The organism is Streptomyces sp. NPDC059649 (assembly GCF_042734445.1).
Taxonomy (GTDB): Bacteria; Actinomycetota; Actinomycetes; order Streptomycetales; family Streptomycetaceae; genus Streptomyces.
Genome location: NZ_JBHWDV010000003.1, coordinates 378,079 through 434,625, shown reverse-complemented (window position 1 = coordinate 434,625; position 56,547 = coordinate 378,079). Strand labels below are relative to the sequence as shown.

Here is a 56,547-nt window from a genome sequence, read left to right as displayed (position 1 = left end):
GATCTGCGCGTACTCGTCGAGCAGCTGCTCCAGGCGCGCGATGTCGCCGTAGGAGTCGGCGCGGGCCATCGGCGGGACGAGGTGGTCGACGAGGGTGGCGTGCACCCGGCGCTTGGCCTGGGTGCCCTCGCCGGGGTCGTTGACCAGGAACGGGTAGACGAGCGGGAGGTCGCCGAGCGCGGCGTCCGGGCCGCAGGCGGCGGACAGGCCGGCGTTCTTGCCGGGCAGCCACTCCAGGTTGCCGTGCTTGCCGAGGTGCACCATGGCGTCCGCGCCGAACCCGCCGTCCTCACGGGACGCGGCGATCCAGCGATACGCGGCGAGGTAGTGGTGGGAGGGCGGCAGATCGGGGTCGTGGTAGATCGCGATCGGGTTCTCGCCGAAGCCGCGCGGCGGCTGGATGAGGACCAGCAGATTGCCGCGGCGCAGCGCCGCGAGCACGATGTCGCCGTCGGGGTTGTGGGTGCGGTCCACGAACATCTCGCCCGGCGGCGGCCCCCAGTGCTCCTCCACCGAAGCGCGCAGCTCCTCGGGGAGGGTGGCGTACCAGCGCCGGTAGTCGGCCGCCGGGATGCGGACGGGGTTGCGGGCCAGCTGCTCCTCGGTGAGCCACTCCTGGTCGTGGCCGCCGGCCTCGATCAGGGCGTAGATCAGCTCGTCGCCGTCGCCGGATTCCAGACCGGGCACCGGCTCGGCGCTCTCGTCGCCGAAGTCGTAGCCGTCCGCGCGCAGCCGTCGCAGCAGTTCGACGGCGGAGGCCGGGGTGTCCAGTCCGACGGCGTTGCCGATCCGGGAGTGCTTGGTGGGGTAGGCGGAGAGCACCAGCGCGAGGCGCTTGTCGGCGTTGGGGAGGTGGCGCAGCCGGGCGTGCCGCACGGCGATACCGGCGACCCGGGCGGCGCGCTCGGGGTCGGCGACGTAGACCGGGAGGCCGTCCTCGTCGACCTCCTTGAAGGAGAACGGGACGGTGATCAGCCGGCCGTCGAACTCGGGAACGGCGATCTGCGAGGCGGCGTCGAGCGGCGACAGGCCCTCGTCGTTCTCCTCCCAGGCGCGGCGCGGCCCGGTCAGGCACAGCGCCTGGAGGATCGGGACATCGAGCGCGGCCAGCGCGCCGGCGTCCCAGGACTCGTCGTCGCCGCCGGCGCCGGCCTCGGCGGGCTTGGTGCCGCCGGCGGCGAGGACGGTGGTGACGATGGCGTCGGCGGACCGCAGCGCGTCGATCAGTTCGGCCTCGGGGGCGCGCAGCGAGGCGACGTAGAGCGGCAGCGGGCGGCCGCCGGCCGTCTCGATCTGCGCGCACAGTTCGTGCACGAAGGCGGTGTTGCCGCTCATGTGGTGGGCGCGGTAGTAGAGCACCGCCACGACCGGGCCGGTGCCGTCGGCGGCCGGGCGCTCCAGGTGGCCCCAGGTGGGGGCGGGCACCGGCGGTTCGAAACCGTGGCCGGTGAGCAGCACGGTGTCGGAGAGGAAGCGGGCGAGCTGTTCGAGGTTGCCGGGGCCGCCGTGCGCGAGGTACGCGTGCGCCTCGGCCGCGATGCCCACCGGGACCGTGGACTGCTCCATGAGCTGGGCGTCCGGGGCCTGTTCACCGGTGAGGACGACGACCGGCCGGTGCTGGCCCTCGGCGAGCAGCAGGTCGAGGCCCTCCTCCCAGGCGCGGATGCCGCCGAGGAGGCGTACGACGACGAGGTCGGTGCCGTCGAGCAGGTCGGGCAGCTCGGTGACGTCGAGGCGGGCGGGGTTGGCGAGCCGGTACGCCACCGGGCCGGTGGCCGCGCGGGCACTGAGCAGGTCGGTGTCGGAGGTCGACAGCAGCAGGATTCGGGGGGCCGCGGGGAGGTCCCCGGACGAATGCAGCATCGAGCGCTGGCCTTCCTCGGGGTGTCCGCGCCCCGGGTGGTCGTGGACGGCGGGAGTTCCTGACTCACCCGGCACAGGCCGGGTTCACAGTGGCGGGACCGCGCCGGATTCTCACCGGGCTTCCTCCCTCGGGCCCGAGGGCCCGGCGCCGTCGCTGGCGTCCGGCGGGTCAGCCGACCCGCCGACCTGCATAGTAAGGGCTGCGGGCGGAGGAGGTAAGCGGGCCTTGGCGGGGGCGGTCTCCCGGCCGGGGCGGGGGTGGTGCGCGGGGCGGTGGGTCGCTCGACGCGGCGCCGGCGCGGGGGTTTCCGTACGCCCGGTACGCGGGGCTCCGGGGCCCATGCCGTGGTGGCCGGATTCGTCCGTTTCATGGCCGGATCCGCCCCGGATCGGCCGCGCACCGTCGTAGGTATGCTCGCCGCCATGCCGCCCTCCCCCTCACCACGGCCCCGACGGGCCGAGCCGCCCGTACGGGCCCGCGGTGACGCCTGCCCGGGAGCGCTGCGGCTGCATCCGGCCGCCGACGGCCATCTGGCCCGAGTACGCATCCCCGCCGGTAACTTGACGGCCCATCAGGCCGACGCGCTGGCCGATGCCGCGGAGCTGCTCGGAGACGGCCGGCTGTCCCTGACCTCGCGCGGCAACGTCGAGCTGCGCGGCCTGCCGGACGGCTGCGGCGGCCGCCTCGCCGAGCTGCTGCACGACGCCGGACTGCTGCCGTCCGAACGGCACGAACGCGTCCGCAACATCCTCGCCTCCCCCTTGGCCGGACTGGACCGGAACACCCCTGCTGACGTGCGGTGCTGGGCCCGTCGGCTGGACGAGCTGCTGTGCGCGAGCGACTCCGCGACCGCGCTGTCCGGCCGTTTCCTGTTCGTCCTGGACGACGGGCGGGGCGATGTGGCGGCGCTCGGCGGCGATGTGACGTTGATCGCAGAATCGGGCATCACGGGTGCGGCGGGGTCCGGCGGCGGGGCGCTGCTGCGGGTCGGTGACGACCCGGCGGCGCTGCGGATCGCCGGCCCGGACGTACCGCGCGCGGCGCTGGTCGCCGCCGAGACGTTCCTGGCCGCGGCGGAGGCGGCCGGCAGCGGCGCCTGGCGGGTGCGTGAACTCCCGGCCGGTCACGGGCAGTTGGTACGGGACGTGGCGGCCGGGCTGCGCGCGACGGGCATCGAGGCGTCGTACGTGGCGGCGGCCGCCGGGGCGCCCGGCTCGACGGAAGGCGCCGGTGTGCCGGCGGGGGCGTCCGGCGGCCCGGTGGGCGGGTACGCGGACTCCTCCGCCCCCGGCATCGTCGAGGGCCGCGACGGTCGCCGCGCGCTCTCCGTACTGGCGCCGCTCGGCAGGCTGTCGGTAACCCAGTGGCGGCTGCTCGCGTCCCTCGCGGCCGACGACGGCTCCGGCGAACTCCGCCTCACCCCGTGGCGCGGCATCGTCGTCCCCGGCCTCCCGGCCGCCGTGGCCGCACCCCGCCTCCGCGAACTGGCCACCGCCGGCCTGGTCACCGACCCGTCCTCCCCCTGGCACCGCATCGGCGCCTGCACCGGCCGCCCCGGCTGCGCGAAGTCCCTTACGGACGTCCGCGCGGACGCGACGGCGGCGGTCGGGGCGGCGACGGTCGAGGCGGCGCCCGCGGCGGGAGTGGCTCTGCCGCCGGGGGTGCACCTGCCCGTCGGCGCCGCGTCCCTGCCGGTCGACGCAGCATCCCTGCCCGTCTATTGGTCCGGCTGCGAGCGTCGCTGCGGGCACCCGCACGGTTCCTGGATCGACGTCCTGGCGACGGAGGCGGGCTACCAGGTCGCGGTCGTACACCCGGCCACAACACCAGCCACATCCACAGCAGCACCCGCAGCAGCACCCGCAGTGCAGGCAGCACCCGCAACACCAGGAACGCCAGAAACGAGGCCAGAGTGACCGCGTTCGACTACGAGAAGGACGGTGCGGAGATCTACCGCCAGTCCTTCGCCACCATCCGCGCCGAGGCGGATCTCGCCGGCCTGCCCGCCGACGTCAGCCGGGTCGCGGTCCGGATGATCCACGCCTGCGGCATGGTCGACCTCGTACGCGATCTGGCCTTCACCCCCGGCGTGGTGGCCGCCGCCCGCAAGGCGCTGCGTGACGGTGCGCCGATCCTCTGCGACGCCAACATGGTCGCCAGCGGCGTCACCCGTAAGCGGCTGCCGGCCGACAACGAGGTGCTCTGCACGCTGGCCGACCCCGCGGTACCGGACCTGGCCGCCCGTATGGGCACCACCCGCAGCGCCGCGGCCCTGGAACTGTGGCGGGACCGCATGGAGGGCGCCGTCGTCGCGTTCGGCAACGCCCCGACCGCCCTCTTCCGGTTCCTCGAAATGATCGAGGAGGGCGCTCCCCGCCCGGCCGCCGTGATCGGCATACCCGTCGGCTTCATCGGCGCGGCGGAGTCCAAGGACGCCCTCATCGCCCATCCGTCGGAGCTGGACCACATCGTGGTACGCGGTCGGCGCGGCGGCAGCGCCATGGCCGCGGCCGCCCTCAACGCCCTGGCAAGCGAGGAAGAATGAGCGTGAGCGAGCAGCACGAAACCGGCACCGACGCCGGGACCAAGACAGGCACAGGGACCGGGACCGGCACGGAGGCCACCGGCCGTCTCTACGGCGTGGGCCTCGGCCCCGGCGACCCGTCCCTGATGACCGTACGGGCCGTCGAGGTCATCGCCGAGGCCGACGTCATCGCCTACCACAGCGCCCGCCACGGCCGCTCGATCGCGCGCTCCATAGCGGCCGGGCACCTGCGCGCCGACCACATCGAGGAAGCGCTGGTCTACCCGGTCACCACCGAGTCGACCGACCACCCCGGCGGCTACCGCGGCGCGCTCGACGAGTTCTACGAGGAGGCCGCGGCGCGCCTGGCCGCGCACCTCGACGCCGGCCGCACGGTGGCGGTCATCTCCGAGGGCGACCCGCTCTTCTACGGCTCCTACCAGCACATGCACAAGCGGCTCGCGCACCGCTACCCGACCGAGGTGATCCCCGGCGTCACCTCCGTCAGCGCCGCCGCGGCCCGCCTGGGCAAGCCGCTCGCGGAGGCCGACGAGGTCCTGACGATCCTCCCCGGCACCCTGCCCGAGGAGGAACTGACCGCCCGTCTGACCTCCACCGACACCGCCGTGGTCATGAAACTGGGCCGCACCTTCCCGACCGTCCGCCGTGCCATGGAACGCGCCGGCCGCCTCCCGGAGGCGCACTACGTCGAACGCGCGACGATGCCCGGCGAGCGCACCGCCGAACTCGCCTCGATCGACTCCGACACGGTCCCCTACTTCTCCGTCGCGGTCGTCCCGAGCCGCATCGCGGCCCAGTCGGCACCGCAGCCGCCCGAGGCGGAAGAAGGGGACGTCGCTCAGGGCGAGGTGGTCGTCGTGGGCACCGGCCCGGCGGGCCCCCTCTGGCTCACCCCCGAGTCCCGCGGCGCCCTCGCCGCCGCCGAGGACCTGGTCGGCTACACCACCTACCTGGACCGCGTCCCGCTACGCCCGGGCCAGCGCCGGCACGCCTCCGACAACAAGGTCGAGTCCGAACGCGCCGAACTCGCCCTCGACCTGGCCCGCCGCGGCCGCCGGGTGGCCGTGGTCTCCGGCGGCGACCCGGGCATCTTCGCCATGGCCACCGCCGTCCTGGAGGTCGCCTCCCAGGACCCGTACCGCTCGATCCCCGTACGCGTCCTCCCCGGCGTCACCGCCGCCAACGCGGCCGCCGCCCGCGCCGGCGCCCCCCTCGGCCACGACTACGCGGTCATCTCCCTCTCCGACCGCCTGAAGCCCTGGGAGGTCATCGCCGAACGCCTCCACGCCGCGGCCCGCGCCGACCTGGCCCTCGCCCTCTACAACCCCGGCTCCCGCAGCCGCACCTGGCAGGTCGGCAAGACCCGCGAACTCCTCCTGGAACATCGCGCCCCGGACACCCCGGTCATCCTCGCCCGCGACATCGGCGGCCCCGAGGAGTCCGTCCGCACCGTCCCCCTCGCCGACCTCGACCCCACCCAGGTCGACATGCGCACCCTCCTGATCATCGGCTCGTCGCAGACGCAGAAGGTACGGCGCGACGACGGCACGGAGATCGTCTGGACCCCTCGGCGGTATCCGGAGAAGTAGCACGCGGGTGGGTGTGACCCCCGGGAACGAACCCCAGGGTCACACCCCTTGCCGGCAGATCTGGCACCGGTCCGTGCCGTCCCACTCCGCCCACCCGAAGACGGTGGGCGCGAAGGGACGGCCCTCCAGTTCTTCGCGCACGGCCACGCGGTACGCCCAGACCGCGTCGAGGTAGGGGTGGTAGACGTCGTGGAAGGCCCGCGAACTGTGCCGGGCTCCTTCCGCCACGGCTCGCTGGAGCGCCCGCAGCCGTTCGAACATCGCTTGCCCCGCGCCGGCGACGGCGGTGCTCGCATCGATGAACAGCCGCTCGCGCACCTCGTGGATCGCGGCGTCGGTCAACGCCGCCCGAGCGGCGCCACCGGGATCCACCTCGTCGCCCGCCCCCTGCGCGATCTGCCGAAGCCGCGCGTGGCACACCCCGGCGGCGGAGATGAACTCGATGTAGACCGCCCGCCGCCGCTCCGCACTGCTACGGGCTTTCTCATGCCGCTGCTTGAGCTGATCCGCGAGCACGGTGCCGCTGATGGCGATCAACCCGCCACTCACCGTCGCAACGAGCGTCCCCCAGTCCACGCGTCCCCCTTCACGGTGGCGATGAACGACGACCAGGCAGCGGCGGAGATGCGCAGTGCCGGACCGTCCGGGTTCTTACTGTCCCGGACGGGGACGGGACCGGAGAGGCCGTCGGCGACCTCGATGCAGTTGTCGGCTCCCCCGTCGCTGTAGCTGCTCTTGCGCCACACCGTGCCATCCCGGCCAGGCAACGCCGTCACGATCGGGCGCCCTTCACTGTCTGTATGAACGACGACCACGCGGCAGCGGGGAAGCACAGCACCGGGCTGTCGGGAACCTTGCTGTCGCGGACGGGAACGACACTGGTGAAACCATCGGCTACCTCGACGCAGTTGTCCTCTCCGCCGTCGCTGTAGCTGCTCTTGCGCCAGGCTGCACCCACAAGGTTCGAGGTCTTCATGGCTTGCTTTCCTCCATCAACTGCCGGATGAATGCTGCTGAGTCGGACGGCGATAGTGCCGCGTCTCGAAGCCGATCGTAGGACAGGCGGTATCGCGTGATTTCGCTTGGCTCTTCGACCAGTTCGCCTGACGTGTTGCCTTCCAAGTGGGCAACAGCGCTTCCGTCCGCCATCCAGAGGATCGACAGGGAGCCACCCATCAGGTTATGCACGCCGGCAGCGAACGGAAGTACCTGGATGGCCATATGAGGCGCCTCCGCAGCCTCAACAAGCCGCGCTAGTTGGCCGTGCCACACGACCGGGTCGGAGGCCGGGCGCCGTAGTGCCGACTCGTCGAGGATGATGCGAATGCTCGGTGGCCGATCTCGTTGGAGGAGTTCCTGCCTGCCCAGGCGGGCCGCGACGGCTTCTTCGAGTTCATCGGGGCTTATGGGCGTCGGCGACGAGGACAGCACCAGACGGGCGAAGCCCTCCGTCTGCAGCAGACCGGGGACGACCACCGAGTACTTGTGAATGATCACGGCCTTCGCCTCGTACTGCATGAACAACCGGTACCTGTCCTTGAACGCCTCCAGCCGCGCCAACCGCCACAGCCGGACGAGCAGTTCCCCCGTCCCGTGGACCCGGTCGAGGGCCTCCATGACCGGTAGCTTCGAGAGGCGTTCGCCGGTTTCCAGGCGGTGCAGGTACGTGCGGTCGTAGTTGGTTTCCTCGGCCAGCTGGGCCAGGGATTTTCCGGCGACCTCGCGTAACCGGCGGAGTTCGCAGGCAAGGACCCAGCGGGCGGAGTCCTCGTTATCGGAATTCCTTTCGACCATCCTCACTCCCTTTGTTGCCCATTCCCATGGCAACGCCCGCCTGCTTTCGCAAGCAACGTCGCATCCACAACTCTAGGGATCAGCAAGGGCGTTGGCATCACCCGCCAGGATCCGAACTTGAGGAAGGGAAGAAATAGATGGTGGAGCGCAGTCGGGCGGCCGCGACGATCAAGGATGCGGAGGATGCGCGGGACGAGTTGCGTGTGGCATTGAAGGGGGCGGGCGTGACCTTGCCCTCGTTGACGCTGGATGGGGTTTCGTTGGCGGGGGATTTCCCGCGCCCCCTCCTCGACCTGGGGCGTTGTACGCCGCAGACCGCGCGGCGGCTGGCCGAGGCATTGCGAGGCGAGGTTGGGTGAATGGTTCGGTGAGTGACGAAGAGAAAGAGCCCGAACCTCCCCGTGAGGCGGGCCGCGAGGAGCGGAATGTGGAAGTCGCGCGGCGGCGCATAGGGGAATTGGTGGAACGGGTACGGGAAGCGAATCGGTTCAGCGCCCTCCGGCCTCGGTGAAAAGGCGATGACGGAGCCATTCCGCCGCGTCGGCCGGAGTGGCCGCCTCCGGAATTCCGGTCGGCGTCGGTGGCCGGCGTACGACCACGACCGGAATTCCGCATTCCCGGGCCGCGGCCAATTTGGGGGCGGTGGCCGCCGCGCCGCTGTCCTTCGTGACGAGGACGTCGATGCGGTGGGTGCGGAGGAGTTCGCGCTCGTCCTCCAGGGTGAAGGGGCCGCGGTCGAGGAGCACCTCCATCCGGGGCGGGTGCGGGGCCTCCGGGGCGTCCACGGAACGGACGAGGAACCAGAGGTCGGTGAGGTGGGAGAAGTGGGCGAGGCTCATGCGGCCGGTGGTGAGGAAGATGCGCGAGCCGAGGGTGGGGAGGACGGCCGCGGCCTCCTCCAGAGTGGCGACCTGGTGCCAGGTGTCGTCGGGGCCCGGTACCCAGCCGGGACGGCGGAGCGCCAGCAGGGGAACATGGGCGGTGGCGGCCGCCTCGGCCGCACTGAAACTGATCGTGCCGGCGAAAGGATGGGTGGCGTCGATGAGCGCGTCCACCGCGTGCTCGCGCAGCCAGCGGGCGAGGCCCTCCGGGCCGCCGAACCCGCCGATCCGCACCTCCCCGTCGGGCAGCCGCGGGGCGGCGACCCGGCCGGCGAGCGACGACGTCACGCGCAGTGCCGGCTCCGCCGCCAGGGTCGCGGCCAGGCGGCGGGCCTCGGTCGTACCGCCGAGGATGAGGACGTGGCGTGGCGGGCGGGCTGCGTCGGGCATGGGATGTGGGTTCCTCCGTGGGTGAAGCGCAACGGCAGGGTACGGGGCGGCCGGACGACGGGGCGCCCGCGGGCGGGCAAGCCGCCGCGGGAGGCCAGGCCGCCGGAGGGCGGAGTGCGCAGCTTGCGCATACCGGGCTGCGGCCCGGGTGGACGACCGGTGCCTGTGCGACGGCGGCGAGCACGGCCGCGTACACCGCGCTGCTGACCGGCGAGTTCCCGGATCCCGTGACGATCACCCTGCCCAAGGGGCAGACGCCGTCGTTCGCGCTGGCGGTGGAGGAGTTCGACGCCGATTCCGGCAGCGCCATGGCCGGGGTGGTCAAGGACGCGGGGGACGATCCGGACGTCACGCACGGGGCGTTGATCCGGGCGCGGGTGCGGAGTCTGCCGCCCGGGTCCGGTGTGGTGTTCCGGGCCGGGCCGGGCGTGGGGACGGTGACCCGGCCGGGGCTGCCGCTGGACGTCGGCGAGCCGGCGATCAACCCCGTACCGCGGCAGATGATGCGGGAGCACCTGACCGAGGTGGCCCGGCGCTACGGCGGCGCCGCGGAACCCGGCACGGAGCCCGCCCCCGAAAGAGGCCACGAACCCGACGTCGAGGTGGAGATCTCCGTCGATCACGGGGAGGAGATCGCCCGTAGTACGTGGAACCCGCGGCTGGGCATCCTGGGCGGGCTGTCGATCCTGGGCACCACCGGGATCGTGGTCCCGTACTCCTGCTCGGCGTGGATCGATTCCATCCGGCGTGGGGTGGATGTGGCGCGTGCGGCGGGGCGTACGCATGTGGCCGGGTGTACGGGATCGACGTCGGAGAAGGTGGCGGTCGCGCTGCACCACCTGCCCGAGGACGCCCTGCTGGACATGGGGGACTTCGCGGGGGCGGTGCTCAAGTACGTGCGGCGGCACCCGGTGGACCGGCTCACGATCTGCGGCGGGTTCGCCAAGCTGTCCAAACTGGCGGCCGGGCATCTGGATCTGCACTCGGCACGGTCCCAGGTGGACAAGGCGTTCCTCGCGGAGCTGGCCCGGGAGGGCGGGGCGGACCAGGCACTGGCGGAGGCGGTGGCCGCGGCCAACACGGGCCTCGGCGCACTGCAGTTGTGTGCGGCGGCCGGGGTGCCGCTGGGCGATCTCGTGGCGGCGCGGGCGCGGGACGAGTCGCTGGCCGTGCTGCGCGGGGCCCCGGTGGCCGTCGATGTGATCTGCATCGACCGGGCGGGAATGGTGGTGGGCCGGGCGGAGCCGCGGGGGCCCGGCGGCGGCGGGCGCCGCTGACGTCGGCCGAGGGCCCCACGGCACCCGGCGCCGACGTCGGCCGAGGGCCCCGCCGCACCCGCCCGTGGCCTTTAGTGCCTCGCGCGGAGGACGTCCTTCCGTCCGCCCTGGGCGGCGTCGCGGAAGCGGTAGCCCATGCGGTCCGCCACGCAGTCCTCGCCGTCGGTCAGGCTGCCCAGGGCCGTGCCGAGGGCGCAGGCGGCGAGCCGTACCGGGTTGTCGCGCATCCAGTCCGTGCGGTACTGGCGGTCCTGGGGCCGGTTGTTGTCGCGCAGGGCCGTGCTGTTGTGCTGGCGGCGCGCCGTGTCGGTGCTGCCGCCCACCGGTACGGGGTCGGTCTTCGGCCGGGCGCCTGCGTGGTGGGCCGGCGTGTCGGCGACGGCGACGGTGCCGCCGGCGAGGGTGAGCAGGGCTGCGGCGGCGACGGATCCGGCGGCCAGTCTCGTGCGGGTGCGGGTGCGCATCGTGGGTGCTCCTTTGCTCGGGTGCCGCGGGCTTCCCTTGGTCCGCGCGTGTCCACGTTCCTTACCGGTCCCCGAAGGACCGGTAACGGACATTCACCCCGATGCGGTCATATGATCAGTCAGACGCCCGAGCGGCGGGGGTCGGACGCGCGAGCGGCGGGGGTCGGACGCCTGATCAGCCCGATCCGTACGCCTCATCAGCCCGCGTCGTCCGCCTGCGTCAACCCGCGTCGGCCGCCGTATGCCCGCCCGAGACGGCCCCCGGCGCGCCGTCGCACGGGCCGTGCGGGCGTTCGCGGTCCGCGGAGTACAGGTGGCTGTCGCGGAACTGCTCGGCGCCCAGCGTGCGGCCGACCATGATGACCGCGGTACGGACCACGCCCGCGGCCTTCACCTGGTCCGCGATGTCGGCGAGGGTGCCGCGCAGGACGAGTTCGTCGGGGCGGGAGGCCATGGCGACGACGGCGGCCGGGCAGTCCGCGCCGTAGTGCGGCAGGAGTTCGGCGACGACCCGGTCGACGTACATCGCCGCGAGGTGGAGGACCAGCAGTGCGCCGCTGCGCCCGAGGGTGGCGAGGTCCTCGCCCTCGGGCATCGGGGTGGCGCGCTGGGCGACGCGGGTGAGGATGACGGTCTGGCCGACGGTGGGCACGGTCAGTTCGCGCTTGAGCGCGGCGGCCGCGGCGGCGAACGCGGGGACGCCCGGGACCACCTCGTACGGCACGCCGGCCGCGTCCAGGCGGCGCATCTGCTCGGCGACGGCACTGAAGACCGACGGGTCGCCGGAGTGCAGCCGGGCGACGTCGTGGCCCTCCTCGTGGGCGCGGACCATCTCGGCGGTGATGGTGTCGAGGTCCAGCTGCGCGGTGTCGATGAGCCGGGCGCCGGGCGGGCACTCGGCGAGCAGTTCGCGCGGCACCAGGCTGCCGGCGTAGAGACAGACCCCGCAGGAGGCGAGCGTGCGGGCGCCGCGGACGGTGATCAGGTCGGCGGCACCGGGGCCGGCACCGATGAAGTGGACGGTCATGTGTCGTTCGGTCTCCTGGGGAGGCGGGCGATACGGGGTGGCGGGCGAGCGGGGTGGCGGGCGATACGGGGATGGGGGGCCGTGGAGTTACGACCGGTCTGCGGGCGGTTTGACGGCCGCCCACTGGGTCACCGGCATCGCCTGTCGCCAGCCCGTGAAGCCGCCGACCGGTGCCGCGTGGGCGACCGCCAGCCGGACCAGTTCGCCGCCGTGCCGCCGGTAGCGGTCGGCGAGCAGCGCCTCGGACTCCAGCGTCACCGTGTTCGCGACGATCCGGCCGCCCGGGGGCAGCGCCTCCCAGCACGCGTCCAACAGGCCGGGCGCCGTCAGCCCGCCGCCGATGAACACCGCGTCCGGGGTGGGCAGGCCGGCCAGCGCGGCGGGCGCGGGGCCGTGGACGACGCGGAGCGCCGGGACGCCGAGGGTGCGCGCGTTGCGGCCGATCCGCTCGGCGCGTACGGGGTCGCGTTCGACGCTGACCGCGCGGCAACTACGGTGCGCGCGCAGCCACTCGATGGCGATGGAACCGGAGCCGCCGCCGATGTCCCAGAGGAGTTCACCGGGGGCGGGGGCCAGCGCGGCGAGGGTGGCGGCGCGGACGTGCCGCTTGGTGAGCTGGCCGTCGTGCTCGTAGGCGGTGTCGGGCAGGCCGGGGACGGTGGAGAGCGGGGCGGTGCCGGGCTCGCGGACGCAGTCCAGTGCGATGACGTTGAGCGGATCGGCCGGCGCGTCCCACTCGGCGGCGACTCCGTGCGTCAACTGCTCGCGTTCACCGCCGAGTTGCTCCAGTACGCGCATCCGGGTCGGCCCGAAACCGTGCGCGCGCAGGAGGGCCGCGACCTCGGCGGGGGTGCCGGCGCCGGCGGACAGCACGAGCAGCCGGTGGCCGTCGTACAGCGCGCGGGCCAGGTTCTCGACGGGCCGCCCGACGAGCGTGACGACCTCGGTGTCCTCGACCGGCCAGCCGAGGCGGGCGCACGCGTAGGAGACGGCGGAGGGGTGCGGCAGGACCCGGAGCCGGTGCCCGGTGCCGCTCTCGGCCAGCACCTCGGTCAGCGTCCGCCCGATCCCGTAGAACATCGGGTCACCGCTGGCCAGCACGCACACCCGGCGTCCGGCGTGCGCGGCGAGCAGCCCGGGGACGGCGGGACGCAGCGGCGACGGCCAGGTGACGCGCTCACCGGGGCACTCCCCGGCGGGCAGCAGCGCGAGCTGCCGCGCACCGCCGATGACCACCTCGGCCGCCCGCAGCACCTGCTGCGCGGCCCCCGAGAGCCCGCCCCAGCCATCGGCTCCGATGCCGACGACGGTGAGCTGCTCGGAACCGGCCGGTGCGGATGGTGCGGGGCTCACTGCCGATCACCTCTTGCCTCTCGCCTCGGGACCCGGCGCGTGTCGTACGGGCGCGGAAACTCTACTGACCGGGGCGGACGGGGCGGGCGTGGGGGCGGGCCGGGCGGATGCGCGGACCGGGCGGGCAGGCCGACCGGGCGGGGTGGCAGCCGGACCGGACGGTCGGGGTCCGTTCAGGAGTTCCGGCCGGCCGGTCCGGCACCGCTCTGACCAGGGGTGATACGCCGTTCGACGGTAATGACAACGGTCACCGGTGCAGCCTTTGGATCTTTTGTCGAAGTGCTGTTTGCTTCGCCACGAGGGGACCGGAGGAAGGAGCGCCATGACCGGGCACGCGCACAGCCACGGGCACAGTCACAGCCATGCGCACGGGGTGGCGCCGGACGCCGACCGGCGGTGGCTGCGGGCCGCGCTCGGTCTGCTCACCGCGTACATGGCGGTCGAGGTCGTCATCGGTGTGCTGGCCGGGTCGCTGGCGCTGATCTCGGACGCCGCCCACATGCTCACCGACGCGGTCTCGATCCTGCTGGCCCTGATCGCGATGCGGCTGGCGGCGCGGCCGGCGCGCGGCGGGTACACCTACGGGCTCAAGCGCGCCGAGATCCTCTCCGCGCAGGCCAACGGCATCACCCTGCTCCTGCTGTCGGTCTGGCTGGCGTACGAGGCGGTGCAGCGGCTGATCGCGCCGCCCGCGGTGGCCGGGGCGATGGTCCTGTGGACCGCGCTGTCCGGGATCGTGGTGAACCTGATCTGCACCTGGCTGCTGTCCAGGGCCAACCGCTCCAGCCTGAACGTCGAGGGCGCCTACCAGCACATCCTCACCGACCTGTTCGGGTTCGTGGCCACCGCGCTCTCCGGTCTGATCGTGCTGACCACGGGCTTCGAACAGGCCGACGCGATCGCCACGCTCGTCGTCGTCGCGCTGATGCTGCGGGCCGGTACGGGGCTGGTGCGGGAGTCCGGGCGGATCTTCATGGAGGCCGCGCCGGCCGGGCTGGACCCGGACGCGCTGGGCGATCGGCTGGTCTCCCAGGACGAGGTCGTCGAGGTGCACGACCTGCACATCTGGCAGATCACCTCCGGGCAGCCGGCGCTCTCCGCGCACATCCTGGTGGCCCCCGGCGGCGACTGCCACAAGGTGCGCCGCGGTCTGCAGGAGCTGCTGAGCGGTGAGTACCGCATCACGCACGCCACGCTCCAGGTCGACCATGTCGGGGAGCAGGCCGACGCGGGCGAGGTGCTGACGCTCGGTCCGCGGCCCGGCGCCGGGTCGCGGGAGGAGCCGCCCGCCGCCCCCGATCACTGCGAGGACGCACACGGGCCGGTCCACCGGCCGGGGCCGCACCGGCACTAGAGCCGGCCCCAGGGCCGGTGGTCAGGCCCTCACTCGGGTGAACCCGGGGCGGTGGCGGGCGGTATGACGCCGGTCGCGGGCGGCGCGGTGCTCCGATGGCGGGATGAGAACCGGCATGAGAACCGGCCTGCGGACCGCCGTCGTCCGTGCGGTGCTGGGTGTCGTCACGGGCGCCGCCGCGCTCCCCGGACCGTCCGCCCTCGCGGACGCCCCGCAGGGCGCCCAGGCGCCGCCCGCCGTCTCCGTCACCGTCGCGGTGACCGACGGGACCGACGACGCCGAGGCGGGGCGGCGGCTCGACTACCGCGTCACCGTGCACAACCTGGGCGCCCATGACGTCCACCGGGTACGGATCGAGCAGCGGATGCCCGCCACCACGACCTCCGTGACCGCGCCCGACGGCCTCGTCGAGGGGCGCGGGACGGGGGAGCGGAAGGTCACCTGGCGCGCCGATCTGCCGGCGCACGACATCCAGGTGTTCACCGCCGAGGCCGTGCTCGGCGAACGTCCCGGCGGTGCCGCCACCGCCGCGCCCGGGACCCTGCGGGCGGCCGCCACCGCCTGTGTGTACCTCGGCGGTTCCTACGCGCCGGTGGTCTGCTCGGGCGATGTGGACGACCTGCCGGAGTCCCGGGCCGAGGGCGCCTCCGACGGCGGTGGCTGGGCGTGGTGGGCGATGGCCGCCGCGGCCGCCGCACTGCTCGGGCCGGGGGCGGTGCGGGCGGTGCGCCGCCGCCGGGCGGCCGGCCCGGGCGCCACGGGCTGACGCCCCTCCCTCCCGGGCTCACCCATTGGCACCGGTCCCGGTCGCGGGCGCCGGGCGTTCGCACTTGCCTGGAAGGTGGTCGCCGTGATCGCCGTGCAGGAAAGGACAGGACGCGATGCCAGCGAGGGCACCCGTACGCCTGGGCGGGCGGGTGACGGAGGGGAACGGGCCGCCGGCCGGGCCGCGGTGGCCGGGGCGCGCGCTGGCCGGCGGGGTGCTGCTGGTGGTGGGGGCGCTGCTGCTGCCGCTGAGCCTGGCCGCCACCTGGGCGCGGTACCGACTGACCGAGACGGACGGCTATGTGGCGGCGGTGGCGCCGCTGGCCGGGAACGCCGCCGTGCAGAAGGCCGTGGTCGACGACGTGACCAACGGGGTGATGGCGCACATCCGGATCGACGGGCTGCTGAAGGCCGTCACCCCCGCCCGAAGACCGGCAGTGCGCCGTCATCTCACCCGCGGTCTCCGGGAGTTCGTGGCCAAGCAGGTGCGGCAGGTGGTCACCGGGCGCGGCTTCCCCGCCATGTGGAAAGGCGTCCACCGGTCCGCGCACCGGACGCTGGACGGCAGCCTCGCCGCGTCCGGCGACCCCCGCTCCCCGGTCACGCTCGATCTGACCCCGGTGGTGGAACGGGTCCGCCGTCAGGTGGCGCACAACGGCATGGGGCTGGACCTGCTCCGCCGGGTGCCGCGGTCCGGGATGGAGGTCGTGCTGCTCAAGGCCCCCGACGTACCGCGTATCCGGGCCGGTTACGAGGTCGTCCGCAGTGGGGCGCTGCTGCTGCCGCCGGCCGCGGCGCTGTGTCTGGGCGGCGGGCTGCTCCTGGTGCGGCGCCGCCGGCGGGCGCTGGTCTGTGCCGGTACGGGCTGCGCGGCGGCCGCCGCCCTGCTGGCCGTGGCGCTGGCCCTGGTGCGCGGCCGCACGCTGGCGGCACTGCCCGCGATGGTCTCCCGACCCGCGGCCGGGGCGTACGCCGATGCGCTGACCGGGCCGCTGCGCACCGGGGTCTGGCTGCTGGTCGGGGCGGGGACGCTCACCGCGGTGCTGGCCGCGGCGGGCCCGCCGGCGGTCCGGGCCTGGCGGAGGCGGAGCTGACGCCCGGTCGGGCCGCTCAGACCGTCAGCACGGTTTTGCCCTGGGCGCGGCCGGTGCGGCTGGCCTCCAGGGCTTCGGGGGCCTCTTCCAGGGGGACCTCGCGGCCGACGAGGACCGTCAGCCGGCCCGCGTCGACCTGTCCGGCCAGGATCTCCAGGAGCTGGGGCGAGGGGCGGTTGACGAAGTTGAAGCCGCGCAGGTTCTGTTCGGTCAGCTCGTCCGCGTCCGCCGAGCCGATCAATGAGACGGCGGTGCCCCCGTCGCGTACGGTCCGGGTCAGCTCGGCGAACTCGGCGGGGCCGCCGATCATGTCGATCAGCACGTCCACGCCGTCCGGGTGGGCCGCGAGGACCTGGTCGGCGATCGGGCCCGCGGTGTGGTCGACGGTCTCCGCGGCGCCCAGCGTGCGCATCAGCTCCGCCTTGGCCGGACGGGCGGTGGCGATCACCTCCGCGCCGCGGCCGGCCGCCAGCTGGGTGGCGAAGGTGCCGACCCCGCCGGTCGCACCGACGATCAGCACCCGCTTGCCCTCGCCGATCCGGGTCTCCTCGATGAGGTTGTACGCGGTCATGCCGGCCGTCGGCAGGGCCGCGGAGGTCGCGTAGGTGACGCTGCGGGCGGCGTGCGCGATGCGGTTCTCGTCGGCGACGGCCAGTTCGCAGTACGAGCCGCCGCCCTGCTCCGGCCGCTGGAACTGGCCGAACACCGCGTCGCCGATGGTGAAACGCCGTACGCCGGTGCCGATCGCGAGCACCTCGCCCGCCCCGTCCGTGCCCAGCACCAGGGGGAAGGCCACCGGAACGGCGTCGCCGAACATGCCGTCGGCGATCTTCCAGTCGACGGGGTTGAGTCCGGCGGCGGACAGCCGCACCAGGACCTCGCCCGGCCCTGGTTCGGGCTGCGGCAGATCCATGAGCTGCGGCTGTTCGCCGAATGCACTGACTGCTACGGCTCTCATCGTGGCGTTCCCTTCCACCCTTGCGACCGGTGGCCGGAGTGGATCGTAAGCACGCCGGTGCGGCCGGACGCGGCAGGAGGAGAGGCGGTGCGGCGGAAGCAACTCGTACGGCCCCTGGGCCATGCCTCCAGCCGGGCCGGGCATGCCGCCAGCCGGGGACCGCCGGGCCGCCCGGATCGCGGGCAGCGGCCCGCGACCGCGCGATCACCGGCCTCGCGCGAACCCGCCGACCACCGCCCGGGTCGTCGCCGACCGGCTCCAGCACGGTGAATTCCGAGATCCGCGGCGTCGCGGCGAAAGACGTTCGGCTCGCGGAAGGGCGCCCCTCGGGTACATATGACGCCATGCGCGTTCTGGTGGTGGCGTACGAGGAATTCCTCGCGGAGAGGATCGCCGCGGGCCTGCGCCGCGGCGCGATCACCGCGGACATCGCCCATGACGGCCGCGAGGCGCTGGCCACACTGCGGCTCGGCGGGTACGACGTGCTCGTCCTGGACCGCGAGCTGCCCGGTGTGCACGGCGACGACGTCTGCCGGCGGGTCGTGGCAGAGGGCCTGTTGACCCGGGTGCTGATGCTCACCGGGTCCGGCACGGTCCACGACCGGGTGGCGGGTCCGGGCCCGGGCGCCGACGACCGCCTCACCAAGCCGTTCGCGTACGAGGAGTTGCTCGCCCGGGTGCTGGCGCTGGGCCGGCGGGCCCGGCCCGTGCTGCCGCAGGTCATCGAGCGGGCCGGGGTCACCGTGGACACCGCCCGCCGGCTCGCGCTGCGCGACGGCCGGCCGCTGCCGCTGTCCCGCAAGGAGTTCGGGGTGCTGGAGGTGCTGCTGCGCGCGCAGGGCGCGGTGGTCAGCGGGGACGATCTGATCGAGGAGGTGTGGGAGGAGCACACCAGCTACCGCACCAACGCGGTGCGGGTCACGCTCAGCGAGCTGCGCGCCAAGCTCGGCGACCCACCGGTGATCGAGACCGTGCCGGGCGTCGGCTACCGGCTGTGCGACCAGCCGGGACCCGCGCAGGGCACCACATCGGCCTCCGCATCGGCTTCCGCGCCGGCGCCGGCGCCGGACCAACGGCCGGGCGGCGGGCGGTGAGGCTGCCGCGGCTACCCGGCGGCGAGCGGCCCGGCCCCGTACGCTCCCCGTGACCCGATTGCCCGCATGACGCGAAGGGCCGGAAGCAGCGGGATTCAATGGCCGCATGATCCGGTTCGAGTCCGTCACCAAGCAGTATCCCGACGGCACCACCGCCGTGGACGACCTGTCCTTCGAGGTCGGTGAGGGCGAGCTGGTGACCCTCGTGGGGCCGTCCGGCTGCGGGAAGACCACGACCATGATGATGGTCAACCGGCTCATCGATCCCACCCGCGGACGGATCTTCGTCGACGGCGCGGACATCGCCGGCGTCGACCCGGTCCAGCTGCGCCGCCGAATCGGCTACGTCATCCAGCAGACCGGCCTCTTCCCGCACCGGACCGTCCTCGACAACACCGCCACCGTCCCCTTCCTGACCGGCTGGAAGAAGGCCAAGGCACGGTCCCGGGCCGCCGAACTCCTGGACCTGGTGGGCCTGGACCCGGACGTCTACGGCCCGCGCTACCCCGACCAGCTCTCCGGCGGTCAGCGCCAGCGCGTCGGGGTCGCCCGGGCCCTCGCCGCCGATCCGCCCGTCCTGCTGATGGACGAGCCGTTCGGCGCGGTCGATCCGGTCGTCCGGGAGCGCCTCCAGAAGGAGTTCCTGCGGCTGCAGGCCACCATGCACAAGACGGTGCTGCTGGTCACTCATGACATCGAGGAGGCCATCCGGCTCGGCGACCGGATCGCGGTCTACGGGGCCGGCCGGATCGAGCAGTACGACACCCCGGCCAGTGTCCTGGGCGCCCCCGCCACCCCCTACGTCGCCGAATTCGTCGGCACCGACCGGGCGTTGAAGCAGCTCTCGGTCACCGGGATCGACCGCGGCGACCTCGAACGCCCGCCCTTCGCCCGCCTCGGCGAGTCGGCGTCCGAGGCGGCGCAACGGCTACGGGCCGAGGGCGCCCGCTGGGCGGTGGTGCTGGACGAGGACGGCGAACTGCACGGCTGGGTGGGCACCGAGGAACTGGCCGGCGCCGGGGGCACGGTCGCCGGGCACGCCCGCCGGATGGAGGCGTGGGTGCCGTTCACCGGCACGTTGAAGGCCGCCTTCAGCGAGATGCTCAAGCACGATGCCGGCTGGATCGCGGTCCTGGACGGCCACCGCTTCCTCGGCGTCCTCACCCCGACCAAGCTCCACGAAGCGCTGCGCCGCGCCATCGACTCGGACGAGCGGGGAGTGCCGCGGGACCGGGCGAAGGTGGACTCGGTACCGACGGAGTGAGGTACGGCCGTGCTGTTTCACGTGAAACGCCGCGCCGTGGGACAGGGTGACCGTTTCACGTGAAACCGCCGGGGCGGTGAAGCAGGAGCCTGGTTTCACGTGAAACAGGCAACCCCCGCCTCAGCTCTTCGGCAGCAGCCTCTTCTCCCGTAGGTAGTTACGCGCCACATCCGCCGGCAGGCGTCGCCAGCTGTCCACCTGCTCGTTGAGACGTGCCAGGTCAGCGGTGGTCAGGACCTTGTTGAGGCGGTTGAGCGCGGCGGCCGGCCGGGCACTGCCCGCGCGGGCGCGGTTGACGACCGGCAGCACATAATCGGCGTTCTGCAGCTTCTTGTCATCGGCCAGCAGCACCAGCCCGAACTGGCCCAGGGTCGCATCGGTGCTGGTCGTGAGCACCATCTGGTCCTGCCCGTTCTGCACGGCCTGCTTGGCGGGGGTGGTGCCGACGCCCTTCGGGTCGATGGCGGTGAGGCGGATCCCGTACTTCTTCCGCAACCCCGGGGCGCAGAACGGCCGTTGTACGCATTCCTCGCCCGCCGCGAGGCGCACCGGCAGTTTGGCCCGGCCCAGGTCGCTGAGGGTCTTGAGGTGGTGCTTGCGGGCGTACGCGGCGCTCACGGCGAAGGCGTTCTGGTCCACGGCCCGGCCGGGCGGGAGCACGGTCAGCCCGCGCGGCCCAGCCAGCCGGTGCAGTGCGCGCAGCGTCGGACCGAGGTCGGGGGAGGCGACCGGGGGCGCCTTGGAGCCGTGGTCCTTGGCGTTGAGCCAGTCCGCGAAGGTGGCCGCGTACTCGGGCACGACATCGATCTGCCCGGCCTCCAGCGCCGGTTCGTACAGCTCGCGGTTGCCGACGGTGAGGACGTGGGTCCGGTACCCGGCGTGGTCGAGCAGTGCGGAGTACATCTGGGCGAGCAGCTCGCTCTCGGTGAAGCCGGCCGAGCCGATCGCCAGATCGCGGCTGTCCCCCGGCGAGGCGGTGATCCGGGAACGGGTCTCCAGGGAGGGACCGGTGCCGCAGCCGGTGAGCACCGGCAGCGCGACCAGGCCCAGCGCCGCGAGGGCGGCCGCCACCCCGGCCCTCACCGGCCCCGCCCCCGCGCCCAGCCGCCCGGCGCATACCGTTCGACCAGCTCGAACCCCGCCTCCATCAGCAGGGCGAACACCGCGACCAGCACCGCACCGGCGACCACCTGCGGGGTACTGGCGAGGCTGAACCCGGCGGTGATGATCCGGCCGAGCCCGCCGCCGCCCACCAGCGCGGCGAGGGTGGCGGTCGCGACGAGCTGGACCGCGGCGATCCGCACCCCGGTCAGAACGAGCGGGAAGGCGAGCGGCACCTCGACCCGCCAGACCAACTGCGCCCCGGTCATCCCCATGCCCCGCGCGGCCCGCACCACGTCCCGGTCCACCTCGCGCATCCCGACGTACGCATTGGTCAGCAGCGGCGGAACGGCGAACAGCACCAGCGCGATGATCGTCGGCCACTGCCCGTGCCGGCCGATGGGGGTGAGCAGCAGCAGGACCAGGACGGCGAAGGTCGGTACGGCGCGGCCGACGTTGGCGAGGTTGACCGCCAGCGCCCCGCCGCGCCCGAGGTGACCGAGGGTCAGCGCGACGGGCAGTGCGATCAGCGCGCTGATGACCAGGCAGGAGAAGGTGAGGACGAGGTGCTGGACGAGGCGGTGCCAAACACCGTTCTCCCCCGACCAGTTGGCACCGGTGGTCAGCCAGTCCCAGACCGCGGAGAGGGTGTTCACGTCCGCCACCCCAGGCTGTTCACGTCCGCCGCCCCGTCGCCACCGCGACCGGCTGTTCGCGCCCCGCGGCGGCGCGGCCCCGCCACCGTGCCCGCCGCCCCCGCGCCGTACGGCTCGCCCGTCGCCAGGGCGTGAGCAGCCGTTCCGCGCCGAGCAACAGCAGGTCGAAGGCGATCGCGATCAGCACGCACAGCACGGACGCGGTGAGCACCTGCGCCTTGAAGAAGGAGTTCATCCCGGCGTAGATGAGGTTGCCCAGCCCGCCGTAGCCGACGATCGCGCCGACGGTGGTGAGCGCCACCGCCGAGACCGTCGCGATCCGCAGCCCGGCCATCGCGGCGGGCACGGCCAGCGGCAGCTCGACGGTGAGCAGTTGACGCAGCGGCCCGTAGCCCATGCCGCGGGCGGCGTCCCTGGCCTCGGCGGGTACGCCGTTCAGCCCGGCCAGGAGGTTCCGTACGAGCAGGGTGAGCGAGTACAGGGCCAGGCCGACCACGACGAGCGTGGCGGACAGCCCGTAGACCGGCAGCAGCAGCGAGAACATCGCCAGCGACGGGATCGTGTAGAGGACCGTGGTCACACCGAGGACCGGCCCGACCGTCCACCGCCACCGCCGGGCCAGCAGCGCCAGCGGCAGCGCGACCAGCAGCCCGAGCAGCACCGAGACGACGGTCAACTGGACGTGCTGGAGGACCGCGTCGAGCAGGATCTGCCGGCGGGTGGACAGGTAGTCGCCGCAGATCCACTCGTTACGGGCCAGACAGTCGTCCGGCGACGGTGCGGTCACGGTACGAGTCCACCCCGGCGGGGCCGGGGTGTCGCGGCGGACTCGTCCGATCGTGCCCGGAGGGCGGCTGTCGGGGGGGTGCTGGGGTCGCCCGGGGTCGCCCCGGGTTGCCCGGGGCTGCCCGCCGGGTTCTCCCCCTCCGGAGTCCCCTACCCATGTATACATGCGGCGTGTACTGCGTGTGTATAGTCGCGCCGGTAGGGGCGAAAGCCGCGCAACCAACCGGCTGCCCGTACCGCTTGCCGCTCACCGCTCACCACACCGCCCGCCCCCGAAGAGAGCCGCGAAAAGAGCCCCTTATGCCGAAGCCCTTCCGCACCGCCCGCCGCACCCGCCGCACCTCCATAGCCGGGCTGCTGACGGCCGCCTCCCTGGTCCTCGGCGTCAGCGGCTGTGCCGCGTACGACGTCACCGCACCGGCCGACGCCCGCGCCGACGCGGCAGGTAGCGGGGCCGGGGCGAAGAACGGGAAGGGCGGGAAGAACGGGAAGGGCGATGGCCAGGAGGGCGGCGGTCAGGACGTCGACTGCCGCAAGGCCAAGTGCGTCGCGCTCACCTTCGACGCGGGCCCCAGCGAGAACACCAACCGCCTGCTGGACATCCTGAAGAAGGAGAAGGTGCACGCGACCTTCTTCATGCTCGGCAAGAACCACATCGCGAAGCACCCCACCGAGGTCCGGCGGATCGACGCCGAGGGCCATGAACTGGCCAACCACACCTGGTCGCACCAGATCCTCACCGAGATCGAGCCCGCCGAGGCCAAGCGGGAGCTGTCCCGGGTCCAGGAAGCGGTCCACAAGATCACCGGGAAGACGCCCACGCTGATGCGCCCGCCGCAGGGCCGTACCGACGAGACGGTCTCCGAGGTCAGCAAGGATCTCGGCCTGGCCCAGGTCCTGTGGAGCGTGACCGCCAAGGACTACCGGACCAACGACTCGGCCCTGATCACCGAGCGGGTGCTGGAACAGACCGAACGCGACGGCATCATCCTGCTGCACGACATCTACCGGGGCACGGTCCCGGCCGTCCCGGGCATCCTCAAGGAACTGAAGAAGCGCGGCTACACGATCGTCACGGTCTCCCAGCTGCTCTCCCCGGCGAAGCCGCAGCCGGGGATGGTGTACCGGCCGTAGTGGCGAAGACCGCCACCGCCGCGGGCAGCCGGCAGCCAGCAGCCAGCGGCCCCGGGAACGCCGTGAGCCCGGCCCCCTCGAAGGAGCCGGGCTCACAACTACAGCCACTGCTACAGCTACTGCTCCGGCGACAACTCCCGCTGTCGCTCTGCCGGTTCGGGCTGGCTCAGCCCTGCGGACGCTCCGCCTCCACCCGCCGACGGCCCTTGTCGTCGGCCGTCCCGGCCGGGGCCTTGGCCGGTCCGGTCGGCTTCGCCGGGGCGCCGCCCTGGCCGACCTTCGTCCCCGGCTTGCGCTGCGCCGGCAGCGGCACGGTGTCCTGCGGGAACGTCAGCTGCTGGCTCTGCCACTCAAGGGCCGGCACGACCTCGCGCCGCCAGGTCGTGAACTGGTGGCTGCCCTGCGGCAGGATGATCGAGTCCACCGTCATCGGCGGCTTGACCGCGTGGATGAACTGCATGGTCGCGCCGTAATCGGCCTCGCCCTTACGGCTGCTGGCCACCAGTACGGAAACCTGCGGCGCGGGCAGGTGCTTGAGCCGCCACAGCAGATCGTGCTCGCGCTCGCGCTGGGCACCCGTCGGGCCGGCGCCGAAGAGGCTGCCGGTGGTCAGGTCGTCCTTGATCGCGTAGTCGCCCGAGAGCGAGACCGCCGAGGTGTAGACCTTCGGGTTGCGCATCGCGAGCTGCAGCGAGCAGGTACCACCCGACGAGTATCCGAACGCGCCCCAGGCGCTGGGGTCGTGACCCACCCGGTACGCCGACCTCATCGCGTCCGGCAGGTCCTTGGTGAAGAACGTCTCCGCCTGCGGCCCACCCGGCACGTCCACGCACTCGGTGTCCCGCGGCGGCGCGATCGTCGGCCGCACCATCACGATCACGGTCGGCTGCATCCGTCCCTGCGCGATCAGCCGGCCGGCGTTCTGCGGCACCTGCAGATGCTGCGCGAGATTCATGATCCCGCCCGGGTAGCCGCTGATGACGACCATGACGGGGAAACGCTGCCGGCGGTACTGCTGCTGGAAGTACTGCGGCGGCAGGTAGACGAACCCCGGGTTGATGGCCCGCGTACGGCGCCCGATGATCCGGACGGACTCGACCTTGCCGACCTTGTTGGCGGGCCCCTTGGGCAGACCGGTCACGCGATCGAGCCCCTGCGGACCGGCCGGCTGGATCAGCCCGCCCTTCATGTTCCCGACCGACGCGTACTGCCCGCCGCCCTGGCTCACGGCCACCGGCGGCGCCTGCTCGTTGTTGCCCAGCAACTCGTCCCAGTTGCCGTAGAACTCGAAGTTCGTATTCACGGCGAGCGCGAGCGCGCACACGATGGACACCTGGGTGACCACGATGGCGCCCAGCCTGCCCAGGACGGGTCGGATCCCGCGCCGCGACAGCCGGGGCCACAGCCACACCGTGGCGGCCACGCAGGCAACCGCCAGCACGATCACCGTGTATTCGAGCGACTGACTGGTCAGCCCCATGCGCCCACATCTCCCGTCACCCTCGGAAGGGTTCTTGCCTTCTAACGGCCGCCTAAGGCACAACGGGCGGCTCCGGACAATGGTCACCGGAGAAGACGGGCACACCTGCGCATCGGATACCTGAACGACCCAGTTCTTACTTACCTCTTGCCACATCGTTTCCGCGGCGTGATGTGCGAGCGCTTCGAAACGCCCCCGGAAGCCCTCGAACCCCAGAGGTCCAGACCAACTTGTCTCCCTCCCGGCTTCCGCAATCCGCCCCGAACGGACACCCGTACGGCCACGGGCCCAGGCAGACGCCTCGTACGCGCGCCCTACGCGCCTTACAACTCGTATGCGGCGTACGCGTCGTAAGCGTCGTAAGCGCTTTAAGCGCCGTAAGCGCGACCTGTCCGGCTTACACGGGGAGTTCGCAGGCAGGACGCGTCCCGCCGGCGCGGATGTGATATCCCGGCGCCGTGCCCCAGCGACGTCCCGCCGGCCCCGGCCGGAACCGGATCCGAAACCGGATCGGCCGCGAGCCCCCCGGACAGCCCCCGGATAGCCCACGTATGGCCCAGCACACGAGCCGCAGGGTCCCACGATGAGGCCGGTCCCGGCCGCTACCCTTACGTATCCGTCCTGGTCAGGGACATGTCCGCGCTTCTCGGACATACGTCGCACCGCACCCACCACACGCAAGAGAGGTTCGCCGATGGGCATTCGGAGTCTGCTGCGCAACGCTTTCGGTCGCTCCAAGGCGACCCGTGAAGAAGCCGGCGCGGCACCCAGCAGCGCCGGCACCCCGGAATCCGCGACCATCCCCGAGGCCCGCGAGGAGTCCGCCCCGGTCGCGTCCCCCAAGTCCCCCGCGTCCCCCAAGCCTTCCGAGGCCGAAGTTCCGGCCGCCCGCACGGCCCCCACGGAGCACCCGACCTCCGAGCCGGCCCCGACGCCGACGACCGCCACCCTGCCCGCCCAGGGCAGCCCGGTGGACCGCGCGGCGAAGCCCGCCCGGGAGAACGAGGAAGAGCCCAAGGCCCAGGACGACGACAAGCCCGAGGCCCTCGCGCCCGAGGCCGACACCTCCGCGCCCGACACCGGCGTCTCCGACCTCGTGAGCCAGGCCTTCGACAACCCGGCCCCGGCCACCACGCCGGAGCCGACCACCTCCCACGAGGAGCCGGACGAGGCCCCGCAGCCCGCCACCCCCGAGGCCGAGGCCCCCGCCGAACCGGCGGCCAAGACGGACACCGAAGCTGTGACGCCCGCGCCGCAGCCCGAGCCCGAGCCGGTCCAGGACGCGACGCCGGAGCCGGTCCAGGACGCGACGCCGGAGCCGGCAGTCGAGACCCCGGCGCCCGAAACCGGGACCGAGGCCGCGCCGAAGGCTGAGGCGGCGGCAACCGAGACCGAGCCCGCAACGGAGGTCGAGCCCGCCCCGAAGGCGGAGGACGCCCCGAAGGAGGCCGCCCCCAAGGCCGAGCCCGAAACGGCACAGGAGCCGGAAGCCACCCCGGAGCCGAAGGCCGAAACGGCAGCAAAGGCCGAGGCCACCCCGGCAGTGGAGGCCACCCCGGAGCCCCAGGCCACCACAGACGCCACGGCCACGGTCACGGCCCCGGCCACCCCCGCCCCCAAGAAGGACGGAGTCCCCGCCGGTCTCCTCCCCCTCCACACCGCCGCCGGCGCCACCCTGGAGAAGCACGGCCTGAGCACCCAGCGCGCCGTCGTCTACCTCGTCCTCGACCGCTCCGGCTCGATGCGCAACTACTACAAGGACGGCACGGTCCAGAACCTCGCCGAGCAGGCCCTCGCCCTCTCCGCGCACTTCGACGACGAGCCCACCGTCCCCGTCGTCTTCTTCTCCACCGACATCGACGGCACCGCCGATCTGGACCTCAGCAATTACGAGGGCCGCATCGAGGAGCTGCACGCCGGCCTCGGCCACATGGGGCGTACGAACTACCACTGGGCCGTCAACGCCGTCGTCGAGCACTACAAGAAGTCCGGCACCACCGCCCCGGCCTTCGTCATCTTCCAGACCGACGGCGCCCCGACCTCCAAGCCGGCCGCCGAAAAGGCACTCTGCGAAGCGGCGAAGCTGCCGATCTTCTGGCAGTTCATCGGCTTCGGCGACCCGGAGGCCAAGGGCTTCGACTTCCTCCGCAAGCTCGACGACCTGACCGTTCCGGAAAAGCGCGCGGTCGACAACGCCGGTTTCTTCCACGCCGGCCGCGACCCCCGCAGCCTCTCCCACGACGAGCTCTACCAGCAGCTGATGGTCGAGTTCCCCGAGTGGCTCCCCGGGCCCCCCGCGCCCAGGTCCCCAACGCACACCTCCCCCACCACCCCGGCCCCCCCTCCCCCCGGGGCGGGCCCCCCCCCCGGGCCGCGGCCGCGTGGTTGATGGACGGGCAAGTGCCAGAATTGCCATGGCCGCGGCCTCGTCAGCGACCACAGGGAAGCTCGGGGAATTGTTCCCGGCGGGGCCCGGGAGGTCATCGAGAAATGCGCGCAATGATCAATTCGGATGGCGGCCGCCTCGCCCCACCAGGAGAGCCGGCCCCCACGCCGCCGAGCGCCCGCCGAACTCCCGCCGAGCCTGTCCGTACTGCAAAACAACCGCGCCGGGACCCCCGGCCCGTCCAGTACGATATTGACGTTCCGTAAAGCAAATCCTCACTCACCGTAGCGACTTGGGAGCAGCCGGCAATGGCTCGACACCTCATCACCAGCGCCCTTCCGTATATCAACGGGATCAAGCACCTGGGCAACATGGTGGGGTCCATGCTCCCGGCCGATGTGTATGCCCGGTATCTGCGGCAGCGGGGGCATGACGTGCTCTACATCTGCGCGACGGACGAGCACGGGACGCCGGCCGAGCTGGCGGCGAAGGAGGCCGGGCAGTCGGTCGACGCGTTCTGCGCTGAGCAGCACGACAAGCAGAAGGCGATCTACGAGGGCTTCGGGCTGCGGTTCGACCACTTCGGGCGGAGCTCCTCGCCGGAGAACGTCGAGCTCACCCAGCACTTCGCGCGGAAGCTGCACGAGAACGGCTTCATCGAGGAGCGGGCCATCCGGCAGGTCTACTCCAACGCCGACGAGCGCTTCCTGCCCGACCGTTACATCGTCGGCACGTGTCCGCACTGCGGCTACGACAAGGCGCGCGGTGACCAGTGCGAGAACTGCACCCGGGTGCTGGACCCGACCGACCTGATCGACGCCCGGTCGGCGATCAGCGGCAGCGGTGACCTGGAGGTGCGGGAGACCAAGCACCTGTTCCTGCTCCAGTCGAAGCTGCAGCACGAGGTCGAGGGCTGGCTGGAGGGCAACGGCAGCAAGGACTGGCCGACCCTCGCGTCGTCGATCGCGCACAAGTGGCTGACCGAGGGGCTGCAGGACCGGGCGATCACCCGTGACCTGGACTGGGGTGTTCCGGTCCCGGCGGACGTGTGGCCCGAGCTGGCGGCCGAGGGCAAGGTCTTCTACGTCTGGTTCGACGCACCGATCGAGTACATCGGCTCGACGAAGGAGTGGGCGGACGTCGACCCGGAGAACCGCGACTGGAAGTCGTGGTGGTACGAGGCCGAGGGCGTCCGCTACACGGAATTCATGGCCAAGGACAATGTGCCGTTCCACAGCGTGATGTTCCCGGCGACGCAGCTGGGGACCCGTGAGCCGTGGAAGAAGGTCGACTTCCTCAAGGCCTTCAACTGGCTGAACTACTACGGCGGGAAGTTCTCCACCTCGCAGCGGCGGGGCGTCTTCACGGACGCGGCGCTGGAGCTGCTGCCGGCCGACTACTGGCGCTACTTCCTGATGGCGCACGCGCCGGAGTCGGACGACACCTCCTTCACCTGGGAGCTGTTCTCCTCGTCGGTGAACAAGGACCTCGCGGACACCCTCGGCAACTTCGTCAACCGGGTGCTGTCGTTCTCCCGCAAGCGGTTCGGCGACGAGGTTCCGGCGGGCGCCGAGGCCGGTGCCGCGGAGCAGAAGCTGGGCGAGGAGATCGCCGGGCTGCTGGCGGAGTACGAGGGCCACATGGAGACGCTGCAGTTCCGCAAGGCGGCGGCCTCGCTGCGCGCCCTGTGGAGCGCGGGCAACTCCTACCTGGAGGAGAAGGCCCCCTGGCTGGAGATCAAGACCGACAAGGACGCGGCGGCGCTGACGCTGCGCACCGCGATGAACCTGATCCACCTCTACGCCGTGGTCTCCGAGCCGTTCATCCCGGCGTCCGCGAAGGCGATGCGGAGCGCGTTCGCGCTGGCGGACGACACTGCCGTGTGGGTCTCGCAGGACGAGGCGAAGGCGCTGGCGTCGGTGCCGGCGGGGACGCCGTTCACGGTGCCGCCGGTGCTCTTCGCGAAGATCACCGAGGAGGACCTGGAGTCCTACCGGGAGCGTTTCGGTGGTTCGGAGGGCTGACCCTCCCGGTCACCGGTAGCCGGTCGGCCCGACCGCTGTGTGCGCCCGTCCCGCCCCGAGGGGGTGGGGCGGGCGCATGTGCGTGTCAGGGCTTGGTGCCCGGTGAGACGTAGGCGGTCAGCGGCTTCAGGCCGGGGGTCCGGGGCAGCGTGACCTTGCGCCAGCCGCGGGCGTAGTGCGGGGGCCGGTGGCCGGCCGCGAGGAGGACGGCGGCGGGGCGGCGGCTGCCGAGCCGGGTCAGGGCGGTCGGCGTGATGCTGGCGTCATGGCCGACGGGCTGACGGGACGCGCACCCGGCCTGGTACGCCACCCGGACCGCCTCCTCGCCGCTGACGGCGCACGGCGGGCGCAGACCGGCGGTGCGCAGGGTCCGGACGATCCGCGCGATGTCGGTCTGGGCGCGTACCGTCCCGCGCTGCATCTTGTAAAGGATCGCGAGCTGGATCGCCTCGTGGCCCAACAGCGCGACGACCAGGAGAGCCACCGCCGCGGCGTCCCGCCGGCCGGGGCGGAGGACCAGCCGGCACAGGAACCAGGCGGCGGGCATCATCAGCAGGGCGTACGCGGGCAGCAGGAACCGCGGGGCGGCGTAGTCGATCGCCAGCAGGTAGGGCGCGGCGAGGCAGAGGCCGAGCAGGGACGGAAGCACGACGGGTGCCGCGCCGTAACGGTGCAGCGAGCCGTGCGGGTCGTGGAGGCGGAGGGTCGGCCAGGTCTGCCCGTCCCGCTGCCCCGCGCCGCCGGTGACGAGGCGGTCGGCGCGGGCCTGGTCCAGGACGAGGCTGCCCAGCCGTACGGGGTCGAGCCAGAGGCCGTCACGCCCGCCGGGGTGCGGTCCGTGGCCGGGCGGCCACACCGGTCCGTAACGGTGCAGCCCACCGCCGGGTTCGCGGGCGCGCACCGCGGCCCGGACCGCGCCGGCCACGGCCAGCGGGAGCGCGCACCACCATGCCGCCGCCTCCGGGTGTTCCCAGGCCAGGTGGCAGGGGCGGCAGAGGGTCTTGCCCTGGAGCGCCCTGGCGTGGTCGGCGAAGGACGGGTGCCAGCCGAGGCCGCCCTGGATCTCCGCGGCCTCCCGCAGCCGGGCGGGGAAGCCGCCGTAGGAGAGGTACGCCTCGATGATCCACTCGGCGCATCCGAGGGCGAGGCCGGCCGGGAGGGCGAGCAGGACGGTGGACCGGCGCCAGGTCGGTACGACGAGCCCGGCCAGGAAGAGCGGAACGGCCAGCCATACCGCGTCGGTGGGGCGCATCAGCGCGGCCAGCGCCACCGCGGCGGCGAGGCCGACCGCGGCGCCCCGGCCGGCCTCGGGGGCCAGCTGTACGGGCGGCTGGCGCACCGCGAGGAGGAAGCAGCCGGTGGCGGCGAGCGCGGCGTAGCCGACCCACAGGTTGGGCATGGCCTGTGGACCGTAGAAGAGGGTGACCCACAGACCGGCGAACAGCGCGCCGCCGAGGGCGGGGACGGGTGGCGGCAGCAGACGCCGCCAGATGCAGAGGGTGAGCAGGAGCCCGGCGCCGGAGAGCAGCGCGAGGTAGCAGTGCAGCACGGGGGCCGAGCTGGTGAAGGCGACGACCGGGGCGAGGAGGAGGGTGACGCCGCGGGCGCGCGGGGCGCTGAAGTACGCGGCCGGGGTGTGCGGGTCGACCTGGCTGGCGTAGACCGTCTCGTCCCATCCCAGGCCGGGGGTGGCGACGGCGAAGAAGAGCTGCCCGGCGGTGAAGACGGCGGCCACGGTGATCAGCCACCGCAGATCACTGCTCGGTGCGGGACGCATCGGATGGGTCCGTGGGCCCAGCCCGGTCGTGCCGGGGAGGAGGCTGGCTTGCTGCATGGGCACCACCCTGCGGGGGTGGCGCACACCCGGCCACATGTGTGGTGCGGTTGGAGCACAGGGCACGGCGCGTCGCGGGCGGGGCACGGCCCGGGGCCCCGGTCCGTGACATGGCGAGGGGCGGTGTTTCACGTGAAACGAACGACGTGAAACACCGCCCCTCGGCCTGGCGGGAACCGGCCCCGGCCCTGCCGGTGGTGCCTACTTCACCTGCGGCTTGCGGACGTTGAGGTGCAGCTCCTTGAGCCGGGCCTCTTCCAGCTCGGTCGGCGCGCCCATCATCAGGTCCTGCGCGTTGCCGTTCAGCGGGAACGCGATGGTCTCCCGGATGTTCGGCTCGTCCGCGAGCAGCATGACGATGCGGTCGACGCCGGGGGCGATCCCGCCGTGCGGCGGGGCGCCGAAGCGGAAGGCGCGGAGCATGCCCGCGAACTTCTCCTCGACGGTCTCACGATCGTAGCCGGCGATCTCGAAGGCCTTGATCATGATGTCCGGCTCGTGGTTCCGGATCGCGCCGGAGGACAGCTCGACGCCGTTGCAGACGATGTCGTACTGCCAGCCCAGGATGTCCAGCGGGTCCTTCTCCTCCAGGTCCTTCATGCCGCCCTGGGGCATCGAGAAGGGGTTGTGGGAGAAGTCGATCTTGCCGGTCTCCTCGTCCCGCTCGTACATCGGGAAGTCGACGATCCAGCAGAAGCGGAAGACGTTCTCCTCGAAGTGGCCGGCGCGCTTGGCGGCCTCGACGCGGACCGCGCCCATGATCTTCGAGACCTCGTCGAACTCGCCCGCGCCGAAGAAGACCGCGTGGCCGGCCTCCAGACCGAGGCGCTCGGTGAGGACCTTGACGTTCTCCTCGGTGAGGAACTTGGCGATCGGGCCGGTCAGCGAGCCGTCCTCGCTGACGCGCACCCAGGCCAGGCCCTTGGCGCCCTGCTGGACGGCGTAGTCGCCGAGCTGGTCGAAGAACTTGCGGGGCTGGTCCTGGACGGCCGGCACCGGCAGCGCGCGGACGTGCTTGCCGGCGAACGCCTTGAACTCCGAGCCCTCGAAGACATCGGTGATGTCGACCAGTTCGAGCTGGGCGCGCAGGTCCGGCTTGTCGGAGCCGTACTTCAGCATCGCCTCACGGAACGGGATGCGCGGGAACGGCGAGGTGACGTGCCGGCCGTTGCCGAACTCCTCGAACAGCTCGGTCATCAGCTTCTCGACCGGCTGGAAGATGTCCTCCTGCTCGACGAAGGACATCTCGATGTCGAGCTGGTAGAACTCGCCCGGCGAACGGTCCGCGCGGGCGTCCTCGTCGCGGAAGCACGGGGCGATCTGGAAGTACCGGTCGAAGCCCGAGATCATCAGCAGCTGCTTGAACTGCTGCGGGGCCTGCGGCAGCGCGTAGAACTTGCCCGGGTGCAGGCGGGACGGCACGACGAAGTCGCGGGCGCCCTCCGGGGAGGTGGCGCTGAGGATCGGCGTGGCCATCTCGTTGAAGCCGAGGGTGGTCATCTTCTGGCGGATGGACGCGATGACCGCCGAGCGCAGCATGATGTTGCGGTGCATCCGCTCGCGGCGCAGGTCGAGGAAGCGGTACTCCAGGCGCTTCTCCTCGTTGACGCCGTCGTCGGTGTTGATCGTGAACGGGATCTGCTGGGCCGCGCCCAGGACCTCGACCTCGGTGACCTCGATCTCGATCTCGCCGGTGGGCAGCTCCGGGTTGACGTTCTCGGCGCCGCGCGAGACGACCTTGCCGTCGACGCGGACGACCGTCTCCTTCGTCAGCTTGTCCAGCGCTTCTGCGCCGGGGGTGCCGGGGCGGGCCACGAGCTGGACGAGACCGTAGTGGTCGCGCAGATCGATGAAGAGGATGCCGCCCAGGTCACGTCGATTGTGCAGCCAGCCGCTGAGGCGGACGTCGGTGTCGACGTCCGCGGCTCGGAGCTCGCCGCAGTTATGGGACCGGTACCGGTGCATCGCTCATCCAAGTCGTCGCGAGTGTCGAGGTGAGGAGTTGTCGCAAGGGGGGCGGGGTCGGGATCCGGTGCGGACGCCCGGCCGCTCTCCCCGTGGATCACCCGAAAGGCCACCCCAGGATTGACATAACCGCTCCAGGTTACCGCCCCGACCCCCGGCACTTCGTTGACATATACGCATCAGCGATTCCGGGAGAAGTTCCCGGCACGATTCCGGCGGGATCCCGGGGGTGGGGCGGAAGCGACGACTGGGACGAGGGTCACGTTCCGCTCACTGGTCGACCTTCGGCAAACACACCTAAAGTGAGGCAATGCGCACCAAGGACCTCCTGGCTGCCATCGCGACCGGCCTGTGGCGCTGGGACAACGCCACGGGACGGGTGAGCCTCGACGCCGAAGCGGCCCGGCTGCTCGGGTTGCCGGCCGAGCCGGTGGAGCTGACCGAGGCGGCGGTGCGTTCCCGTTTTCATCCCGTCGACTTCGCCGAGGTCAACGGGATCGTGCAGCTCGCGGTGGCCGAGGAGACGCTGGCCGAGGCGCGGCTGCGGGTCGTCGACGAGCACGGGCAGGTGCTGCGGCTGGTCCGTTCCCGGTCCCGGCCGTGCATGGCCGACGGTGATTTCGAGCTGGTCGGCACCCTCCAGGAAGTGCCTGAGCCGCTGCCCGGCACCTCCGCCGCACACACCCCGATCACCGGCGACTGGCGCCGCTCGCGCGAGGCGTTCCTGCTGGACGCGGGGCGGGCGCTGGCCGAGGCCCGGTCCACCGCCGAGGTGCTGCGGGTGGCGGCCGGGCTGTCGATGCCCGGTTTCATGCCGGACGGGCTCGCGGTCTTCGGGATCGAGGGCGACCGGGTGTCGGTCATCGGCCACCACGGGCACCGGCCCGGCGACGAGCAGCCCTTCCTCGACATGCCGCTGGAGACGGAGTATCCGGCCGCGGAGGTGATCCGCACCGGCCGGGCCATCTATCTGCCCACGCCCGAGGAGTACCGCAGCCGCTACCCGGCCACCTGGCCGCTGGCCGCCCGCTTCGGCCGGACGTCCTGGGCGTTCCTGCCGCTGGTCAACGCGGGCCGGACGATCGGTGCCTGGATGGCGGGGTTCGCCGAGCCGGTCGCCTTCACGCCGGACGAGCGCTCGGTGCTGACCACCGTCGCCCGGATGCTGGCGCAGGCGCTGGCCAGGGCCGGCATTCAGGAGGAACAGCAGGAGCTGGCGCTGGGTCTGCAGCGCAGCATGCGGCCGACGGTGCAGCCGGACATCCCGGGGATGACGGTCGCGGCGCGCTACGTCCCGACCGGCGGCGGGCTGGAGGTGGGCGGCGACTGGTACGACATGATCCCGCTGCCGTCGGGCCGGATCGCGCTGGTCATCGGGGACGTCCAGGGCCATGACGTACGGGCCGCGGGCCTGATGGGGCAGTTGCGGATAGCGCTGCGGGCCTATGCGTCCGAGGGGCACCATCCGGACGGGGTGCTCTCGCGGGGGTCCCGGTTCCTGGCCGGGATCAACGCGACGGAGTTCCGCGGCCACGGCGAGGACCAGCGGTTCGCCACCTGTCTGTATATCGAGGTGGACCCGTCGACCGGGCTGCTGGACATCGCGCGGGCCGGTCATCCCGACCCGGCGATCCGGCTGTGCGACGGAACGATGCTCATCCGTCCGACCGCCGGCGGGCTGCCGCTGGGCATCGTCCCGGACACCGACTACCCCACCACCCGGCTCGTCCTGGAGCCCGGCGAGACGATGATGGTCTGCACCGACGGGCTGATCGAGACCGGCGGGCACGACCTGGAGACCGGATGGTCGCGGCTGCGCGGCATCATCGAGTCGCACGAGGTCGGCGCGGACGACGGGGACCTGGAGCGGCTCGCCGACGCCCTGGTCCAGGCCGTGCACGGACCGCCCTCGCACCACACCACCGGGCCGCTGGTGGACCGCCGCGAGGACGACATCGCCTTGCTGCTGCTGTGCCGTGAGGGTGGCAGCTGCGGCGTCGGCACCGGAGGACTGCTGGCCCAGCAGCCCCTGCGGCGCACCGCGCTCTCCGTGGCCCAGACCGAACCGCACCGGATAGCCGAGGCGCGCCGGCAGGTCCGCGAGGTGCTGCACGACTGGGCCGACCCGGACCAGGTCGACTCAGCGGTGCTGATGGTCTCCGAAATGGTCACCAACGTCCTGCTGCACACCGACGGGGACGCACTGCTGGTCGCCGAGATCTCCGGGGAGCGGGGCGCCCGCCGGATCCGGGTCGACGTCTCCGACAGCAGTGACGAGCTGCCGCACCGCCGCAGCCCCGGCGAACTGGCCTCCTCGGGGCGGGGGTTGGTGCTGTTGGAGCTGCTGGCCGGGTCCTGGGGCGTGGACCCGCGCGGGGACGGCAAGTCGACGTGGTTCGAGCTCTACGAGGACGCCGGGGAGGCGCTGGGCCCCGTATCGCCGGAGCTGGAGCCCGAGCCGGAGTCCGAATCCGCCGCGTAGTGCTTGCGCAGTTCGTGCAGGACGCCGGAGACCGCGGCGGTCAGCGGGACGGACAGCAGCATGCCGAGGATGCCGGCCACGCTGGCGCCGGCCGTGATCGCCAGCATCACCGTCGCCGGGTGCATCTGGACCGTACGGCTCTGGATCATCGGCTGCAGGACATGGCCCTCCAGCACCTGGACGGCGAGGACGACGCCGAGCGTCCACAGCGCGATCACGAAGCCCCGGTCGGCGAACGCGACCAGGATCGCCACCGCGCCCGAGATGAACGCACCGAGGTAGGGGATGTACGCGCCGACGAAGACCAGCGCGCCCAGGCCCGGGGCACCGGGCACCTGGAGGATCAGCAGGCCGATGGTGATGCAGAGGGCGTCGATCAGTGCGATGAAGGTGGTGCCGCGCATGAAGCCCTGTATGGCCTGGAAGCCGCGGCGGGCCATCCGCTCGAGCTGGGGCCCCGAGTTGCCGGGCGCCCAGTCGTGCAGCGCGCGGACGGCCTTGTCCGCGTCGCGCAGGAAGAAGAACGTCAGCAGCAGGGCGAGGACCGCGGCGGCGATGAACTGGCCGACGACGCTGACCCCGGCCAGCAGCCCGGAGGCCGCCTCACCGCCGAACCTGGTGACCAGGCTCTTGGCGTTGGAGGCCAGATCGTCGAGGGAGGCACCGGCCATGCCGAAGTTCTTGGAGAGGCCCCGGCCGGCGTCCTTGAGCGAGGCGAGGATCTGGTCCCCGGTGTCCACCAGCGCACTGACGACGACGTACCCGGCGCCGCCGACCACCACCAGCAGGACGGCGCAGGTCAGCCCGGCCGCCAGCGAGCGGTTCAGCCGCATCGCCACCAGCCGCCGGTAGAGCGGCCCGAGCAGCGCACTGCCGAGCAGCGCCAGCAGGACGGGCGTGACCGCCGCGCTCAGGAAGATGCAGAGCCACACCCCGACGGCCAGCACGGCGGCGACCAGCAGCGCCACCACGCACCAGGCCGCGGCACGGCGGGCCTCGACCGGCAGCAACGGCTTTTCGGTCAGCGGCCGTTCGGGGCCGGGGCCACTCCGGTCATGGTCCGAGTCGTTTCGCACCCGGACAGTCCACCATGGCGCCCTGTCCGGAAACGGGCCGTGGAACGCGGCGAGTGCGGTGTTTCACGTGAAACACCTTGTTTCACGTGAAACACCGCCCTCGTCAGGAAGTCCGACGGTGGCTCAGTGCTCGCCGGCGGGGATCGTGCCGAGCCGGCCGGCCTGGAAGTCCTCGAAGGCCTGGGCCAGTTCGGCGTGGGTGTTCATCACGAACGGGCCGTAGTGCATCATCGGCTCGCGGATCGGCAGGCCGCCCAGCAGCACCACCTCGAAGTTCGGGCTGCGCGACTCCTGGGTCTCGTCCGCCCGGATCGTGAGCGAGTCGCCGTCGCCGAACACCACCGCCTGCCCCATGCGGAACGGGCGGCCCTCGGCGCCGGCGGTGCCGCGTCCGGCCAGGGCGTAGGCGAGGGCGTTGAAGTCCTTGCGCCAGGGGAGGGTCAGCTCGGCGCCGGGGTTCACCGTCACATGCATCATCGTGATCGGGGTGTGCGTGACGCCCGGTCCGTGATGGCCGTCGACGTCCCCGGCGATCAGGCGCAGCAGCGCCCCGCCGTCGGCGGAGGTCAGCAGCTTGACCTGACCGCCACCGATGTCCTGGTAGCGGGGGGCCATCATCTTGTCGCTCTTCGGCAGGTTGACCCACAGCTGGAGGCCGTGGAAGAGACCGCCCGACATCACGAGCGACTCCGGCGGCGCCTCGATGTGCAGCAGGCCGGAGCCCGCCGTCATCCACTGCGTGTCGCCGCCGTTGATGACGCCGCCACCGCCGTGCGAGTCACGGTGCACGAACGTGCCGTCGATCAGGTACGTCACGGTCTCGAAGCCGCGGTGCGGGTGCCAGGGCGTGCCCTTGGGCTCTCCGGGCGCGTACTCCACCTCGCCCATCTGGTCCATCATGATGAACGGGTCGAGGTACTTGTAGTCGATGCCGGCGAAGGCCCGGCGCACCGGGAAGCCCTCGCCCTCGAATCCGCTCGGCGCGGTGGCGACGCCCAGCACGGGACGGGCCTGCGCCGCGGCGGGTGCCGCGATACGGGGCAGGGTCAGCGGGTTCTCTACGGTCACAGCGGGCATGACGGCCTCCTCGGTCGCTCACCAAACTTAGTTGAATGCTGAACAACCTGCAAGGCGTGCGGTATTCCCACCCGCATTTCCGCAGGTCACAGAGATAGCGGACGGCCGGCCGAGCGAGGCCGGCCGGCCGTTCAGGAACGCGGGGCGGTCGCCGCGGGCGGTCAGCCGTACATCCGCCGCATCGCGAAGTCGACCATCTGCTCCACGGCCTTGGCGTCGAAGACCATCCGGTGGTCGCCCTCCATGTCGAGGACGAAGCCGTAGCCGGTCGGCAGCAGGTCCAGCACCTCGGCGCCGGTGATCACGAAGTACTTGGACTCCTTGCCCGCGTACCGCCGCAGCTCCTTGAGCGAGGTGAACATCGGGATCACCGGCTGCTGGGTGTTGTGCAGCGCCAGGAAGCCGGGGTTGTCACCGCGCGGGCAGTACACCTTGGACGTCGAGAAGATGCCCTGGAAGTCCTCGGCCGACATCGAGCCGGTGGTGAAGGCGCGCACCGCGTCGGCGAGCGAGGGCGGGGACGGCTCGGGGTAGAGCGGCTGTTCGCCGTAGCCCCCGGGGGCCGGCTGCTGCGGCGGTGGCGGAGGCGCGCCGTACTGCTGCCCGGCACCCGTGTTCTGGTCGTAGCCGTACATGAGCCACAGCGTACTGAGTCGGCGCACCGCCGGGGGACGCTCGTCACAGATGGGCGGAAGGGGTTGATTCTTATTACCGGCGGGTAGCATCATGCTAGCTACTAGCCGGTATTGCGTCTGAGGTCCCAGCCTTGGGGTCCTCTCCCGAACCCTTACGGAGCCGTACCCATGGGCCACTACAAGTCGAATCTCCGCGACATCGAGTTCAACCTCTTCGAGGTGCTGGGCCGTGACCGCGTGTACGGCACCGGACCCTTCGCGGAGATGGATGTCGACACCGCCAAGAGCGTGCTGTCCGAGATCGCCCGGCTGTCCGAGAACGAGCTCGCCGAGTCGTTCGCCGACACCGACCGCAACCCCCCGGTCTTCGACCCGGACACCAACACCGCGCCGATCCCCGACTCGTTCAAGAAGAGCTACCAGGCGTTCATGGACGCCGAGTGGTGGCGGCTGGGCATCCCGGAGGAGATCGGCGGCACCACCGCGCCGCGCTCCCTGCTGTGGGCCTTCGCCGAGAGCATCCTGGGCGCCAACCCGGCCGTCTGGATGTACGCCTCCGGCCCCGCCTTCGCCGGCGTCCTGCACGAGGAGGGCACCGAGGAGCAGCACCGCATAGCCCAGCTGATGGTCGAGAAGCAGTGGGGCTCCACGATGGTGCTGACCGAGCCGGACGCCGGTTCGGACGTCGGTGCCGGCCGCACCAAGGCCACCCAGCAGGAGGACGGCTCCTGGCACATCGAGGGCGTCAAGCGCTTCATCACGTCCGGTGAGCACGACATGTCCGAGAACATCGTGCACTTCGTCCTCGCCCGCCCCGAGGGCCACGGCCCGGGCACCAAGGGCCTGTCGCTGTTCATCGTGCCCAAGTACGACTTCGACTGGGAGACCGGCGAGCTGGGCGAGCGCAACGGCGTCTACGCCACGAACGTCGAGCACAAGATGGGCCTCAAGGCCTCCAACACCTGCGAGATGACGTTCGGCGCCAACCACCCGGCCAAGGGCTGGCTGCTCGGCGAGAAGCACGACGGCATCCGCCAGATGTTCAAGATCATCGAGTTCGCCCGGATGATGGTCGGCACGAAGGCCATCGCCACCCTCTCCACCGGCTACCTCAACGCCCTGGAGTACGCCAAGGAGCGCGTGCAGGGCCCGGACCTGGCGGCCTTCACCGACAAGGCCGCGCCGCGCGTCACCATCACCCACCACCCCGACGTGCGCCGCTCGCTGATGACGCAGAAGGCGTACGCCGAGGGCATGCGCGCCCTGGTGCTCTACACCGCCACGGTCCAGGACGAGATCATCGCCAAGGAGGCCGCGGGCGAGGACGCGAGCGCCGCGAACCGCCTCAACGACCTGCTGCTGCCGATCGTCAAGGGCTACGGCTCGGAGCGGTCCTACGAGCAGCTGGCGCAGTCGCTGCAGACCTTCGGTGGCTCCGGGTACCTCCAGGAGTACCCGATCGAGCAGTACATCCGCGACGCCAAGATCGACACCCTCTACGAGGGCACCACCGCGATCCAGGGCCAGGACTTCTTCTTCCGGAAGATCGTCCGGGACCAGGGCCAGGCGCTGACCGTGCTGTCCGAGGAGATCAAGAAGTTCCTCGCCGACAACACCGGCGGCGAGGAGCTGGCGCGGGCCCGCGGCGAGCTGGCCAAGGCCGCCGCCGACCTGGAGGCGATCGTCGGCGCCATGCTGACCGACCTCGCCGCGACCGAGCAGGACGTCAAGTCCATCTACAAGGTCGGCCTCAACACCACCCGTCTGCTGATGGCCTCCGGCGACGTCGTCGTCGGTTACCTCCTGCTCAAGGGCGCGGCGGTGGCCGCGGAGAAGCTGGCCGGCGCCTCGGCGAAGGACAAGCCTTTCTACACCGGCAAGATCGCCGCGGCGAAGTTCTTCGCGCACAACGTCCTGCCGGGCGTCTCCGTCCAGCGCTCCCTCGCCGAGTCCGTCGACCAGTCGCTGATGGAGCTCGACGAGGCCGCGTTCTAAAGAGCGCCTCGGGAGCGGCCGGGCCGCGTTCCGGGCAGGGTCCGCTGCCCGCGCGCGGCCTTCCTGAGAGCCTCTTCTCAGAGTTCTCAGAGGTCTCTCATGGAGGCCGTCCACACTGACGTTGCCCGCCTTCCTTCCCCCGGGGAGGCGGGCTCCGTCATGTCCCGGCCCGCACCACCCCGTTCGCCAGACCGGAATCGTTCGTTCCAGTGGGGTTCTCGTTCTGGAATGCAGAAATCGTGGCCGGAAGGGAGCGGAGTCACTCCGCACGCGCACGGGGAATGCGGGGCCCGGCTCCTTATGCTGAATCCATGACCAACTCCGCCCGCTTCGATCGCGGCCACACCGACGACCTGATGTCCTTCCTCGCCGCCAGTCCGTCGCCGTACCACGCGGTCGCCAACGCGGCGGAGCGGCTGGAAAAGTCCGGTTTCCGGCAGGTCGCGGAGACCGACGCCTGGGACGGCGAGAGCGGCGGACGGTACGTGCTGCGCGGCGGCGCGATCATCGCCTGGTACGTCCCCGAGGGTGCGAGCCCGTCGACTCCGTACCGAATTGTCGGGGCTCACACCGACTCTCCCAATCTGCGGGTCAAACCGATTCCGGACACCGGCGCCCGCGGCTGGCGGCAGGTCGCCGTGGAGATCTACGGCGGCACCCTCCTCAACACCTGGCTCGACCGCGACCTCGGGCTGAGCGGACGGGTGACCCTGGCGGAGGGCACCCACCGGCTCGTGCACGTCGACCGGGCGCTGCTGCGGGTGCCACAGCTCGCCGTGCACCTCGACCGCTCGGTCAACGCCGAGGGCCTCAAGCTCGACAAGCAGCGGCACATGACGCCCATCTGGGGCCTGGGCGAGGTGGCCGAGGGCGATCTGATCGCCTTCGTCGCCGAGGAGATCGGCGTCCCGGCCGAGGACATCAAGGGCTGGGACCTGATGGTGCACAGCATCGAGCCGCCGGCCTATCTGGGCCGCGACCGCGAACTGGTCGCCGGGCCGCGGATGGACAACCTGCTGTCCGTGCACGCCGGTACCGCCGCGCTCACCGCGGCCGCCGCCCGGGGCTCCGCGCTGAACAGCATCCCGGTGCTGGCCGCCTTCGACCACGAGGAGAACGGCAGCCAGTCCGACACCGGCGCCGACGGTCCGCTGCTCGGCACGGTCCTGGAACGCTCGGTGTTCGCCCGCGGCGGTGCGTACGAGGACCGGGCACGGGCCTTCGCCGGCACCATCTGCCTGTCCTCCGACACCGGGCACGCCGTCCACCCCAACTACAGCGAGCGGCACGAGCCGGGGCACCAGCCGATGCCCAACGGCGGCCCGATCCTGAAGGTGAACGTCAACCAGCGCTACGCCACGGACGGCAGCGGGCGGGCCGTCTTCGCGGCGGCCTGCGAGCGCGCCGGCGTGCCGTGGCAGAGCTTCGTCTCCAACAACTCGATGCCGTGCGGCACCACCATCGGGCCGATCACCGCGGCCCGGCACGGCATCGCGACCGTCGACATCGGCGTGGCCATCCTGTCCATGCACTCGGCGCGCGAACTGTGCGGCGCCGAGGACCCCTACCTGCTCGCGAACGCCCTGACGGCCTTCTTGGAGGGCTGAGTTGGACTTCTCGCTGCTCGGCCCGATCGCCGTGACGGCCGGCTCCCATGAGCTGCCGCTCGGCCCCGCGAAACGGCGCAGTGTGCTGGCGCTGCTGTTGCTGCAGCCCAACACCACCGTTCCGCTGGAGCAGTTGATCGACTCCCTGTGGGAGGACGAGCCGCCCGAGCACGCGCGCACGGTCGTCCAGGGGCACGTCTCCCGGCTGCGCGCCACGCTCGCCGAGGGCGGCGCCGACGCGTACGGCATCGAGCTGGCCACGCACGGCTCCGCGTATCTGCTGCGGCTGCCGGAGGAGCTGATCGACGCCCACCGGTTCAGCGAGCTGGTGACCCTGGCCCGTCCCGAGGCCGCACCGGCCGACGCGGTGGCGCTGCTGCGCGAGGCGCTGGGCCTGTGGCGCGGGCCCGCGCTGACCGGCACGGTCACCAGCCCGCCGTTCGCGGCCGCCGCGCATGCGCTGGAGGAACGCCGGCTGGCGGCCGTGGAGGCACTGGCCCGGGCGCACGGCGCGCTCGGCGAGCACGACCAGGCGGTGGCGATCCTCTACTCCGCGGCCGCCGGCCACCCGTTGCGGGAAGGGTTGATCGCCGGGCTGATGCGGGCGCTGTTCCGTACGGGGCGGCAGTCCGACGCGCTGGAGTGGTTCCACCGCACCCGTCGGCTGCTCAACGAGGAACTGGGCGTCGACCCCGGCGAGCGGCTGCGCAGCGCGTACGAGGAGATCCTGCGCGCCGAGGCGGCGGGCGGCGGACACCGGGGCACGGCGAAGCCGGCGGCGCACGGGGGCCGGGACGCGGCGCCTTCCGCGGGCGGGGGCCGGGTGCCCGTGCAGGGGAGCACGGCGGGTTCGGAGTCCGACGGCCCGGGACCCGAGGGTGTGCTCTCCGCCGCTCCGGGCTTCGGGCCCGGAGCGGGCGGTAAGGGAGCCGGTGCCCAGCGGGCCGGTGCCGCGCCGCGGCTGCTGCCCCGGCCGCCCGCGCGGTTCCTCGGCCGCGAGCACCAACTGGCGGCGCTGACCTACGCGTTGACGGACCGTACGACCGGCGAGAGTCCGCTCGCGGTGGTCGCCGGTCCGGTCGGCGTGGGCAAGACGGCCTGCGCCGTGCAGTGGGCGCATCTGCACGCCGACGCCTTCCCCGACGGCCAGCTCTTCGCCGATCTCCGCGGTTTCGGCGAGGGCGACGAGGCGGCGCCGGCCGAGATCCTGCGCGACTTCCTGCTCGCGCTCGGCACGCCCCAGGAGCGGGTGCCCGGCTCGGCGCAGGCCGCCTCCGCGCTGTTCCGTTCGCTGGTCGCCGAGCGCCGGCTGCTGGTCGTCCTCGACAACGCCCGCAGTTCGGCACAGGTACGGCCGCTGCTGCCCGGGGGGCCGCACTGCGCCACGGTCGTCACCAGCCGCAGCCGGCTCGACGGCCTGGTCGCCACCGACTGCGCCCGGCCGGTGGGCCTCCAGGCGCTCGGGCACGAGGAGGGCGCCGCGCTGCTCGGCGCCATGCTCGGGCCGGAGCGGGTGGCCGAGGACCCGGCCGCGGCGCGCGAACTGGTCGACCTGTGCGACGGGCTGCCGCTGGCGCTGCGGGCCGCGGCCGCCCAGCTGACCGCCCGGCCGCGCTGGCGGCTGGCCCGGCTCGCGGCCGCACTGCGCGACGAACAGCGGCGGCTGGCGCTGCTGTCGGCGGAGGACACCGGGATCGCGGCGGCGCTGCGGATGTCGGTCGCCCGGCTGTCCGCGGACGACGCCCGGCTGCTGTCGGCGCTGGCGACCAGCGCGGACGGGCACCTCAACGCGGCGGTGGCGGCGGCGCTGGCCGGCTACGACCCGGAGCGCACCCAGGACGGCCTGGACCGGCTCGCCGAAATGCATCTGGTGGACGAGGAGGCCACCGATGTCTACACGATCAGCACGCTGACCCAGCTGTTCGCCCGGGACGAGCGCGGCGAGGGCGGCGGAAGCGGCACGGGCGGGGCGAGCGGCGCGCGGGACAGGTAGGGGTTGGGGCGGGCGTCAAGGACGCCGGCGGGTGCGGACGTGTGGCGCCGAGGGCGTCGACGGGTACGGACGTGAGGCGCGCCGAGGGCGGCGACGGTACGTACGTTAGGCGCGCGTTAGTGGCACGGCAGCGGTGGGCGGCAACCTGAGGGCATCGACCGACCGACTCGGGGGAGACCCAATGCCGCAGCGTCAGGACCGCACCAGCAGCCCTCGCACCGCCCGTACCGCCCGCCGTGGCGCGCTGCGGATCGCGGCCGCCGGTCTGACCGCGGTGGCCGCCCTCAGCCTCACCGCATGCGGCGGGCAGGACAACCCGCTCCAGACCAGCGCGGCCAAGCCGTTCCACCCTGCGGCGCAGGGCGCCGAGGACTCGGCGGCCCGGGCGAACCGGAAGCTGCCGGCGAAGGAGTCCGGCGAGGCGCAGAGTGGTGCCCGGCCCGACGGCGGCGCGGCGGAACAGGCCTCCGCACGGCGCGAGGTACCCGGCACGACCGACGGCACCGACGCCCGTCCTGCCGGCAGGACCGGCGGGCAGGGCCCGCGCACCTCGGGCGTACGGCACCCCGCCTGTGACGCCGCGGCGGTCCGGGTCGTCGCGAAGCCGCTGCAGCGGCCGGTCAACCACCTGCTGCTGGTGGCCACCAACACCTCCGGTGCCACCTGCGATCTCTACTTCGCCCCCAAGCTGCGCTTCGACGACGCGCAGTCGCCGCTCGCCGACCTGCCGGAGAGCAGGCCGCAGGCGGTGGTCACGCTCGCGCCCGGGGAGTCGGGCTACGCCGGTGTGCTGACCTCCGCGGCCGACGGCTCCGGCCGCAACGGCGGCAAGCGGACCGCGCTGTCCATCAGCCTGCCGGGCCGTGACGGCAAGGGCAGCGTCGGCGGCCCGGCGAAGGTGGCACTGCCGGGCGGCGCGGTGTACGTCGACGACAGCGCGTGGGTGACGTACTGGCAGTCGGACGCGGGCGACGCCACCGCCTGGTGAGGCACCGCGCGACCGCCTGTGAGGTACCGCGCCACCGCCGACTCCCCTTGAACCAGGGCGCCCGCATCCCCCAGCGGGCGCCCTTCTGCTGTCCCGTCATGTCTCATGCAGGGGCTCGTCATATCCCATGCAGCCGGCATCTCCGCAGGTCATCACCGTGCGCGCGGCAGCTATGTCTCAGGGGACGGCAACCTCCGGGCCGGCGCCCCTTCCTCGTCCCACGATGTTCTCCAGCGCCGCGGCGGGACCACCCGGCGGCTCACGACCGGTCACCGGCCATCCGGCCGACCGGCCGTCTACGGAGGGGAATCGGTATGGAGGCGTACGCGCACAGCGGCCGCAGGACCGTGCTGCGGAAGGCGTTGCCCGCGGTGGTCGCCGCGGGAATCGGCGTCGCCGGATTCGCCGGGCCGGCCCACGGCAGCGAGCCCGGCCCTGCGGCCGCGACCGGCGTACGGCAGGCGGCGGGCACGGACGTACGGCAGACCCCGGCCGCCAACGGCCGGCAGGCGGCGGCCGCCGCGGACTTTCCCACCTGGGGGACGCGATGGGTGGTGCACGCCGGCCCGGACCTCAACTCCCCCGCCGTCGGCATGCTCAACAAGTCCGCCGCGGGCCGGGACCGGATCACCGCCGACTACCAGGTCGACACCGGACACCAGGTGTGCGAGGGCAGCGCCTGCTCGACGTACATGGCCCACCTCACCGGCCCGGTCACCGGCTTCCTCACGGTGGTCGCGGTGGACATACCGCAGGACCGGCTGCCGGGCATACCGGTCCAGGGCGGTGGCGGCCACCCCCAGCCCGGCGGCTCCCGCCAGGAGATGCTGAACCGGGCCGCCACCTGGCTCACCGCCGACAATGGCGCCCAGGTCCCCTACAGCCAGACCAAGGTCTGGAAGGACGGCTACCGCCAGGACTGCTCGGGCTATGCGTCCATGGCGCTCGGGCTGCCGACGCCGGGCACCAACACCGTGGACCTCGCCACCAACCGCGGTATCACCCGGCCGATTTCATTGGGCGAGCTCAAGCCCGGCGACCTGCTCATCGATGCGTCCGGGGACAACAACAACCGGCACGTGGTGATCTTCGAGAAGTGGAACAACGACGCGCACTCCTCGTACACGGCCTACGAGCAGCGCGGCGGCCATGGCACCGACCACCGGACGCTGACCTACGGCCTGCCGGGCGGGGACGCCGAGTTCACGCCGTACCGCCCGGTGATGTTCGACGACTGATGCGCCGTAGGGTCTCGCCTCGCTGTTTCACGTGAAACGGCGACGCCCACCGAGGTCCTGATGCGAGGCCCGTTTCACGTGAAACGACGAGGCCGATCCGAGGCCCGTTTCACGTGAAACGTCACCAGCCGGTCCGGGTCCGATCCGGATCGTGTAACGAGGGGCACTTCCGTCACAGGGGAGCGGAAGTGCCCCTCGCGCGCGCATGTCCGCTGTGCTGGAATGCGGGATGTGCCTGGCAATCAGAACCATGCCGCTCATCCCCGACGTAAGCCACTGGCCCCACTTCCCGACGAACTCTCCGGACCCGCCCGCGACTTCGTCACCGCCCTGCGCCGCATGCACGGCGAACTCGGCTACAGCCTCAAGGAGTTGGAGAGCCGGTTACCGGCGAGCCGCTCGTCCCTCTCGCGCTATCTGCGGGGCCAGAGCCTGCCCGATGAACGGCTGCTGGTGCAGTGGTGCAAGCTCTCCTTCACCGGCGAGGACCGGCTGCCGGCGCTCGTCGATCTGCTGCACCGGGCCCAGGAGGCAGCGGACTCGGGCCCCGAGGCCGCACGCGAAGGGGACAGGACGAACGGGACCGACGAGCCGGCGGGCCAGGGACCGGAGCAGGAGGCGCCCGGACGGCGTCGGCTGCCGCTGGTGCTCGCCGCGCTCGGGACGGCCGCGGTGCTGGCCGGGGCCGCGTTGGCCATTCCGGCGCTGACCGGGCCGGAGCGGACGTCGGAGGCTCCCTCGCCCGGCACCGGGGGCACGGGCGGAGTGCAGGGCTCGGAGACCTCGGCGAAGGGCACCGGGTCCGCCCACATCACCGTCCACAACGTCGAACGGGCCTGCCAGCACCCGCGTACCGAGTACTGTGCGCTCGGCCTGGCCCGTGACCCGTACCAGGTCTACCGGCGCTCCAACGTCGTGGGGCACGTCTGGCACGGCGACGTGCTGCATGCACTGTGCCGGATCGCCAACGGTGTGACGGTCACCGACGAGGCGGGCGGGCACAGCAGCATCTGGTTCCGGGTCGATCACGACGGCAGACGGATGTGGATGCCGGGCATTCGCATCCGCCCGGAACAGCTCGAAAACACCACATTGCCGACCTGTCCGGAGAGATCCTGACCCACTCCTTCGGCCCACACTCCGTCAGGCCTCACTGACCTGCGGGTATGCCGCTCCGGGCCGGGGCCGCCGCGAACCCGCCCTGGAAGATCGAACCGCGATCGATATCGTGGCCGTGCCATGACAGTCACACCTCGCTGACCATAGCGACCCACTGGGGGACTCACCCATGACCGCACCCCGCTCCCGCCGTCGCTCCGCCGCGTACGCCGCGCTGGCCCTCGGGCTGGCCGGTTCGCTCGCGCTGACCGGCTGCAACAGCCACTCCTCCAAGAAGTCGAAGAAGACCTCCTCCTCGTCCTCCAAGAGCAAGAAGCACAAGATCATCGGAGGCGGTGCGGCCGCGGCGGGCGCGGGGGCCGGGGCGGCGTCGCGCCGGGTGTCCCCCTGCTGGCCCAGCACGTACCGGGTCACGTTCTCCCAGCAGACCGGCCCGGACAGCCATGTGACGGTGAAGTTCAAGAACACCACCAGCAAGACCTGCCGGCTCTACAACGGCCCGCAGCTGCGCTTCAACAATGCCAAGGCGCCGCTGCCGCTGCTGGCGGGCGACCCCGGTGTCCTGGGCGGCCCGACCATCGACGTGCCCGCCAAGGGCTACGCGTACGCGGTCATCCCGACCAACTCCCCGGCCAGCAAGGGCACCGAGCAGAAGTCGGTGACCATCGACTTCATGGGCTCCTCGGCGAGTTCCACCACCCGCGGGCCGGTCACCCTGAACTTCGCCGAGAAGCGGCTGCACATCTCCGTCGGCAAGAGCAAGGTCACCAACTGGTCGCACAGCATCCACGGGGCCGAGCTGACGGCCGGCGTCGGGAAGTAACGCGGCACCACCACCGGTGTGGCCCGGGCCCGTCATCGGGCCCGGGCGCCGGTGTCTACTCCGCGTCCAGCCCCGCCAGCACCAGCCCGAGCCGGGCCACGCCGTCCTCGGTGACGGTCACCGGAACGCCCCAGTCCTGCTGGTGGACATGGCAGGCGGGGTACTCGACGTCCGGGGCGTCGTCGCAGGACGCGGCCATCGCCGAGACGTGCAACACGCCCTCGGTCACCCCGTCCGCGAGCACCAACTCCCGGCTGAGGTCGGTGCCGGCGCCCGCGCCGTCGGCGAGCAGCTCCGGCGGGGTCGCGCTGACCAGCAGCCGGGTCGACGGGCCGTACCGGGTGTCGAGCTTCTGGCCCGCCGGGGCCTGGAAGACCACCTCGAGCCGGAGCGCGCCCGGCGCCACCTCGGTCGCCGCGCGCTGGGTGCGGTGCGCCACCGCTTCCACCCGGACCGCCTCCTCGGGCAGCCGCAGCCGGGTCAGCCGGTGCCGCGCGGACTCGACGACCACGATCTCGTCGTCGACGAGCACCGCGTCGGACGGCTCCCGCAGGTCCGTCGCCAGCGTCGTCACCTCGCCGCTCGCCGGGTCGTAGCGGCGCAGCGCGTGGTTGTAGGTGTCCGCGATCGCCACCGAACCGTCGGGCAGCGCGGTCACGCCCAGCGGGTGCTGGAGCAGCGCCTGGCCGGCGGCGCCGTCGCGGTGTCCGAAGTCGAAGAGACCGGTGCCGACGGCCGTACGGATGACGTACCCGCCGGCGTCCTCCGCGGGCTCGGCCCAACGGAGCGCGCTGGTCTCCGAGTCCGCGATCCACAGCCGGTCGCCGGCCGCCGCGAGGCCGGACGGCTGGGCGAACCAGGCCTCGGCGGCCGGGCCGTCCACCAGGCCCTCGTTCGTCGTGCCGGCGGCCACCTCGACCGTGCCGGCCGCCGGGTCGTACGTCCACAGCTGGTGCACACCGGCCATCGCGATCCACAGCCGGTCCTGCCACCAGGCCACGTCCCACGGGGAGGAGAGCGCCACCTCAAGCGCCGGTCCGGACGTCGGAGAGCCCTGCCACCACTGCTTGCCGGTGCCGGCCACCGTCTCCAGCGTGCCGCTGGCGGGATCGAAGACGCGCAGGGCGTGGTTGACGGTGTCCGCGACGGCTACCTTGCCGTCCGGCAGGAGGGCCAGGCCCTGCGGTTCGTTGAAGGTGTCCGGGGTCAGCCCGCGCTCACCGCTGCCGATCCGGCGCAGCACCTGCTCGCCGTCCGCGGCCAGCTCGACGAGCTGGTGACGGGTGGTGTCGGAGACCAGGAAGCTGCCGCCGGGCAGCCGGACCGCCTTGCCGGGGAAGCGCAGATCGGTGGCGACCGGCTCCGGCGGGACGTAGGGGCCGTCACCGCGCCGCAGGGTGCCCTTCGCCTCGTGCTCCGCCGCCAGCTCCTCGACGAGCGTGGCGATGGCGTGCGCATGGCCCTCGCCGGCGTGCTGCGCGACGACGTACCCCTCGGGGTCGATCACCACCAGCGTCGGCCAGGCCCGGACCGCGTACTGCTTCCACGTGGTGAGCTCGGGGTCGTCGAGGACCGGGTGCTCGACGCCGTACCGCTCGACGGCGTCCACCACGGCCTGGTGCTCGGCCTCGTGCACGAACTTCGGGGAGTGCACACCGATGATCACGACCGTGTCGCGGTGCTTCTCCTCCAGCTCCCGCAGTTCGTCCAGGACGTGCAGGCAGTTCACACAGCAGAACGTCCAGAAATCCAGGACGACGATGCGTCCTCGCAGGTCGGAGAGGGTCAGGTCCTTGTTACCGGTGTTCAGCCAGCCGCCCTTGCCGATCAGCTCGGGGGCCCGGACGCGCGCACGTGAAGCCATGTGGACATTCAACGTCACTCCGGTGCGTGCGCATTCCGCAGGGGCGGCGGGGAACAGGTCAGCCATGCAACCCTCCTCCGCGGCGCCGTCGCCGCGTTCCGGCACCTTCCTCGTCCGCGACCGGATCTTCGGCATCGGCGACGACTACTGGATCGACGACGAGCACGGCCACCACGCGTTCCTCGTGGACGGCAAGGCGCTCCGGCTGCGGGAGACCTTCGAGCTGAAGGACCCCGAAGGACGGGTGCTGATCACCATCCGGAAGAAGATGCTGGCCCTGCGCGACACGATGACGATCGAGCGGGACGATGAGCCGCTGGCCACCATCCGCCGCAAGCGGCTCTCGCTGCTGCGCAACCACTACCGCGTGGAGCTGGCGGACGGGACCGTGCTGGACGTCAGCGGCAGGATCCTGGACCGGGAGTTCGCCGTCGAGTACGAGGGCGAACTGCTCGCCGACATCTCGCGGCGCTGGCTGACCGTGCGCGACACGTATGCGGTCAAGGTCGTACGGGACGACGCGGATCCGGCGCTGCTGATCGCCGTCGCGGTGTGCGTGATCCGGCTGGCCGAGCGGGAGCGCGGCGGGGACTGAGCCGCGGGCGTCCGGAACCGTGCGCCCGAACCCGCTGCGGTAGCGGGACATCGTCCTACGATGGTCCCCCGAAAGCACTGCCGGGGTGCCCGTGCGCAGCGGTAACTTAACTGCACAGACAGCAGCCCGCGTACGAACCGTCCGAGGGGTCCCGTGACCGTCCATCCCAGCCTTCAGTCCTCCATCGATGCCTGGACGCACTCCATAGAAGCGATAACCGAGCTGGTGACGCCGCTCGTCGAAGGCGAGTGGAACCGGGCGACGTGCCTGCCAGGGTGGTCGGTTCGCGATGTGATCTCCCACATCATCGGCCTCGAATGCGAAATGCTGGGCGATCCGCGGCCGATCCACACGCTGCCGCGCGACCTCTACCACGTGCGCAGTGAGTCGGCGCGCCGCATGGAGGTGCAGGTGGACGTCCGCCGGCACCACACCGCGCCGGAAATGCTCAGCGAACTCGAATACACCGTCATCCGCCGTTCCCGGCAGCTGCGCAACGAGTCCCGCCAGCCCGACGCGGTGGTGCGCAGCCCGCTCGATGAGGACCGGTCGCTGGAATTCGTGCTCCAGCAGCGGGCGTTCGACGTCTGGGTGCATGAGCAGGACCTGCGCCGGGCGCTCGGCAAGCCCGGCAATCTCGACTCCCCCGGCGCGCAGGTGACCCGCGATCTGCTGGTCAAGGTGCTGCCCGGTGTCGTCTCCAAGAGGGCCCAGGCGCCGGCCGGTTCGGTGGTGGTCTTCGACGTCAGCGGACCGCTGGAGTTCCTGCGTACGGTCCGGATCGACAACGAGGGCAACGCCACCATCGACGGCAGTGTCTCGCTGGGCCCGACGGTGACGCTCGCCCTGGACTGGGACACCTTCCACCAGCTCGCCTGCGGCCGGGTGCGCCCGGCGGCGGTCGCCGAGCAGATCAAGATCGATGGTGACCAGGAGCTGGCCGAGGCGATCCTCCACCACTTCGCGGTCACGCCGTAGCGAGGTCGGGCCGGCGGACCATGACGCGTCGGCCGGCCCCCGTTTCACGTGAAACAGCACCACTCAGGCCGGCACATGCACCGCCTCGACCCGGCTGACGACCAGCCGCTCGCGCTCACGGAGGGCGGCCCGGCGGCGCAGCCGCAGGATCTGTGAGACACCGACCGCTTCGAGGACGAAGACCGAGGCGAAGGCGATGCGGTAGTTGTCGCCGGTCACGTCGAGCAGGACGCCGATCGCGAGCAGGGTCGTCATCGAGGCGGTGAAACCGCCCATGTTGACGATGCCGGAGGCGGTGCCCTGGCGCTCGGGCGGATTGGCGGGCCGGGCGAAGTCGAAGCCGATCATCGACGCCGGTCCGCAGGCGCCCAGCACCGCGCACAGCGCCATGAGCAGTCCCATCGGCGCATGGGCGGACGGCCAGCTCAGCACGAGCGCCCACAGCAGCGCGGTGGTGCCGACCGTGCCCAGCGCCAGCGGCAGGCGAGCGGCGTGGTGGCGGGCGATGATCTGGCCGTAGACCAGCCCCACGGCCATGTTGGAGAGCACCACCAGGGTGAGCAGTTCACCGGCGGTGCCGCGGGACAGGCCCTGTGCCTCGACGAGGAACGGCAGCCCCCACAGCAGCAGGAAGACCATGGCCGGGAACTGGGTGGTGAAGTGCACCCACATGCCCAGCCGGGTGCCGGGCTCCCGCCAGGCGTCCGCGATCTGCCGGCGCACGAACCCGGCGCCGGTGTGCCCGGCCGGGGCCGGCGGCGGCTCGAAGCCCGCGGGATGGTCCTTGAGGAAGACCAGCAGGACGATCAGTACGACGATGCCGCCGGCCGCACTGGCGGCGAAGGTCGGGGTCCAGCCGAAGGTGTGCAGGAAACGGGCCAGGACGAGGGTGGAGACCAGGTTGCCGGCCATCCCGACCAGTGCGGCGATCTGCGCGATCATCGGGCCGCGCCGGGCCGGGAACCAGCGCGAGCCCAGCCGCAGCACGCTGATGAAGGTCATCGCGTCACCGCAGCCCAGCAGCGCGCGCGAGCCGAGCGCCATCGGGTACGAGGCGGAGAGCGCGAAGCCGAACTGGCCGACGGTGTAGAGGACGACGCCGAGGGTCAGCACCTTCTTGGCGCCGAGCCGGTCGACCAGCAGGCCGACGGGGATCTGCATCCCCGCGTACACCAGCAGTTGGAGGATGGAGAAGGTCGACAGCGCCGAGGCGTTGATGTGGAAGCGCTCGGCGGCGTCCAGCCCGGCCACGCCCAGGCTCGTGCGGTAGGTGATCGCGACGAAGTAGACGGCGACGCCGATGCCCCAGACCGCCATGGCCCGGGGGCCGCCGGGCGGATCGGAGGGCAGCAGCCGGGGGGCGCCGCCCCCCGTGCCGGAGTGGGCGGAGCCGCCGCCCACGGAGCCCGGGCCGGAGCCGCCGTCTATGGAGCCGTCCGGTCCGCCGGTGCCACCGCTCATCGCACGTCTCCCTGGGCCAGGTTGCGGACCCAGCTGACGTGCCGGTGCACGGCGTCGGTCGCGGCGTCCGCGTCGCCGGCCCGCAGCGCGTCGAGGATCTCGGCGTGCTCGGCGATGTTCTTGGCGATCCGGTCGGGGTGGGCGTGCATCACCGCGACGCCCATCCGCAGCTGGCGGTCGCGCAGCTGCTCGTAGAGCCGGTCCAGGATCTGGTTGCCGGTGCTGCGCACGATGGCGGCGTGGAAGGCGCGGTCGGTGATGGACACGGCGGCGAGGTCACCGGAGGCGGCCTGCTCGCGCATGGTGTCCAGCAGCTCGGTCAGCTCGGTGAGCAGCGGCTCGCCCGCGGGCACCGCCTTGGCGGCGGCGTGCTTCTCCACCAGCAGCCGGGTCTCGACCACGTCGGCGATCTCCTGAGCGGAGACCGGCAGCACCATGGCGCCCTTCTTCGGGTAGAGCTTGAGCAGCCCCTCGACCTCCAGGCGCAGCAGTGCCTCGCGCACCGGCGTCCGTGACACGCCCACCGCGTCGGCCAGCTCGCCCTCGGTGAGCAGCATGCCGCCCTCGTAGCGGCGCTGCAGGACGGCGTCCTTGACGTGCGCATAGACCCGCTCGGCGGCGGGCGGCTGCTTGGCGGCGGATTCTCTGGCGGGGGCGGTGGGCGGGGACGCTGACGGCATGCGCACAGGATAGATACAACAGGTATGCGTCCGAAACGTGATTCCGCGATGCGGACGATCGGTGGGTGCGGACGACCGACCGGGGCGGCCAAGGGGCGTACGTCAGCCCGGCATCCGGCCCTGGGCCACCAGGCGGTCCACGACCTGGGAGTGGGCCGGTGCACAGCGTTCCCGGGCCTCCCGGCGGTCGAACCAGGCGTACTCGGCGATCTCCCGGCCCGGCACCGGCACGATGTCCTGCGGTCCGCCGGTGAAGCACGTCATGTGCAGCCGGCGGCCGTTCTGCCCGTGCGCGACGTCATGGATGACGAATGCCTCCGTCAGCGCCCCGGCGGCGACGTCCAGGCCGAGCTCCTCGAACAGCTCCCGCGACAGCGCCTCGCGGGCGGACTCCCCGGGCTCGTACTTCCCGCCGGGGAGGTAGAACGTGTCGTTGCCGCGGGTGCGGACGCTCAGCAGCCGGCCGTCCCGCACATGCAGCCAGCCCACCGACTTCAGCGGCGCCGCCCGCTCGAGTACGAGCAGCGGACGGCCGGTCTCCTCGTCCACCCGCCGCCCCCGCTCGGTGAAGCCCAGGTGCGCGAAGAAGCGGCGGGCGCGGGCATTGCCCTCGAAGACCTCCAGGGTCAGCGCGCCGTACCGGGCCGCCGCGTGTTCCACCAACTTCCGCCCGACACCGCGACCTTGGGCCTCCGGCGCGACGCACAGCCCGCCGATCTCGCCGCCGGGGAACAGGCCGAGCAGCCCGATGACCGTGCCCGCGCGCTCGGCGACCCAGTTCTCGGCCCGGACGAGATACGCCTCGCGGAGGATCCGCGCGCGCTCGCCCGCGCCCTCCCCCTTGAGGAACGGATGCGCCCGGCGCACGGCCCGCGCCCAGAGGTCGACGACAACGCCCTGGTCAGCGTCCCGGTACCGGCGGATGATCAGCTCGCTGCTCATTCCGCCGACCGTAAGCGGCCCCGTCCGGCAACGGCAAACCGTTTCCCGGCCCCGCTCGCAAGAGGGACCACAGGCGGACGGCGGGTCCACCTCAGGTCTGACCCGAGTCCGTACCTGGCGCGTACGGATCGGCCCGGAAGTTGTGGGTGAATGGAGGGGTGGAGCCGGGGAGGCTCCGGGATTCAAGGGGAGTTGACCATGCAGTCCAGGACGAACGCCGGCCGTCGTGCGCGGAACACCGTCGTACTGGCATTGATCGTCGCCGGTCTGTGGGCGGGGGTCGCGCTGACCCGCGGCGCCGCACACGCCGATGAGTCCGGCCCGACCGGGCCGGTGGCCCACTTCAGCCGGGCCGTGGAACTCATCCGCGGCTGACCGGCCCTACGGCCGGACCGGGTGCGGCTCGCCGCGGTAGGTGCCGAAGGACCAGCGGTTGCCCTCGGGATCGCGGGCACTGAAGCCCCGTGAGCCGTAGTCGGTGTCGGCCGGCTCGTCGGTGATCTCCGCGCCGGCGGCCCGGGCGCGGGCGCACAGCGCGTCGGGCCGGCCGGTGACGACATAGGCGCCGAAGGTGCCCGGCTGCAGCCCGCAGGGGTCGTCGTCCGCCTCGCGGACGGAACCGAGCATGATGCCGCCGCCCTCGGGCCAGGAGAGCTGGGCGTGCTCGACCCGCTCCCCGTCGCCGTGGACCGCGGTCTCTTCAAAGCCGAACGCCTCGGCAAGGAACCGGATCAGGGCGCGGGCGTCGCGAGCCCGGAGCATCGGCCACACCTGTGGCGCGGGTGCCGTCGCGGAGTCGTGCGGGGACGTGGTGGTCTCGGACGGGGTCGTGGGCATGAGCGCCGCTCCTCCTCGGTCGGTACGGCCCCGGGTGGGCCGCCGGCCTCAGCCTTCCGCGCGGCCGTCCGCCGGGGCTTGGACGTTTCGGAACTCCTCGGCGAGCCACCGGCTGGGCGGACAGCCGGCCAGCGAGCGGAACTCCCGGGCGAGGTGCGCCTGGTCGAAGTAGCCACAGTCGGCGGCCAGTTCGGCGAGCAGCGGAGGCGAGCCGAGACGGGCCGCGGCGCCCAGCCGCCGTCGTGCGCGGTCGAAACGGATGACCCGCGCGGCGGTCTTGGGCGTCAGGCCGGTTTCCTGCCGGAACCGGGCGGTCAGATGGCGGGTGCTCCAGCCGATGTCGTCGGCGAGCGCCGCGACCGGTACGGCGCCCCGGGAGGCGGTCAGCAGCTGCCAGGCGCGGACGACCTCGGGCGCCGGGGTGAGCCCCGCCCTGCCCGGCCGTCGGTCCAGCCACCGCAACAGATGGGCGTCCAGCAGCGCGAACCGCTCCGGCCAGCTGGCGGCCGTCCGCAGCCGCTCGGCGATTTCCCGGCCCCGCGGCCCGAGCACCGCGTCCGCGGGGAGATCGATACCGGCCAGCTCACCGGCCGGCAGTCCCAGCAGCGCACGGGCCCCCAGCGGGTGGAGCCCGAGCTGGATACCGGACTGACGGCCCTGATGCGTGATCAGCGCGGGACGGGTGTGCAGTCCGCCGAGGAGGGTGGCGTAGCTGCCGGGGGCCTGGCCGGGGTCCGGGTGGCCGGCCAGGGTGAGTGGTTCGTCGAGGGTGAAGATCAGGGTCAGCCGGGGCGAGGGAAGCCCGCGGTGCACGGCGGGCGGAACCCCGGCCTGCCGGTATGCGGCGTAGGAGCTGACGTACGGCCGGAGCGCGGGCGCGGGCCGGGCGACCAGTTGCTCGTCAACGGCACCGGGCGGGACGGCAGCGGACGGGACGGTAGCTGGCGCGCCCCTGGCATGCGGGCGGGCCGGTCCGGCGTGGGGGGGGGGTTTGAGGGTAAAAAACCCCCCCCCCCCCCCCCACGGGGGAGCGGGGACCCCAAACCCCCCCCCGGGGAAACCGTATGAGGGGGGCGGG

The 56,547-nt window shown here is 72.4% G+C and carries 49 protein-coding genes and 1 riboswitch (1 of these 50 only partly in view); of the genes, 24 read left to right on the top strand and 25 right to left on the bottom strand.

Translation table 11 applies throughout. The annotated features are described in order from the left end of the window. Positions 1–1,863 carry the 5' portion of a cobaltochelatase subunit CobN gene (cobN, locus tag ACFV1J_RS07760; protein ID WP_385856354.1) on the bottom strand. It extends 1,788 nt beyond the left edge of the window, so 1,863 of the gene's 3,651 nt are visible here — the first part of the coding sequence; the start codon lies at positions 1,861–1,863; its stop codon lies beyond the left edge, outside the window. Positions 1,864–1,916: 53 nt separating this feature from the next. Further along, positions 1,917–1,989, bottom strand: a riboswitch (cobalamin riboswitch). A 285-nt stretch (positions 1,990–2,274) separates the two neighbouring features. Here cobN and ACFV1J_RS07755 point away from each other — a divergent pair. From ACFV1J_RS07755 to ACFV1J_RS07745, 3 genes are read left to right on the top strand one after another with little or no spacing between them, the layout of a single operon-like run. Continuing rightward, positions 2,275–3,780, top strand: coding sequence for a cobalamin biosynthesis protein CobG (locus tag ACFV1J_RS07755; protein ID WP_385856353.1), 1,506 nt, complete (start codon positions 2,275–2,277; stop codon positions 3,778–3,780). Further along, positions 3,777–4,409 (top strand): precorrin-8X methylmutase, encoded by a 633-nt coding sequence (locus ACFV1J_RS07750; protein WP_385856352.1) that lies wholly within the window; start codon positions 3,777–3,779, stop codon positions 4,407–4,409. The genes ACFV1J_RS07755 and ACFV1J_RS07750 overlap by 4 nt, the downstream gene beginning before the upstream one ends. Further along, positions 4,406–5,998, top strand: a complete 1,593-nt coding sequence (locus ACFV1J_RS07745; RefSeq protein ID WP_385856351.1) for a precorrin-2 C(20)-methyltransferase — start codon at positions 4,406–4,408, stop codon at positions 5,996–5,998. Before ACFV1J_RS07750 ends, ACFV1J_RS07745 begins: the two co-directional genes overlap by 4 nt. Before the next feature lie 39 nt (positions 5,999–6,037). Here the strand turns inward: ACFV1J_RS07745 and ACFV1J_RS07740 are convergent, their stop codons facing one another. The 4 genes from ACFV1J_RS07740 to ACFV1J_RS07725 are packed head-to-tail and all read right to left on the bottom strand — an operon-like array spanning position 6,038 to position 7,792. After that, a complete protein-coding gene (locus ACFV1J_RS07740) occupies positions 6,038–6,574 on the bottom strand; it encodes a CchlQ (RefSeq protein WP_385856350.1) in 537 nt (178 codons plus the stop codon). Continuing rightward, the gene (locus ACFV1J_RS07735) at positions 6,544–6,774 is read right to left on the bottom strand and encodes a DUF397 domain-containing protein (protein ID WP_385856349.1); all 231 of its coding nucleotides are present in this window, start codon (positions 6,772–6,774) and stop codon (positions 6,544–6,546) included. The genes ACFV1J_RS07740 and ACFV1J_RS07735 overlap by 31 nt, the downstream gene beginning before the upstream one ends. After that, complete coding sequence (locus ACFV1J_RS07730) at positions 6,771–6,974, bottom strand: DUF397 domain-containing protein (protein ID WP_385856348.1); 204 nt, start codon at positions 6,972–6,974, stop codon at positions 6,771–6,773. The genes ACFV1J_RS07735 and ACFV1J_RS07730 overlap by 4 nt, the downstream gene beginning before the upstream one ends. Beyond that, the gene (locus ACFV1J_RS07725) at positions 6,971–7,792 is read right to left on the bottom strand and encodes a helix-turn-helix domain-containing protein (protein WP_385856347.1); all 822 of its coding nucleotides are present in this window, start codon (positions 7,790–7,792) and stop codon (positions 6,971–6,973) included. Before ACFV1J_RS07725 ends, ACFV1J_RS07730 begins: the two co-directional genes overlap by 4 nt. A gap of 137 nt (positions 7,793–7,929) precedes the next feature. On the opposite strand from ACFV1J_RS07725, the gene ACFV1J_RS07720 reads away from it, so the two are divergent. Continuing rightward, on the top strand, positions 7,930–8,151 hold the full coding sequence (locus tag ACFV1J_RS07720) for a hypothetical protein (RefSeq protein ID WP_385856346.1): 222 nt from the start codon (positions 7,930–7,932) through the stop codon (positions 8,149–8,151). Between the two features lie 129 nt (positions 8,152–8,280). Here ACFV1J_RS07720 and ACFV1J_RS07715 read toward each other — a convergent pair whose 3' ends face one another. Further along, positions 8,281–9,063 (bottom strand): cobalt-precorrin-6A reductase, encoded by a 783-nt coding sequence (locus ACFV1J_RS07715; RefSeq protein ID WP_385856345.1) that lies wholly within the window; start codon positions 9,061–9,063, stop codon positions 8,281–8,283. 17 nt (positions 9,064–9,080) lie between these two features. On the opposite strand from ACFV1J_RS07715, the gene ACFV1J_RS07710 reads away from it, so the two are divergent. Continuing rightward, positions 9,081–10,340: a cobalt-precorrin-5B (C(1))-methyltransferase gene (locus tag ACFV1J_RS07710; protein ID WP_385856344.1), complete on the top strand. Its 1,260-nt coding sequence runs from the start codon at positions 9,081–9,083 to the stop codon at positions 10,338–10,340. Positions 10,341–10,411: 71 nt separating this feature from the next. Here the strand turns inward: ACFV1J_RS07710 and ACFV1J_RS07705 are convergent, their stop codons facing one another. From ACFV1J_RS07705 to cbiE, 3 genes are all read right to left on the bottom strand, one after another. Then, positions 10,412–10,804: a hypothetical protein gene (locus ACFV1J_RS07705; protein WP_385856343.1), complete on the bottom strand. Its 393-nt coding sequence runs from the start codon at positions 10,802–10,804 to the stop codon at positions 10,412–10,414. Between the two features lie 220 nt (positions 10,805–11,024). Further along, complete coding sequence (gene cobM / locus ACFV1J_RS07700) at positions 11,025–11,831, bottom strand: precorrin-4 C(11)-methyltransferase (protein WP_385856342.1); 807 nt, start codon at positions 11,829–11,831, stop codon at positions 11,025–11,027. A gap of 87 nt (positions 11,832–11,918) precedes the next feature. Then, positions 11,919–13,184, bottom strand: coding sequence for a precorrin-6y C5,15-methyltransferase (decarboxylating) subunit CbiE (cbiE, locus tag ACFV1J_RS07695; protein ID WP_385856341.1), 1,266 nt, complete (start codon positions 13,182–13,184; stop codon positions 11,919–11,921). Positions 13,185–13,506: 322 nt separating this feature from the next. Between cbiE and ACFV1J_RS07690 the strand changes: the two genes are divergently transcribed. From ACFV1J_RS07690 to ACFV1J_RS07680, 3 genes are all read left to right on the top strand, one after another. Beyond that, positions 13,507–14,538: a cation diffusion facilitator family transporter gene (locus tag ACFV1J_RS07690; protein ID WP_385856340.1), complete on the top strand. Its 1,032-nt coding sequence runs from the start codon at positions 13,507–13,509 to the stop codon at positions 14,536–14,538. A gap of 115 nt (positions 14,539–14,653) precedes the next feature. After that, on the top strand, positions 14,654–15,304 hold the full coding sequence (locus ACFV1J_RS07685) for a hypothetical protein (RefSeq protein WP_385856339.1): 651 nt from the start codon (positions 14,654–14,656) through the stop codon (positions 15,302–15,304). 115 nt (positions 15,305–15,419) lie between these two features. Continuing rightward, the gene (locus ACFV1J_RS07680; RefSeq protein ID WP_385856338.1) at positions 15,420–16,397 is read left to right on the top strand and encodes a hypothetical protein; all 978 of its coding nucleotides are present in this window, start codon (positions 15,420–15,422) and stop codon (positions 16,395–16,397) included. Between the two features lie 16 nt (positions 16,398–16,413). On the opposite strand, the gene ACFV1J_RS07675 is transcribed toward ACFV1J_RS07680, so the two are convergent. Then, on the bottom strand, positions 16,414–17,355 hold the full coding sequence (locus ACFV1J_RS07675; protein WP_385856337.1) for an NADP-dependent oxidoreductase: 942 nt from the start codon (positions 17,353–17,355) through the stop codon (positions 16,414–16,416). A 344-nt stretch (positions 17,356–17,699) separates the two neighbouring features. On the opposite strand from ACFV1J_RS07675, the gene ACFV1J_RS07670 reads away from it, so the two are divergent. Next, the gene (locus ACFV1J_RS07670) at positions 17,700–18,449 is read left to right on the top strand and encodes a response regulator transcription factor (RefSeq protein ID WP_385856336.1); all 750 of its coding nucleotides are present in this window, start codon (positions 17,700–17,702) and stop codon (positions 18,447–18,449) included. A gap of 106 nt (positions 18,450–18,555) precedes the next feature. After that, on the top strand, positions 18,556–19,713 hold the full coding sequence (locus ACFV1J_RS07665) for an ABC transporter ATP-binding protein (RefSeq protein WP_385856334.1): 1,158 nt from the start codon (positions 18,556–18,558) through the stop codon (positions 19,711–19,713). A 120-nt stretch (positions 19,714–19,833) separates the two neighbouring features. Here ACFV1J_RS07665 and ACFV1J_RS07660 read toward each other — a convergent pair whose 3' ends face one another. Genes ACFV1J_RS07660 through ACFV1J_RS07650 form a run of 3 tightly spaced genes read right to left on the bottom strand, consistent with a single transcriptional unit; the run spans position 19,834 to position 22,257 of the window. Then, positions 19,834–20,784: an ABC transporter substrate-binding protein gene (locus ACFV1J_RS07660; RefSeq protein WP_385856333.1), complete on the bottom strand. Its 951-nt coding sequence runs from the start codon at positions 20,782–20,784 to the stop codon at positions 19,834–19,836. An 8-nt stretch (positions 20,785–20,792) separates the two neighbouring features. Further along, complete coding sequence (locus ACFV1J_RS07655; protein ID WP_385856332.1) at positions 20,793–21,470, bottom strand: ABC transporter permease; 678 nt, start codon at positions 21,468–21,470, stop codon at positions 20,793–20,795. Between the two features lie 19 nt (positions 21,471–21,489). Next, positions 21,490–22,257, bottom strand: coding sequence for an ABC transporter permease (locus ACFV1J_RS07650; RefSeq protein WP_385856331.1), 768 nt, complete (start codon positions 22,255–22,257; stop codon positions 21,490–21,492). 299 nt (positions 22,258–22,556) lie between these two features. Here ACFV1J_RS07650 and ACFV1J_RS07645 point away from each other — a divergent pair, with 299 nt between their 5' ends. After that, positions 22,557–23,390 (top strand): polysaccharide deacetylase family protein, encoded by an 834-nt coding sequence (locus tag ACFV1J_RS07645; RefSeq protein ID WP_385856330.1) that lies wholly within the window; start codon positions 22,557–22,559, stop codon positions 23,388–23,390. 166 nt (positions 23,391–23,556) lie between these two features. Here the strand turns inward: ACFV1J_RS07645 and ACFV1J_RS07640 are convergent, their stop codons facing one another. Then, on the bottom strand, positions 23,557–24,870 hold the full coding sequence (locus tag ACFV1J_RS07640) for an alpha/beta hydrolase (protein ID WP_385856329.1): 1,314 nt from the start codon (positions 24,868–24,870) through the stop codon (positions 23,557–23,559). 694 nt (positions 24,871–25,564) lie between these two features. Here ACFV1J_RS07640 and ACFV1J_RS07635 point away from each other — a divergent pair. Then, complete coding sequence (locus tag ACFV1J_RS07635; protein WP_385856328.1) at positions 25,565–27,259, top strand: VWA domain-containing protein; 1,695 nt, start codon at positions 25,565–25,567, stop codon at positions 27,257–27,259. Between the two features lie 305 nt (positions 27,260–27,564). Continuing rightward, a complete protein-coding gene (gene metG, locus ACFV1J_RS07630; RefSeq protein WP_385856327.1) occupies positions 27,565–29,280 on the top strand; it encodes a methionine--tRNA ligase in 1,716 nt (571 codons plus the stop codon). An 85-nt stretch (positions 29,281–29,365) separates the two neighbouring features. Here metG and ACFV1J_RS07625 read toward each other — a convergent pair whose 3' ends face one another. After that, on the bottom strand, positions 29,366–31,114 hold the full coding sequence (locus tag ACFV1J_RS07625; RefSeq protein WP_385856326.1) for a hypothetical protein: 1,749 nt from the start codon (positions 31,112–31,114) through the stop codon (positions 29,366–29,368). 201 nt (positions 31,115–31,315) lie between these two features. Further along, positions 31,316–33,079, bottom strand: coding sequence for an aspartate--tRNA ligase (gene aspS / locus ACFV1J_RS07620; protein WP_385856325.1), 1,764 nt, complete (start codon positions 33,077–33,079; stop codon positions 31,316–31,318). Between the two features lie 310 nt (positions 33,080–33,389). Here aspS and ACFV1J_RS07615 point away from each other — a divergent pair, with 310 nt between their 5' ends. Then, on the top strand, positions 33,390–35,561 hold the full coding sequence (locus tag ACFV1J_RS07615) for a SpoIIE family protein phosphatase (RefSeq protein ID WP_385856324.1): 2,172 nt from the start codon (positions 33,390–33,392) through the stop codon (positions 35,559–35,561). Here ACFV1J_RS07615 and ACFV1J_RS07610 read toward each other — a convergent pair. From ACFV1J_RS07610 to ACFV1J_RS07600, 3 genes are all read right to left on the bottom strand, one after another. Then, positions 35,483–36,637: an AI-2E family transporter gene (locus ACFV1J_RS07610; RefSeq protein WP_385856323.1), complete on the bottom strand. Its 1,155-nt coding sequence runs from the start codon at positions 36,635–36,637 to the stop codon at positions 35,483–35,485. The genes ACFV1J_RS07615 and ACFV1J_RS07610 overlap by 79 nt on opposite strands. Positions 36,638–36,760: 123 nt before the next feature. Beyond that, positions 36,761–37,714 carry a pirin family protein gene (locus tag ACFV1J_RS07605; protein WP_385856321.1) on the bottom strand — a complete coding sequence of 318 codons (954 nt, stop codon included), beginning with the start codon at positions 37,712–37,714 and terminating at the stop codon, positions 36,761–36,763. Between the two features lie 161 nt (positions 37,715–37,875). Next, positions 37,876–38,349, bottom strand: coding sequence for an SseB family protein (locus tag ACFV1J_RS07600; RefSeq protein ID WP_385856320.1), 474 nt, complete (start codon positions 38,347–38,349; stop codon positions 37,876–37,878). Between the two features lie 168 nt (positions 38,350–38,517). Here ACFV1J_RS07600 and ACFV1J_RS07595 point away from each other — a divergent pair, with 168 nt between their 5' ends. From ACFV1J_RS07595 to ACFV1J_RS07565, 7 genes are all read left to right on the top strand, one after another. Further along, on the top strand, positions 38,518–40,344 hold the full coding sequence (locus ACFV1J_RS07595; RefSeq protein ID WP_385856319.1) for an acyl-CoA dehydrogenase: 1,827 nt from the start codon (positions 38,518–38,520) through the stop codon (positions 40,342–40,344). Positions 40,345–40,655: 311 nt separating this feature from the next. Next, on the top strand, positions 40,656–41,951 hold the full coding sequence (locus tag ACFV1J_RS07590; RefSeq protein ID WP_385856318.1) for a M18 family aminopeptidase: 1,296 nt from the start codon (positions 40,656–40,658) through the stop codon (positions 41,949–41,951). A 1-nt stretch (position 41,952) separates the two neighbouring features. After that, positions 41,953–43,944: a BTAD domain-containing putative transcriptional regulator gene (locus tag ACFV1J_RS07585; protein ID WP_385856316.1), complete on the top strand. Its 1,992-nt coding sequence runs from the start codon at positions 41,953–41,955 to the stop codon at positions 43,942–43,944. 181 nt (positions 43,945–44,125) lie between these two features. Next, positions 44,126–44,932: a DUF4232 domain-containing protein gene (locus tag ACFV1J_RS07580; protein ID WP_385856315.1), complete on the top strand. Its 807-nt coding sequence runs from the start codon at positions 44,126–44,128 to the stop codon at positions 44,930–44,932. A 314-nt stretch (positions 44,933–45,246) separates the two neighbouring features. Further along, positions 45,247–46,170, top strand: a complete 924-nt coding sequence (locus ACFV1J_RS07575) for a hypothetical protein (protein WP_385856314.1) — start codon at positions 45,247–45,249, stop codon at positions 46,168–46,170. A 222-nt stretch (positions 46,171–46,392) separates the two neighbouring features. Further along, positions 46,393–47,289, top strand: coding sequence for a helix-turn-helix domain-containing protein (locus ACFV1J_RS07570; protein WP_385856313.1), 897 nt, complete (start codon positions 46,393–46,395; stop codon positions 47,287–47,289). Between the two features lie 169 nt (positions 47,290–47,458). Then, the gene (locus tag ACFV1J_RS07565; RefSeq protein ID WP_385856312.1) at positions 47,459–48,112 is read left to right on the top strand and encodes a DUF4232 domain-containing protein; all 654 of its coding nucleotides are present in this window, start codon (positions 47,459–47,461) and stop codon (positions 48,110–48,112) included. A gap of 55 nt (positions 48,113–48,167) precedes the next feature. Here the strand turns inward: ACFV1J_RS07565 and ACFV1J_RS07560 are convergent, their stop codons facing one another. Next, positions 48,168–49,976 (bottom strand): NHL domain-containing thioredoxin family protein, encoded by a 1,809-nt coding sequence (locus ACFV1J_RS07560; protein WP_385856311.1) that lies wholly within the window; start codon positions 49,974–49,976, stop codon positions 48,168–48,170. Between the two features lie 64 nt (positions 49,977–50,040). On the opposite strand from ACFV1J_RS07560, the gene ACFV1J_RS07555 reads away from it, so the two are divergent. Together ACFV1J_RS07555 and ACFV1J_RS07550 are read left to right on the top strand one after the other, a co-directional pair. Then, entirely contained in the window at positions 50,041–50,571 is a 531-nt protein-coding gene (locus ACFV1J_RS07555) for an LURP-one-related/scramblase family protein (protein ID WP_385856310.1), read from the top strand. Between the two features lie 153 nt (positions 50,572–50,724). Further along, positions 50,725–51,549, top strand: a complete 825-nt coding sequence (locus ACFV1J_RS07550) for a maleylpyruvate isomerase family mycothiol-dependent enzyme (protein ID WP_385856309.1) — start codon at positions 50,725–50,727, stop codon at positions 51,547–51,549. A 63-nt stretch (positions 51,550–51,612) separates the two neighbouring features. Here the strand turns inward: ACFV1J_RS07550 and ACFV1J_RS07545 are convergent, their stop codons facing one another. From ACFV1J_RS07545 to ACFV1J_RS07535, 3 genes are all read right to left on the bottom strand, one after another. Continuing rightward, positions 51,613–52,866, bottom strand: coding sequence for a nitrate/nitrite transporter (locus tag ACFV1J_RS07545; protein WP_385856434.1), 1,254 nt, complete (start codon positions 52,864–52,866; stop codon positions 51,613–51,615). 140 nt (positions 52,867–53,006) lie between these two features. Then, complete coding sequence (locus ACFV1J_RS07540; protein ID WP_385856308.1) at positions 53,007–53,690, bottom strand: GntR family transcriptional regulator; 684 nt, start codon at positions 53,688–53,690, stop codon at positions 53,007–53,009. Positions 53,691–53,792: 102 nt separating this feature from the next. Further along, positions 53,793–54,632 (bottom strand): GNAT family N-acetyltransferase, encoded by an 840-nt coding sequence (locus tag ACFV1J_RS07535; RefSeq protein ID WP_385856307.1) that lies wholly within the window; start codon positions 54,630–54,632, stop codon positions 53,793–53,795. A gap of 198 nt (positions 54,633–54,830) precedes the next feature. On the opposite strand from ACFV1J_RS07535, the gene ACFV1J_RS07530 reads away from it, so the two are divergent. Beyond that, entirely contained in the window at positions 54,831–55,007 is a 177-nt protein-coding gene (locus ACFV1J_RS07530; RefSeq protein ID WP_261956762.1) for a hypothetical protein, read from the top strand. A gap of 6 nt (positions 55,008–55,013) precedes the next feature. On the opposite strand, the gene ACFV1J_RS07525 is transcribed toward ACFV1J_RS07530, so the two are convergent. Together ACFV1J_RS07525 and ACFV1J_RS07520 are read right to left on the bottom strand one after the other, a co-directional pair. Further along, positions 55,014–55,469 carry a VOC family protein gene (locus ACFV1J_RS07525; RefSeq protein WP_385856306.1) on the bottom strand — a complete coding sequence of 152 codons (456 nt, stop codon included), beginning with the start codon at positions 55,467–55,469 and terminating at the stop codon, positions 55,014–55,016. A gap of 48 nt (positions 55,470–55,517) precedes the next feature. Beyond that, positions 55,518–56,363 (bottom strand): helix-turn-helix domain-containing protein, encoded by an 846-nt coding sequence (locus ACFV1J_RS07520; RefSeq protein ID WP_385856433.1) that lies wholly within the window; start codon positions 56,361–56,363, stop codon positions 55,518–55,520. Between the last annotated feature and the right edge of the window lie 184 nt (positions 56,364–56,547).

Bases quoted from the DNA above. Each gene is read 5' to 3' on its own strand.
- ACFV1J_RS07755 (WP_385856353.1), top strand. From the start codon at position 2,275: ATGCTCGCCGCCATGCCGCCCTCCCCCTCACCACGGCCCCGACGGGCC.
- ACFV1J_RS07745 (WP_385856351.1), top strand. From the start codon at position 4,406: ATGAGCGTGAGCGAGCAGCACGAAACCGGCACCGACGCCGGGACCAAG.
- ACFV1J_RS07730 (WP_385856348.1), bottom strand. From the start codon at position 6,974: ATGAAGACCTCGAACCTTGTGGGTGCAGCCTGGCGCAAGAGCAGCTAC.
- ACFV1J_RS07725 (WP_385856347.1), bottom strand. From the start codon at position 7,792: ATGGTCGAAAGGAATTCCGATAACGAGGACTCCGCCCGCTGGGTCCTT.
- ACFV1J_RS07720 (WP_385856346.1), top strand. From the start codon at position 7,930: ATGGTGGAGCGCAGTCGGGCGGCCGCGACGATCAAGGATGCGGAGGAT.
- ACFV1J_RS07715 (WP_385856345.1), bottom strand. From the start codon at position 9,063: ATGCCCGACGCAGCCCGCCCGCCACGCCACGTCCTCATCCTCGGCGGT.
- ACFV1J_RS07705 (WP_385856343.1), bottom strand. From the start codon at position 10,804: ATGCGCACCCGCACCCGCACGAGACTGGCCGCCGGATCCGTCGCCGCC.
- cobM (WP_385856342.1), bottom strand. From the start codon at position 11,831: ATGACCGTCCACTTCATCGGTGCCGGCCCCGGTGCCGCCGACCTGATC.
- ACFV1J_RS07690 (WP_385856340.1), top strand. From the start codon at position 13,507: ATGACCGGGCACGCGCACAGCCACGGGCACAGTCACAGCCATGCGCAC.
- ACFV1J_RS07685 (WP_385856339.1), top strand. From the start codon at position 14,654: ATGAGAACCGGCCTGCGGACCGCCGTCGTCCGTGCGGTGCTGGGTGTC.
- ACFV1J_RS07680 (WP_385856338.1), top strand. From the start codon at position 15,420: ATGCCAGCGAGGGCACCCGTACGCCTGGGCGGGCGGGTGACGGAGGGG.
- ACFV1J_RS07675 (WP_385856337.1), bottom strand. From the start codon at position 17,355: ATGAGAGCCGTAGCAGTCAGTGCATTCGGCGAACAGCCGCAGCTCATG.
- ACFV1J_RS07670 (WP_385856336.1), top strand. From the start codon at position 17,700: ATGCGCGTTCTGGTGGTGGCGTACGAGGAATTCCTCGCGGAGAGGATC.
- ACFV1J_RS07665 (WP_385856334.1), top strand. From the start codon at position 18,556: ATGATCCGGTTCGAGTCCGTCACCAAGCAGTATCCCGACGGCACCACC.
- ACFV1J_RS07645 (WP_385856330.1), top strand. From the start codon at position 22,557: ATGCCGAAGCCCTTCCGCACCGCCCGCCGCACCCGCCGCACCTCCATA.
- ACFV1J_RS07640 (WP_385856329.1), bottom strand. From the start codon at position 24,870: ATGGGGCTGACCAGTCAGTCGCTCGAATACACGGTGATCGTGCTGGCG.
- ACFV1J_RS07635 (WP_385856328.1), top strand. From the start codon at position 25,565: ATGGGCATTCGGAGTCTGCTGCGCAACGCTTTCGGTCGCTCCAAGGCG.
- metG (WP_385856327.1), top strand. From the start codon at position 27,565: ATGGCTCGACACCTCATCACCAGCGCCCTTCCGTATATCAACGGGATC.
- ACFV1J_RS07625 (WP_385856326.1), bottom strand. From the start codon at position 31,114: ATGCAGCAAGCCAGCCTCCTCCCCGGCACGACCGGGCTGGGCCCACGG.
- aspS (WP_385856325.1), bottom strand. From the start codon at position 33,079: ATGCACCGGTACCGGTCCCATAACTGCGGCGAGCTCCGAGCCGCGGAC.
- ACFV1J_RS07615 (WP_385856324.1), top strand. From the start codon at position 33,390: ATGCGCACCAAGGACCTCCTGGCTGCCATCGCGACCGGCCTGTGGCGC.
- ACFV1J_RS07605 (WP_385856321.1), bottom strand. From the start codon at position 37,714: ATGCCCGCTGTGACCGTAGAGAACCCGCTGACCCTGCCCCGTATCGCG.
- ACFV1J_RS07600 (WP_385856320.1), bottom strand. From the start codon at position 38,349: ATGTACGGCTACGACCAGAACACGGGTGCCGGGCAGCAGTACGGCGCG.
- ACFV1J_RS07595 (WP_385856319.1), top strand. From the start codon at position 38,518: ATGGGCCACTACAAGTCGAATCTCCGCGACATCGAGTTCAACCTCTTC.
- ACFV1J_RS07590 (WP_385856318.1), top strand. From the start codon at position 40,656: ATGACCAACTCCGCCCGCTTCGATCGCGGCCACACCGACGACCTGATG.
- ACFV1J_RS07580 (WP_385856315.1), top strand. From the start codon at position 44,126: ATGCCGCAGCGTCAGGACCGCACCAGCAGCCCTCGCACCGCCCGTACC.
- ACFV1J_RS07575 (WP_385856314.1), top strand. From the start codon at position 45,247: ATGGAGGCGTACGCGCACAGCGGCCGCAGGACCGTGCTGCGGAAGGCG.
- ACFV1J_RS07570 (WP_385856313.1), top strand. From the start codon at position 46,393: ATGCGGGATGTGCCTGGCAATCAGAACCATGCCGCTCATCCCCGACGT.
- ACFV1J_RS07565 (WP_385856312.1), top strand. From the start codon at position 47,459: ATGACCGCACCCCGCTCCCGCCGTCGCTCCGCCGCGTACGCCGCGCTG.
- ACFV1J_RS07560 (WP_385856311.1), bottom strand. From the start codon at position 49,976: ATGGCTTCACGTGCGCGCGTCCGGGCCCCCGAGCTGATCGGCAAGGGC.
- ACFV1J_RS07555 (WP_385856310.1), top strand. From the start codon at position 50,041: ATGCAACCCTCCTCCGCGGCGCCGTCGCCGCGTTCCGGCACCTTCCTC.
- ACFV1J_RS07545 (WP_385856434.1), bottom strand. From the start codon at position 52,866: ATGGCGGTCTGGGGCATCGGCGTCGCCGTCTACTTCGTCGCGATCACC.
- ACFV1J_RS07540 (WP_385856308.1), bottom strand. From the start codon at position 53,690: ATGCCGTCAGCGTCCCCGCCCACCGCCCCCGCCAGAGAATCCGCCGCC.
- ACFV1J_RS07535 (WP_385856307.1), bottom strand. From the start codon at position 54,632: ATGAGCAGCGAGCTGATCATCCGCCGGTACCGGGACGCTGACCAGGGC.
- ACFV1J_RS07530 (WP_261956762.1), top strand. From the start codon at position 54,831: ATGCAGTCCAGGACGAACGCCGGCCGTCGTGCGCGGAACACCGTCGTA.
- ACFV1J_RS07525 (WP_385856306.1), bottom strand. From the start codon at position 55,469: ATGCCCACGACCCCGTCCGAGACCACCACGTCCCCGCACGACTCCGCG.